The sequence below is a fragment of the Exilibacterium tricleocarpae genome, from assembly GCF_007004655.1.
GTDB lineage: Bacteria > Pseudomonadota > Gammaproteobacteria > Pseudomonadales > Cellvibrionaceae > Exilibacterium > Exilibacterium tricleocarpae.
In genome coordinates, this window is record NZ_ML660094.1 from 1 (window position 1) to 57,671 (window position 57,671).

General features: G+C 52.2%; 52 protein-coding genes and 3 tRNA genes (1 of these 55 running past the window's edge). 30 read left to right on the forward strand and 25 right to left on the reverse strand.

The genetic code is table 11. The features are described 5' to 3' along the window. Window positions 1-55 precede the first annotated feature (55 nt). Window positions 56-481 (forward strand): tyrosine-type recombinase/integrase, encoded by a 426-nt coding sequence (locus FKG94_RS13050; RefSeq protein ID WP_281284244.1) that lies wholly within the window; start codon window positions 56-58, stop codon window positions 479-481. 351 nt (window positions 482-832) lie between these two features. On the opposite strand, the gene FKG94_RS13055 is transcribed toward FKG94_RS13050, so the two are convergent. From FKG94_RS13055 to FKG94_RS13070, 4 genes are all read right to left on the reverse strand, one after another. Continuing rightward, window positions 833-2,827, reverse strand: coding sequence for an NACHT domain-containing protein (locus tag FKG94_RS13055; RefSeq protein WP_142904788.1), 1,995 nt, complete (start codon window positions 2,825-2,827; stop codon window positions 833-835). A 214-nt stretch (window positions 2,828-3,041) separates the two neighbouring features. After that, entirely contained in the window at window positions 3,042-3,980 is a 939-nt protein-coding gene (locus tag FKG94_RS13060) for a DUF2971 domain-containing protein (RefSeq protein ID WP_142904789.1), read from the reverse strand. A 20-nt stretch (window positions 3,981-4,000) separates the two neighbouring features. Beyond that, window positions 4,001-5,554 carry an argonaute/piwi family protein gene (locus tag FKG94_RS13065; protein ID WP_142904790.1) on the reverse strand — a complete coding sequence of 518 codons (1,554 nt, stop codon included), beginning with the start codon at window positions 5,552-5,554 and terminating at the stop codon, window positions 4,001-4,003. Next, window positions 5,554-6,921 (reverse strand): toll/interleukin-1 receptor domain-containing protein, encoded by a 1,368-nt coding sequence (locus FKG94_RS13070; protein WP_179957636.1) that lies wholly within the window; start codon window positions 6,919-6,921, stop codon window positions 5,554-5,556. The genes FKG94_RS13065 and FKG94_RS13070 overlap by 1 nt, the downstream gene beginning before the upstream one ends. A gap of 1,072 nt (window positions 6,922-7,993) precedes the next feature. On the opposite strand from FKG94_RS13070, the gene FKG94_RS13075 reads away from it, so the two are divergent. Next, complete coding sequence (locus FKG94_RS13075) at window positions 7,994-8,941, forward strand: integrase domain-containing protein (RefSeq protein ID WP_142904792.1); 948 nt, start codon at window positions 7,994-7,996, stop codon at window positions 8,939-8,941. Between the two features lies 1 nt (window position 8,942). Then, window positions 8,943-9,326, forward strand: coding sequence for a hypothetical protein (locus FKG94_RS13080; protein ID WP_142904793.1), 384 nt, complete (start codon window positions 8,943-8,945; stop codon window positions 9,324-9,326). 420 nt (window positions 9,327-9,746) lie between these two features. Here FKG94_RS13080 and FKG94_RS13090 read toward each other — a convergent pair whose 3' ends face one another. Further along, window positions 9,747-10,010, reverse strand: a complete 264-nt coding sequence (locus FKG94_RS13090) for a helix-turn-helix domain-containing protein (protein ID WP_142904795.1) — start codon at window positions 10,008-10,010, stop codon at window positions 9,747-9,749. 270 nt (window positions 10,011-10,280) lie between these two features. Here FKG94_RS13090 and FKG94_RS13095 point away from each other — a divergent pair, with 270 nt between their 5' ends. The 4 genes from FKG94_RS13095 (at window position 10,281) to FKG94_RS13110 (ending at window position 13,450) form a co-directional block, all read left to right on the forward strand. Further along, the gene (locus FKG94_RS13095) at window positions 10,281-10,772 is read left to right on the forward strand and encodes a hypothetical protein (RefSeq protein ID WP_142904796.1); all 492 of its coding nucleotides are present in this window, start codon (window positions 10,281-10,283) and stop codon (window positions 10,770-10,772) included. A gap of 2 nt (window positions 10,773-10,774) precedes the next feature. After that, the gene (locus FKG94_RS13100; RefSeq protein WP_142904797.1) at window positions 10,775-11,095 is read left to right on the forward strand and encodes a hypothetical protein; all 321 of its coding nucleotides are present in this window, start codon (window positions 10,775-10,777) and stop codon (window positions 11,093-11,095) included. Between the two features lie 353 nt (window positions 11,096-11,448). Beyond that, complete coding sequence (locus FKG94_RS13105; protein ID WP_142904798.1) at window positions 11,449-12,525, forward strand: tyrosine-type recombinase/integrase; 1,077 nt, start codon at window positions 11,449-11,451, stop codon at window positions 12,523-12,525. 349 nt (window positions 12,526-12,874) lie between these two features. Beyond that, window positions 12,875-13,450, forward strand: coding sequence for an ATPase (locus FKG94_RS13110; protein ID WP_142904799.1), 576 nt, complete (start codon window positions 12,875-12,877; stop codon window positions 13,448-13,450). Between the two features lie 236 nt (window positions 13,451-13,686). Here the strand turns inward: FKG94_RS13110 and FKG94_RS13115 are convergent. Next, window positions 13,687-13,763: transfer RNA gene (locus FKG94_RS13115), tRNA-Asp, on the reverse strand. Between the two features lie 27 nt (window positions 13,764-13,790). Next, window positions 13,791-13,866 (reverse strand) — tRNA-Val (locus FKG94_RS13120). A 200-nt stretch (window positions 13,867-14,066) separates the two neighbouring features. Here FKG94_RS13120 and FKG94_RS13125 point away from each other — a divergent pair. Further along, entirely contained in the window at window positions 14,067-15,611 is a 1,545-nt protein-coding gene (locus tag FKG94_RS13125; protein WP_246125140.1) for a two-component system sensor histidine kinase NtrB, read from the forward strand. Between the two features lie 7 nt (window positions 15,612-15,618). Here the strand turns inward: FKG94_RS13125 and FKG94_RS13130 are convergent, their stop codons facing one another. Together FKG94_RS13130 and FKG94_RS13135 are read right to left on the reverse strand one after the other, a co-directional pair. Next, the gene (locus FKG94_RS13130) at window positions 15,619-18,006 is read right to left on the reverse strand and encodes a DUF6351 family protein (RefSeq protein ID WP_142904800.1); all 2,388 of its coding nucleotides are present in this window, start codon (window positions 18,004-18,006) and stop codon (window positions 15,619-15,621) included. Between the two features lie 459 nt (window positions 18,007-18,465). Further along, entirely contained in the window at window positions 18,466-18,957 is a 492-nt protein-coding gene (locus FKG94_RS13135) for a flavin reductase family protein (protein ID WP_142904801.1), read from the reverse strand. A gap of 315 nt (window positions 18,958-19,272) precedes the next feature. On the opposite strand from FKG94_RS13135, the gene FKG94_RS13140 reads away from it, so the two are divergent. Next, a complete protein-coding gene (locus FKG94_RS13140; protein WP_142904802.1) occupies window positions 19,273-19,572 on the forward strand; it encodes a hypothetical protein in 300 nt (99 codons plus the stop codon). A gap of 143 nt (window positions 19,573-19,715) precedes the next feature. On the opposite strand, the gene FKG94_RS13145 is transcribed toward FKG94_RS13140, so the two are convergent. From FKG94_RS13145 to FKG94_RS13170, 6 genes are all read right to left on the reverse strand, one after another. Beyond that, window positions 19,716-19,791, reverse strand: a tRNA-His gene (locus FKG94_RS13145). A 378-nt stretch (window positions 19,792-20,169) separates the two neighbouring features. Next, window positions 20,170-20,577, reverse strand: a complete 408-nt coding sequence (locus tag FKG94_RS13150; protein WP_142904803.1) for a hypothetical protein — start codon at window positions 20,575-20,577, stop codon at window positions 20,170-20,172. A gap of 532 nt (window positions 20,578-21,109) precedes the next feature. Beyond that, a complete protein-coding gene (locus FKG94_RS13155; protein ID WP_142904804.1) occupies window positions 21,110-21,454 on the reverse strand; it encodes a helix-turn-helix domain-containing protein in 345 nt (114 codons plus the stop codon). Window positions 21,455-21,710: 256 nt separating this feature from the next. Further along, on the reverse strand, window positions 21,711-22,367 hold the full coding sequence (locus FKG94_RS13160) for a uridine kinase family protein (RefSeq protein WP_179957637.1): 657 nt from the start codon (window positions 22,365-22,367) through the stop codon (window positions 21,711-21,713). A 125-nt stretch (window positions 22,368-22,492) separates the two neighbouring features. After that, window positions 22,493-22,849 (reverse strand): DUF2845 domain-containing protein, encoded by a 357-nt coding sequence (locus tag FKG94_RS13165; protein ID WP_142904806.1) that lies wholly within the window; start codon window positions 22,847-22,849, stop codon window positions 22,493-22,495. A 472-nt stretch (window positions 22,850-23,321) separates the two neighbouring features. Next, window positions 23,322-24,242, reverse strand: a complete 921-nt coding sequence (locus FKG94_RS13170; RefSeq protein WP_142904807.1) for a LysR family transcriptional regulator — start codon at window positions 24,240-24,242, stop codon at window positions 23,322-23,324. A gap of 101 nt (window positions 24,243-24,343) precedes the next feature. Here FKG94_RS13170 and FKG94_RS13175 point away from each other — a divergent pair, with 101 nt between their 5' ends. After that, complete coding sequence (locus FKG94_RS13175) at window positions 24,344-25,189, forward strand: aldo/keto reductase (RefSeq protein ID WP_142904808.1); 846 nt, start codon at window positions 24,344-24,346, stop codon at window positions 25,187-25,189. Window positions 25,190-25,358: 169 nt separating this feature from the next. On the opposite strand, the gene FKG94_RS13180 is transcribed toward FKG94_RS13175, so the two are convergent. The 4 genes from FKG94_RS13180 to FKG94_RS13195 form a co-directional block, all read right to left on the reverse strand. Then, window positions 25,359-26,276 (reverse strand): helix-turn-helix domain-containing protein, encoded by a 918-nt coding sequence (locus FKG94_RS13180; protein ID WP_218943521.1) that lies wholly within the window; start codon window positions 26,274-26,276, stop codon window positions 25,359-25,361. 859 nt (window positions 26,277-27,135) lie between these two features. Continuing rightward, complete coding sequence (locus FKG94_RS13185) at window positions 27,136-28,788, reverse strand: MFS transporter (protein WP_142904810.1); 1,653 nt, start codon at window positions 28,786-28,788, stop codon at window positions 27,136-27,138. Window positions 28,789-28,815: 27 nt separating this feature from the next. Continuing rightward, window positions 28,816-30,816: an amidohydrolase gene (locus tag FKG94_RS13190; RefSeq protein ID WP_142904811.1), complete on the reverse strand. Its 2,001-nt coding sequence runs from the start codon at window positions 30,814-30,816 to the stop codon at window positions 28,816-28,818. 37 nt (window positions 30,817-30,853) lie between these two features. Then, entirely contained in the window at window positions 30,854-31,555 is a 702-nt protein-coding gene (locus tag FKG94_RS13195) for a hydrolase (protein ID WP_142904812.1), read from the reverse strand. Between the two features lie 152 nt (window positions 31,556-31,707). Here FKG94_RS13195 and FKG94_RS13200 point away from each other — a divergent pair, with 152 nt between their 5' ends. Next, a complete protein-coding gene (locus FKG94_RS13200; RefSeq protein ID WP_142904813.1) occupies window positions 31,708-32,040 on the forward strand; it encodes a winged helix-turn-helix transcriptional regulator in 333 nt (110 codons plus the stop codon). A 331-nt stretch (window positions 32,041-32,371) separates the two neighbouring features. After that, the gene (locus tag FKG94_RS13205; protein ID WP_142904814.1) at window positions 32,372-33,409 is read left to right on the forward strand and encodes a peptidoglycan DD-metalloendopeptidase family protein; all 1,038 of its coding nucleotides are present in this window, start codon (window positions 32,372-32,374) and stop codon (window positions 33,407-33,409) included. Window positions 33,410-33,450: 41 nt separating this feature from the next. On the opposite strand, the gene FKG94_RS13210 is transcribed toward FKG94_RS13205, so the two are convergent. From FKG94_RS13210 to FKG94_RS13225, 4 genes are all read right to left on the reverse strand, one after another. After that, on the reverse strand, window positions 33,451-34,200 hold the full coding sequence (locus tag FKG94_RS13210; RefSeq protein WP_142904815.1) for an oxygen-binding di-iron domain-containing protein: 750 nt from the start codon (window positions 34,198-34,200) through the stop codon (window positions 33,451-33,453). Then, window positions 34,190-34,813, reverse strand: coding sequence for a chemotaxis protein (locus FKG94_RS13215; RefSeq protein ID WP_142904816.1), 624 nt, complete (start codon window positions 34,811-34,813; stop codon window positions 34,190-34,192). Before FKG94_RS13215 ends, FKG94_RS13210 begins: the two co-directional genes overlap by 11 nt. Window positions 34,814-35,624: 811 nt before the next feature. Further along, window positions 35,625-36,416 carry a crotonase/enoyl-CoA hydratase family protein gene (locus FKG94_RS13220; protein WP_142904817.1) on the reverse strand — a complete coding sequence of 264 codons (792 nt, stop codon included), beginning with the start codon at window positions 36,414-36,416 and terminating at the stop codon, window positions 35,625-35,627. A 143-nt stretch (window positions 36,417-36,559) separates the two neighbouring features. Beyond that, window positions 36,560-37,414 (reverse strand): crotonase/enoyl-CoA hydratase family protein, encoded by an 855-nt coding sequence (locus FKG94_RS13225; protein WP_142904818.1) that lies wholly within the window; start codon window positions 37,412-37,414, stop codon window positions 36,560-36,562. Between the two features lie 403 nt (window positions 37,415-37,817). On the opposite strand from FKG94_RS13225, the gene FKG94_RS13230 reads away from it, so the two are divergent. The 14 genes from FKG94_RS13230 (at window position 37,818) to FKG94_RS13295 (ending at window position 53,919) form a co-directional block, all read left to right on the forward strand. Further along, window positions 37,818-38,393: a TetR/AcrR family transcriptional regulator gene (locus tag FKG94_RS13230; RefSeq protein WP_179957639.1), complete on the forward strand. Its 576-nt coding sequence runs from the start codon at window positions 37,818-37,820 to the stop codon at window positions 38,391-38,393. Between the two features lie 1,116 nt (window positions 38,394-39,509). Continuing rightward, window positions 39,510-42,146: a DUF4397 domain-containing protein gene (locus tag FKG94_RS13235; protein WP_218943522.1), complete on the forward strand. Its 2,637-nt coding sequence runs from the start codon at window positions 39,510-39,512 to the stop codon at window positions 42,144-42,146. Between the two features lie 445 nt (window positions 42,147-42,591). Further along, window positions 42,592-43,116 carry a hypothetical protein gene (locus FKG94_RS13240; RefSeq protein WP_142904821.1) on the forward strand — a complete coding sequence of 175 codons (525 nt, stop codon included), beginning with the start codon at window positions 42,592-42,594 and terminating at the stop codon, window positions 43,114-43,116. A gap of 419 nt (window positions 43,117-43,535) precedes the next feature. Next, window positions 43,536-44,987: a pyridoxal phosphate-dependent decarboxylase family protein gene (locus FKG94_RS13245; protein ID WP_218943523.1), complete on the forward strand. Its 1,452-nt coding sequence runs from the start codon at window positions 43,536-43,538 to the stop codon at window positions 44,985-44,987. 198 nt (window positions 44,988-45,185) lie between these two features. Continuing rightward, window positions 45,186-45,530 carry an ArsR/SmtB family transcription factor gene (locus FKG94_RS13250; protein WP_142904822.1) on the forward strand — a complete coding sequence of 115 codons (345 nt, stop codon included), beginning with the start codon at window positions 45,186-45,188 and terminating at the stop codon, window positions 45,528-45,530. Next, a complete protein-coding gene (locus FKG94_RS13255) occupies window positions 45,527-45,982 on the forward strand; it encodes an SRPBCC family protein (protein ID WP_142904823.1) in 456 nt (151 codons plus the stop codon). The genes FKG94_RS13250 and FKG94_RS13255 overlap by 4 nt, the downstream gene beginning before the upstream one ends. 4 nt (window positions 45,983-45,986) lie before the next feature. Continuing rightward, window positions 45,987-46,400, forward strand: coding sequence for a VOC family protein (locus FKG94_RS13260; RefSeq protein ID WP_179957641.1), 414 nt, complete (start codon window positions 45,987-45,989; stop codon window positions 46,398-46,400). A 162-nt stretch (window positions 46,401-46,562) separates the two neighbouring features. Then, window positions 46,563-47,129, forward strand: coding sequence for a flavodoxin family protein (locus FKG94_RS13265; RefSeq protein ID WP_142904825.1), 567 nt, complete (start codon window positions 46,563-46,565; stop codon window positions 47,127-47,129). A 91-nt stretch (window positions 47,130-47,220) separates the two neighbouring features. Further along, on the forward strand, window positions 47,221-47,619 hold the full coding sequence (locus FKG94_RS13270) for a DUF1801 domain-containing protein (protein WP_142904826.1): 399 nt from the start codon (window positions 47,221-47,223) through the stop codon (window positions 47,617-47,619). 236 nt (window positions 47,620-47,855) lie between these two features. After that, window positions 47,856-48,200 (forward strand): ArsR/SmtB family transcription factor, encoded by a 345-nt coding sequence (locus tag FKG94_RS13275; RefSeq protein ID WP_142904827.1) that lies wholly within the window; start codon window positions 47,856-47,858, stop codon window positions 48,198-48,200. Then, a complete protein-coding gene (locus FKG94_RS13280) occupies window positions 48,197-48,682 on the forward strand; it encodes an SRPBCC family protein (RefSeq protein WP_142904828.1) in 486 nt (161 codons plus the stop codon). Before FKG94_RS13275 ends, FKG94_RS13280 begins: the two co-directional genes overlap by 4 nt. 263 nt (window positions 48,683-48,945) lie before the next feature. Next, window positions 48,946-50,004, forward strand: a complete 1,059-nt coding sequence (locus FKG94_RS13285) for an efflux RND transporter periplasmic adaptor subunit (RefSeq protein ID WP_142904829.1) — start codon at window positions 48,946-48,948, stop codon at window positions 50,002-50,004. Continuing rightward, on the forward strand, window positions 49,997-53,107 hold the full coding sequence (locus FKG94_RS13290; protein WP_142904830.1) for an efflux RND transporter permease subunit: 3,111 nt from the start codon (window positions 49,997-49,999) through the stop codon (window positions 53,105-53,107). The genes FKG94_RS13285 and FKG94_RS13290 overlap by 8 nt, the downstream gene beginning before the upstream one ends. A gap of 59 nt (window positions 53,108-53,166) precedes the next feature. Beyond that, complete coding sequence (locus FKG94_RS13295) at window positions 53,167-53,919, forward strand: SDR family NAD(P)-dependent oxidoreductase (RefSeq protein WP_142904831.1); 753 nt, start codon at window positions 53,167-53,169, stop codon at window positions 53,917-53,919. Window positions 53,920-53,985: 66 nt separating this feature from the next. On the opposite strand, the gene FKG94_RS13300 is transcribed toward FKG94_RS13295, so the two are convergent. Both FKG94_RS13300 and FKG94_RS13305 read right to left on the reverse strand, forming a co-directional pair. After that, entirely contained in the window at window positions 53,986-54,876 is an 891-nt protein-coding gene (locus tag FKG94_RS13300) for a helix-turn-helix domain-containing protein (protein ID WP_142904832.1), read from the reverse strand. A gap of 328 nt (window positions 54,877-55,204) precedes the next feature. Continuing rightward, window positions 55,205-55,420: a hypothetical protein gene (locus FKG94_RS13305; RefSeq protein WP_142904833.1), complete on the reverse strand. Its 216-nt coding sequence runs from the start codon at window positions 55,418-55,420 to the stop codon at window positions 55,205-55,207. Here FKG94_RS13305 and FKG94_RS13310 point away from each other — a divergent pair, their 5' ends adjacent. The 4 genes from FKG94_RS13310 to FKG94_RS13330 form a co-directional block, all read left to right on the forward strand. After that, entirely contained in the window at window positions 55,421-56,104 is a 684-nt protein-coding gene (locus FKG94_RS13310) for an isochorismatase family protein (protein WP_142904834.1), read from the forward strand. Between the two features lie 544 nt (window positions 56,105-56,648). Continuing rightward, window positions 56,649-56,990 (forward strand): ArsR/SmtB family transcription factor, encoded by a 342-nt coding sequence (locus FKG94_RS13320; protein ID WP_142904836.1) that lies wholly within the window; start codon window positions 56,649-56,651, stop codon window positions 56,988-56,990. After that, window positions 56,987-57,439 carry an SRPBCC family protein gene (locus tag FKG94_RS13325; protein WP_142904837.1) on the forward strand — a complete coding sequence of 151 codons (453 nt, stop codon included), beginning with the start codon at window positions 56,987-56,989 and terminating at the stop codon, window positions 57,437-57,439. The genes FKG94_RS13320 and FKG94_RS13325 overlap by 4 nt, the downstream gene beginning before the upstream one ends. Next, on the forward strand, window positions 57,436-57,671 hold the 5' portion of the coding sequence (locus FKG94_RS13330) for a GFA family protein (RefSeq protein ID WP_142904838.1). The gene runs 109 nt beyond the window's last position; only the first 236 of its 345 coding nucleotides appear in the window; the start codon lies at window positions 57,436-57,438; its stop codon lies off the right edge, out of view. The genes FKG94_RS13325 and FKG94_RS13330 overlap by 4 nt, the downstream gene beginning before the upstream one ends.

A 57,671-nucleotide genomic window follows, 5' to 3' on the forward strand; every position in this document is an offset into this window, starting at 1 on the left:
AGATGAACACCGATTCCGGAAAAATCGGCAAAGTGTTCACCATGGGCCGGAATGCGTGTTCACGTTGGATCGGATTGGGTGTTCACGATGCGCCGGAATAGCTGTTCGACTTCGGCCGGAATATGCAGCGCGCACCGTACTACTGACGCAGGCAGCGCGGAAAGTGCTTAACGGCCACCCCACACGGTTTAGGAACGAGTATATTTTCCTCAACACGCAAGGCGGTCCTTGTTTAGATGCCGATGCGTTCAACACAGCCTGGAAGGCGGCACTGATGGCGGCGGGGGTTGACTACCGTATTGCCTATAACTGCCGGCATACCTACGCCAGCCTTGCGTTAACCGCCGGTGTCAATCCGGCGTTTATCGCCAACCAACTGGGTCACGGTCTGGACATGACACTGACTATCTACGGCAAATATATCAACTCGGAAAACGACAAGCTGGAGCTGGCAAAGATTGAGGAACAGGGCAAAAAATAAAAGTGTGGCAAAAACGTGGCAGGAATGGAGAAAAACCGCTTAAGCTATTGATTTTAAAAGGAATAAATGGCGGACCGGACGGGACTCGAATTTTTGTTTGGTGTTTTGGGGTGTGCACAGGTGTAGTTAAGTTTTTGTTTTTTATGATTATTTTTCATTCGTGTACACCAGAATGCACCTCCGTTTTACTAAAACTGGACAGAAAACTGGACAAGCTCAAGTTTTTACATTGAGTACTTTAAGCTCCAAACTCGCCACGAGCGGACATGGATATCAAGTATGTTCTGGACCTCCCCGACTTATTCGATGCGGTAAGGCGAACGATAATCCTTGAAAGATTTTACTCTACCACTAATCTTCACATGCAGAAAGCAGTCTCTCTGATACCGTTAGCTTGTTTGGTATGAGATTGAGTAGTGGTTTCTGTATCCTTCCAGCAGTCTTTCGCTTTTCTAAAGTCAAAATGACAACATCATCAATAGTCTTATTTGTCTCGATCACTTCATAAACTGATTTTATTTCATGAACTTTCGTTCTTTGGTGAATTAAAGATGCTAAAGCATCAAATTCCCGAGAGAGAGTGTCACTTATGAAAAGCTCAAGTTGTTCTGAGGCTTCAACTGTAGCAGTAAAGTTTAAGGAATAAAGGATAACTAAAGCCCAACCAACTTCTTTTGATAAATGGAAGTCCGGCTTTTCTACTAGGAGCCTATTTACAAAAACGTTAATAAACTGATGTTGAATTTTATTGAATCGTAAAAATCTTTTAAAAACTAACTCCACGATATATGCGCTTGGGTTTGAGGAAATTGACACCGCAATAGCTAACTCATTAGGCAAGCTAAATAAAGTTCTGTTCGCATCAGGGATGGCAGGTAGCTTTACGATGTATTCTGCTGCCAAATACTCCTGAATTGATTTATGAGAATACTCATACAACCCATAGCCGGTTTCCAAAAATAGCCCCGTATGGGTCTCAAGCTCATTTGCGACAGTAGTAGCTTCGTTAGTAGGTAAACCGTAGTTATCACAAATCGCCTTATAGCTACATTTTAAATCGTTTATGTCAAATATAGACCTTTTTGTTTTTGTCGTAAGTGAATAGGCCAGATTGGAAAGAAATTCATATTTTCTGTCAGGCTCGAAACTCGCGTACATAGTGCTTCGCATAACTGATCTTTGTTCATCCCATTCTTCAATGAGTAGATTAACCACTTTTCTATAAACTGTCTTTGGTTTCTCTGGTATCTTACCTATCCTTTCAAAAATTGCACAAAGATGAGCGAGAGTTAAAGGTCGAATCGCTGCATCCTTAAAAGGCGTTTTTTCAAGCTGGAGTAAAAAATTATTTCTATCACTTTCTGACTCGATCCATCCTAATACAAACTTACTTATTTGTTCGTCATTCAGCGATTTTATCTCAAACTGATCAAAGCCGTCCACGCTATAGTTAAAATCGCCAGTGCGTGATGTAACTACGATTTTAGCTTTGTCTAAAGAAATACCAAGCTCCCTAATTTCGTTTAAAACCGCATCGCGGTTTTTTTTATGGGCGATTTCATCATAGCCATCCAATATGATTAGAGGAGCGATTTTGTTCAGCAAAGCCAGAATTATTCTCTTCCTAACTATCATGCGTTGGCTTTTGTTCTCTTTTTCTAGAAGCTCTTTTGGGTAGGTAATTTTTACCCCTAATATCTCGTGAAAAAATGACCATAATATGCCATCAAATAACTCTGAATCAGATTGATCGGAGCGGCGTTTATTAATTTCCCTTAAGCGAATAATTATCGGGAAGCTACAATCCGGGAAAACATTTATATCGCCATACATAATTTCTTGGCAGAGATGCTTCATAGTGGTAGTTTTTCCAGCACCGGGGTGGCCGAGAATTATAAAATGGGATTGATCACTCCGGTCAAAAGCTTCTAAAAGAGTGAGTGACGGGACGTTCTCTTCATCCGATATTCTCACCCGTCTAGGGTAGACATAAAGATCTAGAGGCACATAAATGTCGCTCGTCCTTTTAGCTTTTCTTAGGTCAAAGAAAGATATCTCCGATGCCCAATTTGTAACTATTTTTAGATGTTGTGATAGGTGTTTCTCTAGTTCGTTTTCATCACTATCAATTGATCCTCCCTTATTTTTCATAACGTTCTTGGCAGCATCAGAAGCTAAATCAATTACTTTTTTTGCGATGTAGTTTTCTAGCATGGCAGAGCATCCCTTAATTTTGTGCTGTCGATATAGCTGACTTCTTTTTACCTTACATTGCAATTTATGTACTTTACTTTGCTTGGGGAGCTTGGGTTGGCTTGATTCAAATTTGCTTTTGGTTTTTCCCATTCATCATCTAGACTGATTATCACAGTCCGGACTATTCGGGTCAGGTCTCACATTTAACACATGCTCTGTGTGAAACCTGACCCTGTATACTGGTTTTTCATTGGTGTACACCAGAAAACACTGTTGCTTTATAAAAACTGGACAAACTTGAATTTTCAGAATCAATACCCTCGGTCTCAAACCGACCATTAGCGGACATTAGTATATTAAGCGGCTATACACTATCAGCGGGGCCAAATATTTCAATTCCCGAATATGATGTACGTGGAAAGTAAGAGCACATTTCATATATATCATCGGTGCGCTTAAGTTCAAAGCTGTTTCTAGTGACATACATGCTATAAAATTTGATATCTCTTGGCTTTAAGGCCTCCATCACAGAATACATAATTGCGTCGGAGCAGCGGAGGCCAAAAATGATTTCTTCTAGTCTTAGTGGTGAATCTTGCAGCCCAACATTACCAAACATACGCCACTCTTTTTCGTAACCCCATGGCTCGGCTTTGCGAAGCAACATGCTAGCGTCTAGCTCTTTTTGAGCACCTATATCACTATCTAGTATCGCCCGAGCAATAAGGTTAGTTTTTACTGTTCGTGAGCCACCGTATATAACTTTATGTATTTGAGGTTTTGGATTTCTATCCAAAGAATACCCTACACAAAAACCATTGTGTTGATCGCTGTAGTGGCTCCAAAGTAAAGGATTATTATATTCTTCTGACAAGCAACAAACACCGCGATTATTTTGCTTTAATAGCTCTCTCTGAATAGAGTAAGTGAGCTGCCACCTTTCAGCTTCTTCAATTCCTTCTTCATATTCAGGGTTTGTTGCTTGATACGCAATGCTTTTAAGTTCATTATAGGCTGCTTTTTGTGCCTGCCTTTCGGCGTGTTGCCGCCCCCGATCCCCCTCAATATTTGCCGCTTTGAGAGATACTAAAATCTCCTGTTCAACTCTTTTCTGTATAAGCCTGCTTAAGATTTTACGAAGGGTTTCAGCGTCAGTATCCGATTCAATTGAGGGGCTACAATCAAGCGGATCATTAAATGCTGAAGGGTCAGAAAAGTATATCTGATCATGACACAATGCCTCTAGGGATTGGGCGCTGAATGATTGATAGCGATATATTTTTTGAGGAATTTTTAAAATCAAAATATCTCCATTTGAAAAAACTATATATAAAATTTAAGAGGTTGTTTTTCCGAATCCTTTGCTGATCCCATAGTTAAAACCTCGCCAACCTTATTTGCAAACCTGATCGTTACCGGAAGGCCATCACTATAATTACACGCGTTGTAATTAATCTTTGTAAGTCCCATAATGTCTCCAAGAACCGTTTTAATATTTGGAGTATCTCCAGAGCTTCTCATAACGGTGACAAATAAGGGGTTAGGGGTTTCTGGGCCTATATATGTATCCATTCTAGGTATATACCCATTTGCCCATAAATATGCGTTGCAGTCATCAATCATCATGGCTGTACCACGAATAACAGGGTAATCGCCATTTCTAAATAACTTCGCCTCTCCATTAGTGGTCTTGATTCTAACAGCAATTATGTTGGTTTCTTTAGGCGTAGCCTTAACAAAAGCTTCCCATTCCTCATTACTAAAACCTGATTTTCCATGAATGAATAATTCTTTCGGATTATGCCCATGCTTTTCTCTAAATGTAGAAATTACTTTTGAGACAAGCTTTTTGGCTTCAGGTGCTTTTAGGTGGTATTCATAGTCGTTAGTTTTCCATGGGCCGTTAGCACCGCGAAAAACAACTGCATCCCCTTCATTTAAGAACATTTGAGCGGCACAACATACATGTTCCCGCGGGTGATTTGGAATTTGCTTAAAAACCAACCCCATGTAACAGACGCTTGGCCTAACATTTGTTAGCTTCCAGGGCGGCTCATGCTGCGTTTTATAATAAAGACCTGTTGCAATATTCCATGCAACCGTAGCTGGTTCTTGAACATTTCGTATTGGGTATCCCGCTTTATTTAAAAACTTTTCTGGCGCTAAAGATGTTTCTCTTATGATTTGAGATGTATGTCCAAGTTTTAATAGTCGCGCTTTTACTTGTCTGTGAAAATCGGGAACATCCTCAAATATGTCCTCATCTGACTGATCAATTATTCCCGCAAATAGAGGTAGGTCAGTTCGCTTCTTCTGTTTCTTTCCAAAACTCCCCTTTTGTAAATCTAAGCCAGCTCTTTTTGCCAGTGGCTTACACCTTTCAAAGATGAACTCAGGTAATATGAATATCCATACATCAACACTTTTCTCTTCATTTTTGTCATGCCACTCTATCTCGCTGACATACAGGTCAACCGCTTTTCTGACAGCTTCATGTTGATTGAGTATTTTAGTGGCAATATCAAGCTGATTATAGTCAACTTTACGCTCTACGAAGTCGGCGGGAGAAATAATTAGGCCAAAAGTTTCTTCTATGCCAGGAAAATTAGATAGATGAAGCCGGTTTTTCTTTTCCTTCTTTTGAGGCGGTGGCACCGCAATAAAACCACCCAGCTTTATCGCCCAGTTTCGAAATATACCTAGCCCTTCTTTTGTACCAACTACTCCTACTGAAAGTTCTTTCGATCTAGATCGTTTCTTATGTGGTCCATACAGAAACAAACCGTCTTTAGGGTGGTCATTAGTTTGGCCATATTGAAAGGCCAATTCGGGCTCATCAATATATGCAATCTCCATTTCATCACATGGATCGCCCATCAATCATCCTCCTCAATATCGAAGTTGCCTAGAGTAGTCAAGTCAGCTTCTTCATCCTCATCATCCAAATTGTTTGGCAGCTGCGTTGTTACAGGGGATTTTAAAATTACTGGCATACCAGAAAGTTCTACATTTGAACTGAACGAGAGCGGTAAATACAAAGTTTCATTATCTCCAAGCAACATCACCAAATACGCCATAAGTCGCCCATGCCACTGTTTGTTTCTCCACCCACTACATGTTGAACGTCTCAATTTATGTTGTTTGGCAGGATCATTTATGATGCTGCCAGCTTCATTGCTTGAAAGCTCCGAAAAAAGAACTCGAGCCTTAAGTTTTACGTGGGGAAAAGGCCAGAAAGATACAATAGCCGTAACACCATATTCCCAAACTTTACCCTTTGAAGTGCCTCTGAGGGCGGAACTTCGTCTATCCGCTTTATCTCCCCATGGGACTCTCTTTTTTAGGGGAATCAAACTTTTGTTGAAATGAAACCCTAGCTGGCTCGAATATGCATACTCTGTAAGGCCTTTTTCACGGCACAAACTATTCCATGCCTGACGAAACATAGATGAAACAAGGTTGCTAGTTTCTCTAGACTTTATTTTAGGACGACTTGCCCCTTCAGAAATAAAGTTTTCTGTTGGATAAGATGCTTTCTTTTTGAATTTTCCGACACCTGAAAGAAGAGCATTAATTTCATCAGGCCCCATAAAGGTAAAAACACCATTATGGTATACCTCTACAGGATACTTAGAAAGGCTACACTCATCTTTAAAAGCATCTAAGTCAATAGCTCCGGTAGGCTCATAATAATAAATATATGATGGAAAATTTAAAATCTTAACTAAGTTACTAGTTAATAGTTCTTCCTCTCGCTGAACATGAATGGAAAAACGTTGTCTGTATAGTTCCCAATTAGGATTTATTGATATTTCATCTCGGTTTTTTGGTACATTTTCAGAGTCTAACTCATCAAGAAGCTCAGCCAAACCATTTGCCCAGCTACCAACAAAGTTAATATATTGAAGCTCGCCAATACCAAAAATCTTTTTATATCTTTCTAATCTGAGTGGAATGATAAATCTTTTGTCATTTAGCTCTTTCGAAAGGTCCAGTGCAATGCCAATTTCCTCTTGCACACCGTCCTTCGCGAGGGATGTATCGTTACAGCAAAGCAGCATTTTTATTGCATTATCCCGTAGGGAAGCAGTTACCTCCTTTCGCCATCTATCACCCGCCTTAAGGGATAAAACATCAGCAAACACTGTATATCCCGCTGCCTCTAGTTTAGGGGCCAGCCACAAAACGAATTCATCATCTTCTGGAGTGGCTTTACTTATAAAAACTATATTTCTATCACTCAACTGCGCAAGCTCCAGAGGTAGGCTCTATTAAAGGTTTATACCAATGATTTTATGTCCGTTTTGGGTCGATATCAGTCATTTTTTAGACAAGCCTGTAAGCACAGTTTTTGATGTATCCCATAGGGTCTAAGGCAGGCAGACCAAACAGCTATTACCTCAGAACAATTATTAAGCAATATACTAAGCGAGAGATAAATCATAGGTTCACCGTCCCTCTTTATATAAAAGGATGGTAAAACCATCCTGTTTTACTATATTCGATAGACTCCAAAAAGCAGCAAACTAATAACAAACCAAACACTCATGGGATAAGGAGGGGCCAAACTGGTGAGGCAGACTCCTTGCGGCTTCGGTGCTATCTGTACACTCATACATCGAGCTTGTCGTATTATACAGTAGTGCACAAGACCTTCTCACCAATTTTAATCCACATACCCTCAGTAAGTTTCTTAAAGGCATGAATAGTTAATTGCGGTAAGCCGATCTCATCTCTCAGACAATAACCTCTACATGCTGTGGCGACTACAGCTTAGTCGCATCCGATAGGCAGAGATGAGCCCCAGTGGCTGCCTATCTGTTGTGAAACTCACAACATTATCTCTAAGTCACATCCACACAATGACTATATCGATAAGGTATAGGCCGGTGCCCAACCGGGTAACAAGGTGGGATAAATGTGAAAATGAAAAGTGAAGCAGTCAAACCATATCCTTGAAATCTGACATTAACTGGAGGTGAAAAATCAGAAAACAATGAGTAGTAAGGCCCGTCTCTGTGGGACTGCTTTACACAGAGACGGGTCGGGAAAAACCGAAAAAACTGTAGCTAGAACAATGGATTAGCGTCATAGCTACAGCGACAAAACCGACTAAACAACCTGTGCGCTGATGACTATCAGTAGCATTTGTCAGCAAGCATTGAACCCGCAGACCTGGTAACGGGTTTGTTCAGAATGCTATCAGGTTGGAACGATTGTCCATGCTCCCGGATATAGGGAGCCGCCGGCCGAGCGAAGAGGCCAAGCGCGACCAGCGCTCTATCTGGTTTAACACTCACCAATACTTAGGGTTTTATGGGCAAACTAGGCGGCAATAGAAATTTTGGATATGGCAAGCAACTGGCCTGGGCCGGTAAAAACGCCCTGATGGATCGTTATGGCCAAGGGCACTTTGGTACCCGTGCTACTCATGAGGAGCGGTGGTGTCAGTTTGTCCACTATCTAAAAGGTCTCAACATCAAGGACGCACGGCAAATCGATCACGGCACTATCCAGCAATACGGCACCAGGCTAAGAACACAGGTTAGCGCTGGCAAAGTCAGTGTCGCTTATGCACAGAATTTATTATCGACGGTCAATGTCGTATTGCAGGCAATGCGCAAAGATACCGTCCTTTTACTGTCCCCCTCCGTCGTCGGTGAACGCTGCAATGTCCGTTCTACCGTCCCCGCCAGTTATGAGAGGACGGTATTAGCGTCCCCTATTGCGGCCCTCAATAGTAAAGGTGAACAGCGAGTAGCATTGGTCGCCGCACTGTCTCGCGATTTCGGTTTACGGTTCATGGAAGCATCCCTACTCAACTGTAAACAGGCTCTTAAACAAGCCAACCGGCTGGGTCGAATCAACATCACACTGGGCACCAAGGGTGGGCGCGGCAAGGGCGTAGATCGCTGGGTACCGGTAAATTCAAACACCCTGAATACTCTGAAAGCAGCCGCCGACCTACAGGGCAAAGCAAACAACCTCGTCCCCGAAAACCGCACCTATGCCCAATGGCGTGACCATGCCAACAGTCAATGGCGTAACGTCCCGAAGACCGCCCCCATTAAGGGTTTTCACGACATGCGTGCCGCCTATGCCTGTGAACGTTATCAGTATATAACCGGGTATCCTGCCCCTGTTATTGCGGGGCAACGGCTAGCATCTAAAGATATCGACAGGCAGGCGAGATCGGTGATTGCTCAACAGCTAGGCCATAACCGCCGGGATGTGGTGTCGTCCTATATTGGTAGCGCGCAATAATATGCGACCCGCTAACGCCCAACAAGCCGTACAGCATATGGAACATCTGCTGGCGCGCAAGTTAACGGGTAAGCGAAGTAGTCGAGTCAGGGAGCACCTGAATCGCGCCAAACGCATTGCCGCTATTATCCATTACCAATTCCAAGTCGGCCCCTATCAGTATCAGGTCAAACACTTGCGCTGGTATCTGGCCACCCAAACAGCGCAGCTTAAGCCTGCCGCCCGCTACCGACATTGGCTAACTATTAAGTACTGTGTGTATGCGCTCAACAAAGAGGCCCACTGGATGGGGGTATTGCAGGGGTCTTGGCAAACCCCGGCAACCATTAAAACACTGAGCAACGATGAAGCACTGAGTCAAAGCGGCCAACCTACCTCGCTTTGACTGTGTCCTGTCATTGGGTGCTGAGTTAACTCAGCACCCAATGACAGGATGGTTTTAACTGAATAGACAACTTGCCATCGGGTAACTGCGCTCCCTTTCATCAATCTAGCAACGCGTTAACGGCTACCTGTAATTCTTCTACCAGCTCTGAATCCATATACTGATACTCATCAGGGATATTCAGTACATGGATCGTCTTATGATCGAGCGTTCGAGTAAATTCCGCCTTGAGCCTATTCTTATGCTTCTGCTCCATGACGAATATAATATCAGCCCAACGGATATCCGCAGAGCTGACAGTCCTTCGAGCCTTTGGGCTGGTGCCCGCCGACCTCACATCAAAATCAGGATGCTTTCGCCAGATAGATTCAGCGGTAGGGCTTCGCCACTGATTTCTACTGCATATAAAAAGCAGGTTTTTCATTCAGATACAGGTTTTTTCAGGCAAACTCCTGGCCCGTGGCCGTCATTATAAGTAAGCACTGCACCTCTTTCTTTTAATGCTTTTTGTAATACATCATAGACTGCCTCGATATTCGCCCCCTTGGCATTAGGTAGTCCGTCGTACTCTTCCATTCGAATCACAGTGGCAACGCCAAGCCCTGCTTCTTCAGCCAACTGTTTCGCAGACCACTTTAAAAAGCCGCGAGCCATGCGTATTTGTGCGCCAGTGATAACCTTCATGGCAGAGAAACTATCACTAGCGATCAAAAGATACAATAAAGAGGTTTACGTGACTTTCTTTGTGATATATATTTACTCACTGGTGATTAATTTATGTCTTTTTTGAGTGACAACATAACCTACGTATCCAATAGCAAATGGCGGTAAGTTAGAAAGCTCACTTGGTAATTGCCGAATCACCTGTAGTAAGGAGCCAGTATGGAAAGCGCTCGCCAGAGGTGCGCTAACACCCCGGACGAGCTAATCACAACAACCTAGCAAGAGGTTATTATGACTAATCGCGATTCTACACAATCGGCGCCATTGGCGCCTCCCCATTACGAGTTATTGAGCCATCCACTGGTTCATTACCCGTATTCACCTTCCTATATAGGCTGTCTGGATATTCTTCACAATGCAGCCCATCTGCTGGATTTATTCCAGCAACTTAACCTCGATGAAACCAGCGACCATGGTGGAATGTCCACCAACGCCGCCGAGGCGTTTTTCTGGCTGGCTAACATGCTGGAAGATACCTTGTATTACGTCGGCAACACCCTGGAAGACGCCTGGAAGAGCCGGGAAACTCAGCTTAAGGAACAACAGCTCCAGCAATCGGTCTTTGTCAAAGCCCTGCAAGAACCGACAGGAAATGATAAGTCTTATGCCTACGGCATTATCGCGTCCTGTTTGGGGATTAGTTGTGCTGACGTTGAAGCCTTTGTAACCCTGACTGAGGAACAGCAAAACAGCGGCTCAGATGTACAAGAAGGGAGGGACTGATCATGGAACTCAAGGAATGGTTTGCCAAAACACCTGAGTATTTTCCGGCTTCGTTTAGTGAATCCGATGCGCCTCTGAATCATAACCCCCTGATTGGTGGAACAACGCACTATACGGTACGCAATGTCCGTCAGGTAGTGAAGTTTGTCCAACACTCAGCAAAACGGTGTGAGGGCAATGAATTAACCCTCAGTTTTAGTGAAACTTGGGGGCTTTGGATGATACTGGAAGCCTGCTGCAATGCACTCGACTTTGAAGACACTCACCGCCCTGATGGTGGTGAACCTGACGAAGACAGCGAGGAAGCAGAGCAAGCGCAGTGAGATAAACACAGGCCCGGTCATACCGGGCCGTCTTATTTCCAGCGTCTTTCGACCACCTGTCTGTCACTTTGTCGTTTAACAAGCCCAACGATCAAAAACTTATCTTTCTACTGTGAATGGTTTTTGAAGGATCAGTGTTTTTGATAGCGCTACGCTTAACCTTTATCCGTAGTACCCGGAGCACAAAAGTGAGGTTAACGCATGAGCTGGCTAAAAGAAGACCGTTTCGGTGAATTGTACGATTTCACCCATAACGAAATCAGAAGCAAGATTCAACGCAACATCTGGCAGAAAGGCATCCACTACGCCGTGATTGATCGGCGGCGACGATTTAATACGGAGGCCATTGATCAATGGCTCAATCAAAAAGCAACTGGCCAAACGGTGTCAGACCCCGAGGTGACAGTATCCAAATCCGCTACCAGTACAAAGGCAGAGAATATAATGAAACCCTCGACAAGCGTCCCAACAAAACCAATATTGCCTATGCGGCTAAAGTAAGGCAGCAACGCCTCGACGATTTACGACTAGGGCGCACGGATGAAGAGTGGGAAAACCCGTGTTTTGGTGTGTTGGCACAACAGTATTTGGACACAGCCAAAGTGACGCGCTCAACCCGTGACTGCTACCGCCACGCGCTGAATAAATACTGGATGCCCAAACTGGCTAAGTTGCCGATTCGCTCTATTACCTACAAAGACCTATGGCGACTGGATAGCCGTTTGAAATGGCCCAGCGCTAAAACTCGAAAAAATGCCATTGTGCCATTAAGACAAGTCTTCCGGCTGGCAAAGAAAAATGGTTATGCCGAAAGCAATCCGGCAAAAGAATTGGAACAGGAAAAACATCAGAAGCCACCGATTGATCCTTTCACGACTTACGAAAAAGAAACTATTCTGGCGCAGCTCGACGGGCAGGCATTGATTTATTTTACCCTGGCCTTTGAAACAGGCGCACGTACCAGTGAATTATTAGCATTAACGTGGGACGATTACGACGGTAAGCGACTGGCTATCAATAAATCGATGGTGCGCCGCGAAGTCAAACTCAGCACCAAAACCAATATGGCCAGAGAAGTGCTATTAACACAACGTGCAAAAGCGATTCTCAGAGAGTGCCCGACACGCTTCAAAGGCGGCCCGATTTTTACGCATTCACTTGGCGGTCCATGCCTGGATGCTGACGACTTTAACCGACGTTGGCGAAAGGCATTAAGTGACGCCGGCGTGCGTTATCGTCGCGGTTACAACTGCCGCCACACTTACGCCAGTTTAGGATTAACCGCCGGCGCAAAACCGGGCTTCCTCTGCCAACAACTAGGCCACACTCTCGAAATGTTTTTCAGCACCTACGCCAAGTACATTAAATCCGAGGACGACGAATTAGAACTGGCAAAAATTGACTGTCAAAGTCCCGGCAAAGTAGTCTGAAAAGGCCAAAAAAGAAAGTAAAATCCAGTAAAATCAATAAGTTAAAGGGACTTTATCTCCATACCCCTACATTAAGGATTATATTGCCATTCAGCCTGCTGAGAGACTAAAATTAACCCCTTGAAAAGCAAAGAGAGTCAAAACGCATGTCTGTCCGAAGACCAACGAGTAAACCTAACCTCCAGGCCGAGCGGGATATGCACCGTTTAGCCGAGCAGCTTGAAAATATTGAACTGATGAATAAACAGGGCCGTGAAGACTCAGAAAGGGCCCGGCGAGAGACAGCCCAAGCCAAAAACCGCAATCGCGCAAGCAGTCAATAATAACGGCTTAAGCAAAAGGAACTTGTATGTCCAAGCCGCTTTTCTTTCTGGTAGCAGGTCCCAATGGTGCCGGGAAAAGTACGTTCACCTCAGACTATCGACGCCACTATCCTTTTCTCACTGTTGTTGATCCTGACGCCATCGCTAAAGAGTTGACTGGGAGCAGTGCGACAATTAACCGTGTCGCAGCACAGGCGGGTCGTGAATCCATAAAGCTGGTCCGGGAATTCATTCATACGCGCAACTCTTTTTTAGCGGAATCAACGATATCGGGCAGGCATTACTTAAACTATGCAAAACAAGCTCAAAAGGCCGGGTTTCGCACAATTCTTATTTATATCGCCTTGGAGACGCCGGAGTTGAGCGCACAACGGGTCCGGGATCGAGTTGCAAAAGGTGGGCACGATATTCCGTTAAAAGACATCTTTCGTCGTCACCCTAAGTCGCTGGAAAATCTTAAATCCTACATCAAAGCTTTTAACATCGCGCACATCTATGACAACAGTGTTGATCGACAATGGGTTGCCGGGTATCGCAATGGGCTGTTGCATAAAAAGGCCCAATCCATTCCCCCGTGGCTAAGTCGTTTACTGCATATTTAATTGTCTGGTTCTGACGTTATTAGCTTTCTTTAAATGTATTTTCCTCAACAGTGCAAAGGATGGGGGCCTGAGTTGCGGTAAATTTTGTGCGCTTGAATGGCAGGAATTGAGAGCTGTTTGACCAGTAAAACGGGCTCACCAAAGCAGCCTAAAATAACCGTTTACAAAAAAACTGGACAAAAACTGGACAGGAATTAGGTAAATTTACCTAACTTATTGATTTAAAAGGACTTAAATGGCGGACCGGACGGGACTCGAACCCGCGACCTCCGGCGTGACAGGCCGGCATTCTAACCAGCTGAACTACCGGTCCGCAACAGCACCTCACCTGGGCCAGGTATGGTGGGTGGTACAGGGATCGAACCTGTGACCTACGCCTTGTAAGGGCGCCGCTCTCCCAGCTGAGCTAACCACCCGCGCTTTGAGAGGGACGCATTGTACCTAATTCGAATCCACTGTCAAAGCTTTTTCATACAGGCTTAGGTTAGCTAGCTATCTCTTTGTTTTCTATGTAATTTCCAGCCATATCCCAGCCCCGCCAAGAAGACCGGGACGCCTCTCTGGACGGCAGCGCCACAACGATTACAATAGGCATGTCCGAGCCCCAGGCTAAAGCATGCCAACAACAGCAAATACACACCGCCGACCCTCCCACCCCTGGCTGGTGGCGGCCCTGCTGTTGCTGCTCGGCACCGGCAGCGCCCTGGCACAGGCCCCATTCTCACCCATGGCAGGCAGCGAGGTACAGGCCAGCAACATGCGCAGCAGCCTGCTGGTGGTGATTACCGGATTATTGATTCTACAGACCCTGTTAATCGTCGTCCTGCAGCGCAGCCGCGTGAGCTATAAACGCGCCAAAACCGATTTGAAACGCTCGCAAAAAGCCCTCGAACAGCGGGTGATCGACCGCACCAACAAACTGCGCACCATCAACAACCAGCTCTACGATGAGATCGCCAAGCACGAAATCACCGAGGAGCTGCTGCGCGAGACCCAGGACTATCTGCACAGCATTATCAACTCCATGCCGTCAATCCTGATCGGGGTCACCCGCCAGGGCTATGTGACCCACTGGAATGCAGCGGCGGAACGCGCCACCGATATCGACGCCAAGGACGCGCTCGGACGCAAACTGAGCGATGTCTACCCGGACCTGCCCATCACCCCGGAAACCATCCACGACGCCGTCGATAAACGCGCCCCCCAAATCAGCGAGAACATCCAGCACGGCGCCGGCAGCGAGGCACAGTTTACCGATCTCACCGTCTACCCGCTTATCTCCAGCGAGGTCACCGGGGCGGTTATCCGCGTCGACGACGTCACCATGCGGGTGCGCATCGAAAGCATGATGATTCAAAACGAAAAAATGATGTCTCTCGGTGAACTGGCAGCCGGTATGGCCCATGAAATCAACAACCCCCTGAGCGCTATCCTGAACGGCGTGCAAAATATTCTGCGACGCACCTCCGGCGAGCTTAAGGTCAACCACACCGTGGCCAAACGCCACCACTTCACCGTGGAGCAACTGCGCGGCTACCTGGAGGAGCGGGATATCTTTCAGTTTATCGAAGGCATCCGCGACGCCGGCGAGCGCTCGGCAAATATCGTCACCAATATGCTGGAGTTTTCCCGCGGCAACAGCCGGCGCCACACGATGATCAATATCGCTGAGTTGATCGAACACAGCCTGGAGCTGTCCGCTACCGCCCTCGACCTGACCACGCCGGACGGCAAAGAAGAGGTGAAAATTATCCGCCAGATCGACAGCGGCATCCCCCTGGTGCCCTGCTCGGCCGCTGAAATCCAACAGGTCATCCTGAACCTGCTGCGCAACGCCAGCCAGTCTTTCAACAAGGAGGGCTATTCGACACCGGCACAGCCCATTATAACTCTGCGGGCACGAGCCGAGGGTGACTGCGTCTGTATCGAAATCGAAGACAATGGCCCGGGCATGATCGAGGCAGTGCGCCGCCATATCTTCGAGCCCTTCTTCACCACCAAGGAAGTGGGCAAAGGTACCGGCCTGGGTCTGTCAGTCTCTTACTTTATCGTGACCGAGCACCACGACGGCACCATTGAGGTCGACTCATCGCCAGGTCGCGGCACGCTGTTTCGTATCAAACTACCCCTGATAACAGAACAAATGGAAGTGGTCAATTAAGCCGTCACTACCTCAGCTCGGCCTCCTCCTCTGACTCGAGCTTCGATAAGGTAATAGGCCCCCCTGCCGCTTTACCCGCCGCTTCACCATCGCTGGCAGGTTTTTCGGCAGCGGGCGCAGGCTGCTCAGCTTCAACCACCTGCCCCACCATGCCCAACAAATTATCCGGGCGTCCTTTGTCTCCGCGGCTGAAATCACAGACACCATCGGGAAATATCGACAGCAGCCGATCGCGATAAGCGGTCATATCAATATCGCCATAGACACCCGCGGAAATCGCCGCATCCACACTCTGCAGGTGACACTTGAAAATATCGCCGGTAACACCGGCACCGGCCATTTCGCGGGACGTTTTATTGCGCGGGTAAACGGCCATGCAGGCACCGGTGGGCCGGTCGTTCCAGTCACCGTCCCAAACACTGTCACCCGCCGCGATCACCTGGCCGCGCTTGTCGAAGCACTGGTCGACAGCCTGGACCGGCTTGTTTTCCACCATACTGCGGTAGGGGTATTTCAACTGGTTGAGCATCCAGCGATCCATCACGGCAAATGCCTCCGGCTCGGGCGCATAAGCTTTGTGACTCATCCAGATCAACTGGTTGTCGGCGTGCCCCTGCCCTTCGACCAAGCGCTTGCGGGCCGCGAAGGAGGCGGTGGCATGATGCATATCCAGATCATCGTCCAGGTAATGGCGCAGGTCGATAATCGGAATATCCGCACGCCCGATAAACACATGGCCGGAGCGATAGGCGCCGTTGATCGCCGCGAGGCTGCCGCGGGTCCTGGCGGCCGGGGTCTCGCCGCCGTCGCTGCTGAGTTGCATGTTCTGGTGGCTCCAGACAGATAAATTCACCGGCAGCAGCTCACCGTCGATAAACCAAAACTGTTCCTGCTCCATCTCCTCGGCCGGTTTCCAGCTGCCGACCTGGGCGTTCAGACGCAGAAAGTCGTCTGCCGAAATCTTGCCGCTGCGCAAGGCCTCCAGCCCGTATTGCACGCCGATATTGTCCCAGGTGCTGTTGGCAAAACCGCTTTCGTTGACACCGTAAAACCGCTTCAGGTCTTCCCAGTGGGTCCAGTGCGTCTGCTCGGCCACCGCCGGCAGGTAACTGGCCTTGAAATGGACGAAATTGGGATTGTGGACCAGCGGTGTCAGCCCGCGCCAGCCCTTGACGCACTCGGTAGCACCCCGCCTGCCGCGACTGAGGGCGGAGAAGTCGCCGTTGAGCAGGGCCGCAAACCATTTCATGGTCCCGTATTTGTTTTCGGCTTTGGAGTTGGCGCTGACGCCTTCAATCCAACTGCGGTTCTCCCAGCGGCGCCAGGTACGGTTAGCGCCATCGGTCACATCGAAAAAGTACTCCAGCAGTTCGCAATCCATCACGTAAATAGTCTGCGACACCATATCCGGATAGGCATAGAGAGCAATCGCCGCGTCCAACACACCGGCCTTGTTCTGAGCGAACAGGTACTGTTGGATGGCGCCGCCGGAACCGCCGATGCCGACGGTATACAGCGGTTCACCGTAGAGGCCGACAAACTGTCTTTTCACCCGCGCCGCCGTGTCTTCGGCAAGCCAGATATTGTAGTGGTTACTGGTCTGGTTGCCGGTGGAGTACACCACAGCGTAGCCGCTTTTTATCTGCTCATAACGTCGCTTCAACACATCTTTGGGAGAAAAATTCCCCTGCCGTTTGCCGACGCCGACACCGCCGCGAAACATATAGATCAGTCGCTGATTCCAGTAGCTGCCACTCGGGGTCTCGAGCGCTTCGTCGGGACTGCTGAGCACGGCGATGGCGTAGAAAAAGCGATTGATGGTACCGGTCTCCAGTCGCACGATAAAATCGATTTCACGTCCGTCCACGACGACTTTTGCAATGTCGCCCTGAGCTTGTTCGAGCGGGAAAAAATTGAGGGTACCGCGCCGGTTGTAGTAGTACGCGGCTTGGGTGCGGTGCAGGCAGTCCTGGCTGTAGCCGATTACCAGGTGCCGGTTTTTGCGCTTGCTTTCGGTGCGGGCAAAGATCGGAATACCTACACCGTCGTGGTTGTCCACCTCAGGCTGGGTTTTGCGGCTGCGGTCTTCACCACACAAGAAGGGGTATTGATTCGCGCCGGCAAACAGCGGCTCACTGGGGCCGATGTCACCGAGCGCAATGGGAAAATCGAAGGTTTCGGCCGGCCTGTCCAGCAGGCGCGGATGCAAGCCCTGATAGGCCTCTGCCACCTGGCGCAAACTGGCATTGTAGACGTCGGGCACCGCCAGCACCGGGGCCTGAGGTTGACCGGGCAGGCGCGGCAGCGAGCGATTGAGGTAATAGCCCCCCACCAACAACGCCAGCAGTGTTACCAGACTCGATACGACTACAGTTTTCTGTATCGCTTTTTTCATGACTAACCTCAATCAGACCGCCGACAACGGTTCGGATTAACGGGTGTCCTGCCTCATCAAGCTTTATCGTTATTTTGCTTGGGTTAGAATCAGTACTGCCCTCCTATCTCACATCGCTTCCCATTTCACGTCGCAACAACCACGGATCGCAACAGGTTCACTGTTAGAAAGTATAATAGTTAAGACATAAATTCGAGGGGAAGTTGCCGGTAATCTTACACAAGCGTCGGCAACATCGGTGGTGCCGCCAGCCAGTCAACTCTCGCTGCTGAAGGTTGGCCGCACGTTCGCTGCGAGATGATGTATTTTCAAGCCAATACCACAAAAACCATATAGATAAATGGAATGTTTAGTGGCACACAAAACAACAAATTAGTCTTAGTTGTTGCCCTCGACCAAAGTACCGTCTCCTTTGAGCACCCCGGTGTCGGCCGCCGCTGAGGCGAATGCGGTAACCTGTTAACCGGTCAGATAGCGGCCATTCAAATAAATGAGCGGATCGACCGGCCCGTCACTGACCATCACCGATTCAATGCGCCCAATCAGTATATTGTGCGTGCCGTAGGCATAGCATTGATCCTGCCGGCAGATAAACACAGCCTGGGCACCCTGTAGATACGGTAAGTTATTCCCCGCTTCGACTTCCCAGTGGCCGACTTCAAAGCGGGTCTCGCCCTGGTCGCCGGTGGCGCAACGCACCGATACGTCCTGCTGATCCCTCGACAGCAGATTGACACAGAAAGGGCCGCCGCATTCGAGCGCCTGGTGGATAGAGGTAGCCTGATTGACACAGACCAGCAGCGAGGGCGGGTCGTCCGACAGGGAGGTCACCGACGAGGCGGTCATGGCGTAGCGGTTGCCTTCGCCGTCCCGGGTAGACAACACGCTGACTCCCGAGGCCAGTCGGCGCATGCCGTCCTTCATAGCCTCCCCCATTTGCAGCTGGTTCATAATTATCCTTCGGTATACAGAGAAAATCGGCAGGCGGAGATGCCCGCTCAAAGACACTCGCGACTGCGCTGTTGCAGGCAGTGAAGTCTATATGATTTTGAGCGATACCGGTGCCGACAACCCTGTTTTTAGGTAATTTTCTCTACAATCGGCGGCTCTGGGAGCCTCCGAGATTACATGACAACGCATTCCCCACTATACTCCATACCTGCAACCCCACTCTGTGAGGCCGCGCCCCGAGGTAGTCGGAAGAGCACTATTATACACAACGTTAATAAATACAACCTATAGCCATCCGGGTTCAGGAGCACTCGAGTGAACGTTAAAGCCATACTTGCGGCCAGTATTATAGCCACTGCTGTTGTTCCGGTCGCCACTCTGGCCTGCCACAAACCCACACCCCCCACGTTACCCGATCCCGATGCAGCGGTGACAGCACAGATGGTGAAGGCAAAGCATCAGATGAAGGCCTTTATGGATGCCGCCAATGCTTATCTGGACTGTATCTCCGGCGACACCCGGCAATACAACGCCTGGATAGATGAAATGGCCAAGACTGCCGATCAGTTCAACGCGATCGTCCGCAAGTACAAGCGGCGCATGGCCACCACCTGAGGCACATCGGCTTGCGCGGCGGCCCGATGAATCGAAATATCAGGCAGTCGGTATGAACTGGCAAAAAGGAAACCAGAGGCTGGCAAAAAGCGTGGTAAATGGAGAAGGACAGAAACGTAGTCTATTGAAATTAAGGGAAAAACTGGGGTGGCTGACGGGGCTTGAACCCGCGACCACTGGAATCACAATCCAGGGCTCTACCAACTGAGCTACAGCCACCATCGCAAGAAACGACCTTCCTAGTCTACACCAACTCTTTCCCTACTGAGCAAAGCATTTGAAGCCGGACATTGCCAATAACAGCCGCCGCGTCTGATCACAGACACATCGAATCTCGATTGGCTACGGAGCCCGGGATCACTAGAGCCTATCGACGCCGGCTCCATCTCAGATAAGCCCCTGTCAACCCAGCCGCTTCACGCCGCCCAACGGCCTGATTCTCGCCTGGGCCGCCTCAAATGCGCGCGTATATTGGCACAAACATACTATGGATTACAAGCACTTAGCCGAAGAATTAGCCGAAGAAATTGGCTGTGCCCAGTGCAGGGTCCGAGCCTGGCGAAAACACCCGCGCAGACGCTGGTGTAAGTGTTCGGCTCAATTCGGCGCCCCGTCAGCAAGCAGCCACCGCTCAAGGGGTTGGGGTCGTTCCGTGCCCCCCCTCACCACTCGGTAAGGATGCCAATACAGGTCCTCGGGGCCTCCGGGCAGCCGCTTTATCACCAGCAGCGGCAGCGGGTAACTGACCGCCGGGGGGTTGCCGTAATGGACTCCTAAAACACTGGGGAGCGCACTGTCGGCTGTTCTGGCTGTTACCAATCCGTGTATCGGATGAGCGTCCGCAAAACGGGCTTCGACAACCATATCGACAAACAGGCAGGCGGGACTGCCGCCCTCCTTCGGCAAATACAACCGACCCGCCCGCCGCCAGTGGTCGAACAGCTCCGCCAGGGTCTGCGGTTTAAACCAGGGAGCTCCCGGTGCGGGGGGGTGTCTGCTGCTCATATCAAGTTCCTATTTGGGTAAATTCCTGGGTTGGGTAAATTCCTGGGTTGGGTAAATTCCTGTGTCGCATCTAATGATGGCTGTTACGCTGTGAACGAATCACAGCTCGCCGTCTTCGCTTTTCGGAACTTACCCGCTGGTAAACGTAAAATATAGTACTGAGGTAATTCTCTATATAAGACCGTAATAGTGCCAATAGATGCATTTACAGGCAAACGGCATCCCGGAATCAGGACACCCTGAAGTCGGCAAACCAGCGTTAACAGTGACACCTCTGTGTGCGGGAACCCCGATCTTGTGGTCCTGTCAGGGAAGAAAATTGTATCGGGAACCCGACTGAGATGCATCAGGATACCCGCTGCCAGAGGCGGGATCTTATGCGGCTGTGAATTGGTAAATCCCTTGAATTAGACTTATCATCTGACATCCCACTCGAGGCAATTCAACACTCAGGCTTCTGTTGCACTTGCCAAAGAATCGGCTTTACCAGACAGAGCCGTCGCTCGCTCTCGTTTGCGCCAGGCGGTCGGGGTCAGGCCGTAATATTTTTTAAACTGCGGTTGAAATAGCTGACGTTGTTAAATCCGCAATCATAAGCGACTTTGCTGACAGGGATATCGGCGTTTTCGATTAGGCCTCTGGCTCTTTCCAGGCGGGCTGTTAACAGTAAATCGGTCGGCGACTGATCAAAGTAGTCCTTCACATAGCGATACAGGTTGTGCTTGTCGATCCCCAGGTTTTTCGCCATATGCTCGATACCGTAATTGGGATCGGCACTGTTGAGGTTAACCTCGATAGCAACAGCAGAAACCCGAAATTCGTTTTGCAGCACCAGTTTAATAAACCGGCACAGCGCATAATTATCGTCGACGACCAATAAAGTGGCGCTGTATCGGTGTCGACGTGCGTATCAGTATCCCTGTCGAGCAGGCAGACGGTCGATGTCAGCGCCAGATCGGAGGGACTGGCACCGGCTGCCTTTGTCGGGTCCTCGGGCTTGATGAGCCTGCCCAGCCTATCGGAGGCAAAGCGTACCTAATTCGAACGTGCATCGCTAAACTCCAGTTCACATCACAACCGATTGAGAGCAATGCTTACACCTGTGCTCAAATCACAGAAGTTCTCGGGCATAGCTATCCCTCTGCGGGTAACGCCAAAATAAGATCATAGGCTTCCTCCGGCATGACTTCGGCAAAGTAGTAGTCCTCTATCTCGGCCCAACGGCTATCCCAATCGCTGCCGTAGGCTCCGCCCTCGCGCTGACGCAGTTGGTCGTGCCGCACCGCATCCGGTATTTTCACCAGCACCCGCAGGTCAACCAGGTCGGCAAGCTGCGGACGGGCACTGTATACACCTTCCAACAGCACCATCGGTGTCGCTACACAGCAGTTCGGTTCAGGTTTCAGCGGAATCATGTCGGTATCCCAATCTTCGCTGTCCCAGTCGAACGAGCGCCAGATACCCACCCCCGTGTCCAACAGCGACTTCAGGAGTGTTCTCTGGCAGCGCCAGTCCATAACATGATTCATTTTCTCGCCGACAGACCACTTGTCCCAGGTAGTGGCACTCCCCCCCCTGTAAAACTGATCCCCTTCGATAACAGTGACGACCGCCCCGCCGGCCATGCTCTCAGCGTTCAAAGTATCTGCGACTATTGTTGCTATTGTCGACTTACCGGAACCGCTGGGACCGTCCAGCGCCACGACTATCGGCGCCGTACCGACCGAGAGCAGGCTGCGGAGGTCTCCGGTAAGGCGGTGGGCCAGATATTGAGAATTTCTTATATCCATAACGTTATAGTTTTCCATCTTGACGCAACGCAGTTGTCTGGCGAATGATCCCCGATAGAGGCCTAGCGTTTGCGAGTGCCTTTATTCAATTGACTTCAGCCAATTACTTTTATTAGCAGCTTCTTCTAATAGCCCCTTCCCTGTACATCAATTTTTACAACAACGCCATTCTCGAAGCGTACTCGCCGGATAAAGCGATTGGGTCCAAAATTGTAAGTCCATTCCTCTACCCGAACTTCCTCATAGGAGCGCTGGTGCCATAACAGTTCTTCTCTCTTGTGGGTGTCACTATAGCGGGCGTTGGGCAGCCCGGACCGATAGACACTGCGTTTTTCCACAAAGTCCGGCTCTCCACAAATTTTATAGACCTTAAACTGGGAGTCGCCCTTGCTCACGAGTTTAACGCCGCATCGCATTGCAAATGCTGACTCGGCCATCAACAACAGAATGAGGAAAATTGAAGCTAAATACTTAACTCTCATGCCGCGCTACCTTTTGGTTGTACCATTATACAAATGTTGGCGTTAAATACCTGAACCTAAGCTTAACTGAGACAATCGGCGACAATAAAATGTCGCTGTAAACTACCCTTATTTGAGCAAAGTGACAAGTAATGATCATTACATAATCCGTATCGTAACAGCATTGCAGCCAATCACCTGATGCCGGCCGTGCAATCGTAAACGCCGAACAGCCACAGACACCGCGACCGAGTTAAACGCGGAAAAACTTATGGACAGCAGATTGTGTAAAGACAGATCAGGAACCGTCGAACCTGGCGGAAGGTTTATCGCTTCATTTCGGATTGCCGGACGTACAGATTGTCCGACCGGGCACGCCCCAACATTTTTTTACCAAGACAAGTAAAGCCTGCTCCGGCTACTTTTCGGACAGACTTCACCGACAGCTCCGGTACCCAGGATTCGCAGAGCGAAAACCGTTGAAAACAGTTGCTCACTGCACCTGTTTAATACCCGCAATCGCCGCGATACCGGTCTGCAAGGCGTCGAGAAAAGCCCGCAGCCGCAGCGGCTGGTGCCGACCGGGAAGGTAGGCGACGTGAATATCCAGAGACGGCGCTTGCCACCCGGGTAAAAGATCGACCAGGCTCCCCTCTTCAAGCTCCTGTGCCACAAACCACTTCGGCATCACAGCTATGCCCACGCCCATAAGCGCCGCCTCTTTGAGCGCGACAATATTGTTGGTCCGCATACGCACCGGCGGTTGCAGGGTGAACGATCGCTTTGCCCCCTTTAGCAGCGGAATCCGCTGGCCCTCAAACGGCCCTAAAGCCACCAGTGGCAGGCTTGCCGCCTGTTTGGGTGTACCGGGCAGGCCGTGTTCGGCGACCAAAGGCTGGGATGCCACAAGCAAACGCTCAACGGTGGCGAGACGGCGTACCACCAGCGTTTCGTCGGGTACCGGTCCGACTTTGATCCAACAGTCGCACCCCACTTGCGCAAACCTGATCGACTGGTCATTCAACTCCCAAGTCAACGCCACCGCCGGATGTTCCGTTTGAAACGCCGCGGCGATCCTCACCAGGTGGTGTTGACCGAGAGCAATTGGCGCCACTACCTTCAAGGTGCCCTGAATCTGCTGCTGTCCGGCGAGGTGCTTCTCCGTGAGTGCCTCCCAACTGTCGAGGAGCTGCCGCGCATCTGCCAGCAGATCGACGCCCGCGTCGGTCAACGCCAACGCATGAGTATTGCGTCGCATCAACTGGGTTTGCAGGCGCGTCTCTAATTCCGCCAATTGCCGGCTGGCGGAAGGTTGCGAGAGACCCAAGCCCCGGGCCGCGGCACTAATGCTGCCGGTGTCGGCGATGCGGACGAAAGTTTCCAGCAGAGTCATTCGATCCAATGGCTTGCTCATACGCAATATGTATAGCTGATATACATATCAGTTGTCTACCAAATTATGAGATATTCGGGGATAGTCGCCTTGCAAGATCAACGAAAACGACGGAGCACACCATGAACAACATCACAAACCACGCCGCTACCGACACCGCGAGCAACGCTGTGGACAATACTTTCAACACCACCGCCACCAAGAGGACTTTCCGCCTCGGCGGTGAACGCGAGATCAACCGCCTCGGCTACGGCGCCATGCGACTGACCGGCCAGCCCGCCAACTTTGGCCCCTATCCGCAGTGGGAAGCCGGCAAAGCCCTGCTGCAGCGCGCTGTCGAGTTGGGCGTGAATTTCTTTGACTCCGCCCGGGCTTACGGCCCTGAATGGGCTGATAAAATCATCGCCGAAGCGCTGCATCCCTATGACAAGCAGGTGATGATCGCCACCAAAGGCGGAGTCGACAAGCTGGCCCCGGATCAGATTGTCACCGATGGCCGGCCACAGACCTTGGAGGCGCAAATCGATGCCGCTCTCAGCAACCTGAAGGTCGAGCAGATCGAACTTTTTCAACTGCATCGGGTAGACCCAAATGTACCCATTGAGGACTCTGTGGGGGCCATCGACAGAGCCCGCCTGGCGGGCAAGGTGCGCTTTATCGGGCTATCCAATGTCGATCGCGAGCAACTGGATCGCGCCCTCACCGTCGCGCCTATCGCGTCGATCCAGAATCGTTTTAACCAGGCCGAGCAGGCGCAAAGTGCCCTGGTCGATTACACCGCAACAAAAGGCATCGCCTTTATTCCCTACGGTCCGCTGGGCGCACATCCCATGAGGCAAGGTGCCGGATTAAAGGCGCAGCAGGCGCTGGTATGGCTGCTGAAGCGGTCACCCAATATTATCGTGATTCCGGGCACCACCTCGGTGGCGCATCTCGAGGAAAACCTGGCCGCCTGGCATTTGATGTGACCAATATCAGGTAGCTGGAAAGCGATATGACTCTATTAAACAGTCCAGCAGCACGGGGGCGGGTGGGGCTCTCGTCAACACCCTGGTCTACGATCATCCCATCTTTGTTCAACAATTGGGACGGTGCGCGAAAGGCTGATGCGAGAGGTGGCAGGTCGGAAATTTGAAACTAGGATTCTTCCTCTTTCATCTTCCTGATTAGTGTCGCGCGACCGATACCCAGCGCTTGCGCGGCCTTGGTCTTGTTACCCCCGCATCGCTCTATCGCCTCTTTTATATAAATTCGCTCGAAGGTGGCACTGGCCATTTTCAGGCCGGTAGTATCGGAGGCTAACATGGCATCTTTGATATGGTTGACTGCCCGATACTCCTGCGTAGCGGGAATAAGGGAAAGAATTCTCAAGACTTTTTCTGTATTGACAATACTTTCAGTCAGGAACAGCACCACCAGCATAATATTCACGGCCAATGACATAAATACGGCGCCGTTTACGGCATAGCCAATCTGCATGGCCAGCAGCAAACCAAGCGCCACCAGCGCTACCGGGCCGGTGGCCAACAACATAACCATTGCCCTGCGCTTTGCATACCAATTTGCAGTCGTGCTTATAAAGCGTATTAATAATACAATCGGCGTCATTGCCGCGACAAACAGGGTGATTTGCAGCACCCAGTAAAAATCCCCGGGAATACGCGTGACGCTATAACCTATACTTCGCGCACCGACGAAAGCCGCGCCAGGCGTAAAGATGGCGACAACACAGGGGATCGCCATCACCACCACTATCGCAACCCCCACGTTGTTGGGACAGTCGGTCACCTCCAGCGCCAGCCCCAAAATGGATAGCGCCGCCACCACACCGAAGAAATAGTACAACGACATATAAAAAACGCCGTCAGTGGGGCGATCCACGTAAAGGAAGGAAGTGATTTCAAATATATTCAGGCCGACCAGCGCAACCATTGTCGCCCACAACCACAGGCTGATCTGACGAAATGACCGCCGCGCAATCCACAACACCGCTACTTTCAGCAATAATGCTGTGGCACTGGGTATTACATAGGGCGTCAATAAATAGTCAGTCATTGACATAAGTCCATCCCTTGTGTCCATTGACCTTATTGAGTCTGGGAAGTCGTAGCGCCATAATGTGTCAAGCACTTTACAGTTCGTCAGCCTGGTAGTCAGGCCTTACTCTCGCAGCCAATCGAGCAGGACAGAGGCTGACAGGCCAAAGCAGATCAGGCCAAAGCAAATCAGGCCAAAGCAAATACAGGACCGCGCCTTACTGAAACAAGCCGTTGACCGGTTCGAAATATTAAGGTCTTTGATATTGTATGAGTACCTGGGCAAAAGAAACGCGCGCGCGATCAAAAACCGGGTCCCCCCAGGGGTGAAGATCCTACACTTTCACATCGACAAAGAGCAACCCAATTGTCAGGCACGAGGTTGATCGTCTCGAACTCGACGAACCATACGAGTATGCGCACTAACACGTCCCTTAAACGCAAGCACAAACTGTTCTTATTCTTGACTGCGCTTTTTGCAATCATAAGTATCGCCGGTGCACATATCTTTCTGCCCGATGCACGCTTTCTGCTAAAGGTTCTGGCCGCGGCCAGCCTGTTTATGGTCGGAACCCACATTGCTTTTATCGCTATTTACTTTAAGACGTTTCGCAAATAATCTCGCCACACCAGGGAGCGCCACCTACTGCCGCCATATTGGGCGGCAAGACGTCTCTCGACACACACCACTTTAGACGCCGCGGCCAAGCCAATAAATTTGAACGATAATACAACTATCAAACAGTTGCCTTTGTCTACAAAACAGTTGTCTTTGTCTACATAAAAAGTAAACGGCACGCGTTCTCCGATTGTCGCCTCGGCAGCGGCATGGAATGGTGCATCACGCCGCGACTGATGAATTACGCAATGTATTCAGCTCAACATCGTGGCGCAGACCCTAAGCGCGTGGTGGCTACAGCAGCCGGGTCCGGTGCCAGAAAGTGAGTCACCAGCGGCTCCCCGGCCTCTCTCTGGAAAGCGCGCACCTTGTCTTGAATAACGCGGTCGGCTTCAGTAACGCGCGCATGATGGCGCAAATGAGCGAGCCAGGACGCTTCGATAAAGTACTCGAGATAGCGGCCCGGCTCCGCGACATCTTCGAATAATCCCCAGGCATAGGCGCCGTTGCGCAACCGCGCCGCTTTCAATCCATTCATCGCCTCGATAAACGCCGTCGCCCGCACGGGATCGATCCGGTAGTCAACAGTTACCATCACCGGACCGCGATCGGGCTGAATGTCACCCGCCACAATCGGCTCGGGCCAGTGCGAGGACGGCGAGAGGTCGAGATCGAGCCCCTGCTGCAATTTGAACGGCCATGAAAGTGCGGCGCCGACAACAGCAGCGACCGCTGCGATCAACAGGGCCGCCGGGATACCGAGCAGCGATGCGACCTGCCCCCAGACCAGGCTACCGAATGTCATGGAGCCGAAAAAAACAGTGATAAATACGGACAGACCGCGCGCCCTAACCCAATCGGGCAGCGCGACCTGCGCTGACACGTTGAGACTGGAGAGCACTGCAATCCAGGAGGCACCCGCGATCAAGCAGGCCAAGATCGCGGCCTCAGGGTGCTTAAGCAGCGCAAAGATGACCAGCGCCAGGGCAGTGCCGGCGGTGCCGGCGGCGACCAGCGCGTCCGCGCCCAGCCGTTGTTTGAGTGGTGGCAGCGATAGCGCACCGCTGACGGCGCCGACGCCAATGGCACCGAGCATCACGCCATAGAGTTCGGGGCCACCCGCCAGCTCCTGTCTTGCAAAAAGTGGAAGTAGTGCCCAATAAGCACTGGCAAATACAAAAAAAACCGCCGCGCGCACCAGCGTCGCCCGCAGCGGTCCGCTCGCCCAGGCATAGCCTAAACCGGTGCGCACAGCGCGCCAGAAACGTTCCGAGGGGAGGTGAGTCGCCGGCGGTGGCGGCGGTCGCCACCAGAGCAACGCGGCAATGACGATAATGAAACTCAACGCGCTCAAAAGATAAGGCCAGGCAATACCGAGGCCGGCAATGATCACCCCGGCCAGCGCCGGACCGACTGCCCGACTGATATTGATACCGACGCTGTTGAGCGCCACGGCGGCTTGCAGATTTGAGCGGGGTACCAGTTGCGGTACGATCGCCTGCCAGGCCGGGGCGACGAAAGCGGCGCCGGCGCCGGAGAGAAAGGTGAAAACGAGCAACACCCAGGCGTCGATCCGCTCGAACAGAACCAGCAGACCCAGCGCCAGGGTAGCCAGAGCCAGGGCACCCATAACGCCGATCAACAGCCGGCGGCGATCGACAAGATCGGCGAGCGCACCGGCCCCGAGCGCAAATAGAAATACCGGCGCGGTGGTGGCAGCCTGGACCAAAGCCACCATCAACGGCGACGGCGATAGCGACGTCATCAGCCAGCCGGAGGCGACATCGTGCATCCAGGTGCCGACGTTGGAAATCACGGTCGCCGTCCACAGCACCGCAAAGGCGGCGTGGGTAAAAGGTGTCCACGCCGAGACCGCACTACCGGCTTTTGCTTCCGCCGCCGTTTCGCTCATCTCACATTAATTGCCGCCGGACCGCGCTCAAACCGCAAAACAGGAACAGCCGAGCGCCCCCCAGAAAGATCGCTTGTCAGCAACGGGAATCGGATTATCCCATGCGATTCGGTGATTGTGACCGTGAATGCCGCAGGCCGCGGCACAACCGTCATGACAGGCGCGTGCAAACTGCGGCGCAGCCCCTGCCGCAGCCCGCTGCGCAGGGCTGGGCCCGGTGTGAACGGGACTCCAATCCGGAGAGGCCGGCGGCAGCGGCGGCGACAAATCGGTAAAGTCGCCCTCCCCGTAAACCACTCGACCGGCGGTCATGGTCAGCACCGAGTTGATGCGCCGAATCTCTTGCGCAGGCACCCGCATATAGTCCGCCGACAACACGGCGAGGTCGGCATACTGGCCGGGTGTAAGCGCCCCCTTGACATCGGCCTCCCCGGAAAACCACGCCGAACCCTGGGTCCAGATTCGCAGTGCCTCCTCGCGGCTCAACACATTTTCAGCGTCATAGAGGGCAAGCCCACCGGGGGTCCTGCCGGTAGTGAGCCAATAGAGTGCGACCCAGGGATCGTAGGAGGCGACCCGGGTAGCATCGGTCCCGCCACCCACCGGCACTTCCATCGCCAACATTTTGGCAATGGGTGGCGTCGCCTTGGCCGCCGCCTTGCCGTAGCGGGCGACGAAATATTCACCCTGAAATGCCATGCGGTGCTGGGTGGCAATACCGCCGCCAAGCGCCTTGATCCGCTCGATATTGCGCGGACCGATGGTCTCGGCGTGATCGATAATAAAGCGGGTCTCGAACGGCTTCTTACCGTTAACCCGCTCGAACACAGTGAGGAAGCGGTCGATCGACTCGTCATAGGTGGCGTGAATGCGAAACGGCCATTTATGGGTTGCCAGCAACTCGACAATCGATTCAAGTTCACGTTCCATATGCGGAGCGAGGTCGGGGCGCGGTTCGAGGAAGTTTTCGAAATCCGCCGCCGACCAGGTGAGGTTCTCTCCCGCCCCGTTCATGCGCAACATGGCCGAGCCGGCACCGGGTTCAGTAATAGCGATCCAACGCTCATAATCGCTCAGTTCTTCTCCCGCCGTCTGGGCAAACAGGTTGTAGGCTATTCGCACGGTTAACTGGCCGGCGTCGTGCAGGCGCTGGATTACCGTATAGTCGTCGGGGAAGTTCTGGCCGCCACCGCCGGCATCTATCACGCTGGTGATACCGAGCCGGTTCATCTCGCGCATATAGTGGCGCGTCGAATTAATCTGGTCGGCAAGCGGTAGCTTTGGGCCCTGCGCCAGGGTCGAATACAGGATCAGCGCCGAGGGATTCGCGATCAACATACCCGTCGGCTCGCCTTTGGCATCTTTTTCAATCAGGCCGCCACGCGGGTTGGGTGTCGTTTTGGTAATCCCCAGGGCCCTTAGAGCGGCCCGGTTCAGCAACGCGCGACCATAGAGGTGCAGAATAAAGACCGGCACCTGCGGCGCCGCCGCATTGATCTCACCCAGTGTCGGCATGCGCCGCTCCGCGAACTGGAACTCCGACCAGCCACCGACGACGCGTACCCACTGCGGTGCCGGTGTGCGCTCGGCCTGGGCTTTCAACATGCGCAACGCATCGGCCAGGGACGACACGCCTTCCCAGCGCAACTCCATATTGTAGTTCAGCCCGCCGCGAATCAGGTGCGTGTGGCTGTCGTTAAGACCGGGGATAACACGCCGGCCGCCGAGATCGACGACGGTGGTGTCACTATCGGCAAGCCGCATGATGTCGTCGGTCGGACCTACGGCCTGAACCAGCCCGCCGCGCACAGCAATGGCCTGCGCCTCCGGGTTGGTGCGATCGAGTGTTGTAATACGTCCGTTGCGCAAAATCACATCTGCCATTGCGCCGTTCTCCTGTTTTTGCGCGCGGCTGAAACGGGGCGCCAATAATGCAAAAACCCCGGCCGCCGTCGCGCCCTTGACGACCTGTCGCCGGGTCACAGCACCGGCTCGCAGCCGTGCATTATGCTTGGGTGGTCTCGGCATTGGATTCAGTCTCCTGCAAAGCCGGCCCGAAAAGGACTTACGCCCCGGCGTTACTGCCGGCGCCGGCTGGAACGGGATCGAGGCGCGGTCCATGGTGCACCCGCTCCTGCGCTTTGTGCACCATGGTGTAGGCGTAATCGACACCCATGCCGTAGGCGCCGGAGTGCTCTTTCACGATATCCATAACCGCGTCATAGGTATCCCGGTGCGCCCAGTCGCGCTGCCACTCAAGCAGCACCTGCTGCCAGGTAACCGGCACCACCCCGGCCTGGATCATGCGCTGCATCGCATAATCGTGAGCCTCTTTGGACGTGCCGCCGGAGGCGTCGGCAACCATATAAATTTCGTAGCCGCCCTCACTCATCGCGGAAAACGCAAAGCTGTTGTTGCAGACCTCTGTCCAGAGACCGGCTACGATCACTTTCTTGTGAACATTCCCGGCCAGCGCCTCGCGCACCTTCTGGTCGTCCCAGGAGTTCATCGACGTGCGTTCAAGTAGCGGATGTTCGGGAAAAACGGCGAGCAATTCGGGATAAGTATGACCGGAAAAGCTATCGGTCTCGACGGTGGTGATGGTCGTCGGGATATTAAAGACCCGGGCGGATTTGGCGAGCGCCACCACGTTGTTTTTTAACACCTGCCGATCGATAGACTGTACACCAAAGGCCATTTGCGGCTGCTGGTCGATAAAAATGATCTGGCAGTTAACAGGTGTCAGAAGTTCGGGCTTAGTGGGCATTGAATGTGCTCCTCAGATAGAGGTGATCGAGCGGACACGCCGAACGGCGCCGTACCTCCCAAATCCGCCGCGAGTAAATCGCTTCCACGACATGCTAGGTATGTTACTATCGGTTGTAAAGTAGGTACCAACCGGTAACCAGGAAACCATTTGTGACTAAAGACAAACACCTCGACAAAGCAATCCCAAAGGGATGCCCGCTTGACCGGGTTTTTCGTTTGCTATCGGGCGAATGGACGACCCATATTCTCTGGGTACTGAGCCAAAACGGGCCTACCCGCCACGGTGAATTGCGGCGTCTGGTCGAGGGCATATCCTCCAAAGTACTGACCGACCGACTGCGCATGCTGGAGGCAAATGACGTCGTCTTTCGCGACTATGAACCTACGGTTCCACCCAAGGTTACCTACGGGCTGACAGCTGTGGGCAAAGAGCTCGATCAGGCACTCCGGGCGATGCAAGCAATCGCCGAGCATTGGACTTGAAGACTGCCCTTTGGACGTTTGGGAGGGTCCGGGCCGGAAGAAGTGTCGTCATGGCACATAAAGGTTGATCTGCTGACAATCGCCAACGGCACCTGTCACCGTCACAAGTAGATGTAAAAAACTGTTGTCGGTTTTTTCTGTCCCCTCACTACTATTTTTATCACCTGGCAAGTACATATTGGCTTGCAATTGTGACACAAGTCTCAATAATACCCACGGAAAAATGATGACCAAAAAACCGCCTTCTCTCCGGATAAAAATATATATTTAGCACTCTATAGAGTAGATACATTCGCAACAGCCATGCATCAACGGGATATACAGGCAAACCATGAATCATCGCTCTATCCGTTTTATATTCACATCACTGTCGTTCACAGTGATGGCGGGTTGTTCACCCCTGTTGTCGAAAAGCACAACGGAGTCAGTTGAAAAAAAGGCAGCCGATGAAATAAAAATCAACAACAGCGCCGGCCGCGACGACATCAAAGGCAAAAATTCCAGTGTAGTAAAAACCTTCGACTCCGAAGGACAGGTTCAGGAAAAGAGCTTAAAAGAAGAAGAGAAAAACAAAGAGCAAGAGTACATCGTTAAAAAAGGAGATACCTTATCTGCTATTGCACGCCGTTTTTACATCACGCCCGCGCAGCTTCAATCGCGCAATAAAATCACCGACCCGAATAAATTGCCGATAGGCATTCGACTGATAGTCCCCGGATCAAAAGCAAGCCGCACGACCACTAGCGCCAACAGTAAAGGCACCAAACGCAAGGCAGAGAAATCAGACCAGACAGTATATGTCGTCAAACGTGGAGATACTCTGTCAGGTATAGCGCGTCGGTTTTCCGTCACGATTTTACAACTTCAATACCGTGATAAGATTAGCAACCCGCACAGCTTGTCAGTGGCGACGTCATTGGTGATTCCAGATAAGGACTTATCAGTTCCAGCCTCTTTCCTCGCACGCAGCGGCGGCTTTATCTGGCCCGTCAAACACTTGAAAATCACTTCAGACTACGGTGCCCGCTCCGGTCAGCACCAGGGCATAGACTTCAGCGCCCCGCGAGGCACACACATTCTCGCGGCGGCCGACGGTATCGTCCACTTTGTCGGCAGACAGAGAGGTTACGGCAACGTAGTCATCCTTAAGCATGACGGCAAAGTCAAAACGCTCTATGCACATAACGATCACAATCTCGTGATTCGGGGTCAACGGGTAAAACAAAGGGAGGTTATCGCCTATGTCGGCCGAACCGGAAATGCGACAGGCTATCACGTACATTTTGAGTACCTGAAGGGTGGCAGAAAATTGAACCCGCGCCATTATATTTTAGTCAATCAGCCGCCAAACGCTGTAGCAGTCAATTAGTGCGGGAATCGCCAACCCTGCCGGCACCGGCTGGAAGCGTCTCAAGCCGACTGCACCCTGGGTATCGCCGTACCAACATCCAGAGTCGAGAACCAGTCGAGAAAGCGCTTGACATCATCACCTTCGAAAATACGCCCGTGTTGCGGGCACATCATATCAATCTCCAGTTTGCTGACCCGTTCGATCCAGTCGTCCTTGGCTCTATTGGACGGCATCCAGCGCTGGTGAAACATTTGCATTTTCCTGATGTGGTCTTGAAAGTCGTCGACTACCAAAGGTGCCTCAGCCGGCTCCAAAGCGGCGCCGATATCACCACTCATCAATATCCGCGCCTGAGGATCGTAGACGTGAAAATTACCGGAAGCATGCAAGTAGTGCGCAGGCACGAACTGTAGCTGCACCAGATCGAGCTGCAACTCCCCGCCCTCATCGGGAATGGCCACATAGTCGATGTTATCCATACCAAAATGCCGTATGAACCCCTCCCACAGCCAGGGTGCATGGAGTTGTGCTTCCGGCAATGCCTGATCCCAAAGCCCTAGCGATGAAATGATATCCGGGTCCTGATGTGAGGCAAACAAGTGAGTTACCTGCTCCACCGGGACCTGCTTGATAACGTTTGCCAGCATCGATGGAAACAACTCAATACCGCCCGGGTCCATCAGCAAAGCTTTGGTCTCGGTTTTAACCATATATTGATTGCTATCGATAATTTTTTCCGGCTTCTCAGGATCACGGCCAAACAACAACCATTGGTGAGAATTATTTTTGAAAATCTGCTTAGTCAGCACGGCCTTTCCCCAAATGGCTAAACATCTGTCGGGAGTATTTTACCCGTCGTTGAATTTCAGCGGCTGCATCGGCCACTTTTTGTGCGATAACATTGAGAGGTTGCTCAAACTGCCCGCCCGCCTGAGACGCTTCCACTCGAGACATGGCGGAGAGCACCATAGCGGTGCGTAACTCCCGGGCAAGTTCCTCAAGCCGACTGTTAAGATTGACAACCTGTTTGTCGAATTTTTCACGCAGTGAGTCCCTGTACTCTTGCGTCCGCTGATAGGAAGCGTCCAGGCTTGAAAGGTAAGGCGCGCCGGAAGCTTTATGAAAGGCATTATCAAAACTAACCAGAGCAAATTCGGCGCGAGCCGTATCCGAGGCGATACGGCTGACAGCCACAGCCTGGTTATTGATCACCTTGGAGGCATTGACAGTAACCGAAGCGAGGTCGTCGATGAAATCGGTAATAGCACGGAATCCGGCGGCTCCCTGCCCTGCCCGTATCGCCAGAGAGCGCGCATTGCTGGCAGTCAGTGCGATCTGTCGTGCCACTACCATGGCCTGGTACAACTCGGCGGCGACAATCGCGGCGATAACAAAATAATTTGGCTGCTCAGTCTGCGGCATAGGCCCTGGGTTCGCGCAAAGTAATGATAGAGAATCAGTAAAAAATTTTCTTTCTTATCTTGACTACGTTAGAGAATAAATCTCTTTAGGAACCAATCTCTGCCTGCAAGCTCCTCACTATGCTAGTGTAGTTTAAAATTTCAGAAGTCAATAAGCCTGAAACCTGAATACTGACCGGGAACTGATGGGTGTCTGTATTTTTCCGTTTAATACTACTTATAAGTATCCCAGGTGGCTTGCGTTTTTCCACCGACAAGCAAGAAACACCGTTAACGTGAAATTGGGAGGACTGCCAATTTTCAGGGGAATTGGCGTCAGGCAATCGCAGGCAGCGGCGTGGCCGACGATCTAACCTGTTGATAAGACTGACAAAGTAAAGGAGTCAAAATTGAAAGATCGCATTTGTACGATACAGACTCCCTGCCTGAAGTGGAGCCAGGCAGTATTAAACAGCTTTAGGCATCGCTACCTCAAAGAGAATACCGCCTGGGTTGTGACTCAGTAAGACAGTTCATCGAATGTCGCCGGAATCAACAAAAATACCATTAAAAGGTCATAGTGAGTGACAAACATCAGCTGACAGACTTATACGGCTCCCCGTGACGAACCCCTGCTTGTCACGGTATTTACCGGCTTAAACCAGGCCGGTCTGATCACCGGTACCCGATCTGGCAGAGTGAGGCTAGAAAAGCCGGAGCGACCCGGTATCTGGCGGATGGATCAAGCCGCGGTTCGGGAACTGGTCGGACAGCCGCGATTTCCCCGCGCCGTCGCTGCCACTTGATCGGTGTACTGACATTATCTTTTGACCTTACTTTTTATTGTTATCGAATTGGCCGTGGCGGCCTTTTCCGCTGGCAAAACTGCGCGAACCTTCAACGGCTTCCTCGAGGACGACTGCAGAGCTTCCGGCAATCTCCCGCACCAAGGCTTCAGCCAATTCATAGTCCCACTGGCGATACACGGAGAGTCTGTCCGCTTTTACACACTGTTGGGGAAAACCAGCGATCTCATGAGCCAGGGCCCGCGCTGCCGCCAGCGACTCACCGTCCGCTACGACTCGGTTTGCCAACCCCATTTGCAGCGCTTCTTCCGCGTGCACAGGGCGTCCTGTTAGAATCATGTCCAACGCCCGCCCCTGGCCCACAATTCGCGGTAACCGTACAGTCCCGCCATCGATCAATGGCACGCCCCAGCGCCGGCAAAAGACGCCGAACACCGCTGACTGTTCTGCGATACGCAAATCGCACATCAACGCCAGCTCCAGCCCGCCGGCAACCGCATACCCCGCCACCGCCGCAATCAGCGGTTTGCTGAGCGCCATACGAGTGGGCCCCATGGGCCCGGCCCCTCCCCGCTTGATGTCTACCTCATTACGCCGCGCGGGGTCTTCCATGGCAACCAGATCGGCGCCGGCACAAAAGTTACCACCCGCACCGGTCAATACGGCAACCCGCAGTTCGGCATTCTCCTCAAAATGTTCAAAGGCGTGTCGCAAAGTCGCCGCTGTGAAGCGGTCCACTGCATTACGTTTTTGCGGCAGGTTAATGCTGATGATAAAGACAGGACCATCTACCTCAGTAGTTACCGCGGTATCCGTCATAATGTCCTCCTTATAGAATCCGGCTTATACAGCGAACTAATAAATACTGGAAACACTACAGATTTGTTGACGACCCTAACTGCAAATTTTTTATACAGGCGGCTTACAAAACGCTTTAGAGCTTCTCTGGTCAGACGACAGGTTTATAGACTTTTACTGACCCCTTCAGCGATAGGCTCACCCGAGTCACGCTCTTTGACTGCCTGCTTAAACCCAACCGCCTGGGCTCGCTGGCGGAACCATAAACCTTCCGGGGAGTGGCGTGCAACACCGTCAAAAAAGTTGGCAAACATTTGTGTCGTGTGCAATCCCATATTCTCATAGACCTGATTGACGGTGAGTTTACACATCATCAGCTGATTGCGAGGGACACCTTTGATGCGAGCACAGAGTTTATCCACCTCCGCATCCAGGGCAGCCAAAGGCACGGCTTTCAAAATCAAGCCCAGTGCTTCCGCCTCCTTACCCGTGATCAAATCGCCGGTAAACAACATACGTTTGGCGCGCTCGATCCCCAGACGATAGACCCACATCATTGTGGAAGGCACCCCCCATACTCTCGTCGGCGGATAGCCGATTCTGGCATCCTCCGCCATGATAATCATATCGCAACACAGTGCGATATCACTGCCGCCGGCAGCGGCGGCACCGTGGATTTTACAAATGGTGGGTTTCCGGGAACGCCACAATGCCATAAAGTCATCGGTATTGCGCGACATCATGGCATAATCCTCGGTGGGATCCCAGGGCATTTCCTGGTTGCCGGGGATTTCTCCCTCCGCTTCAGCATAGGCCACCAAATCGTAGCCACCACAAAACCCCTTACCCGCTCCCTGCAGCACAATCACATGAACACCGGCATCGGCATCAGCAAGCTCCACAGCCCGGCGTAGTTCACGAGGCATAGGCGCGGTAATGGCATTTAAATGCTGCGGGCGATTTAAGGTGATCGTCGCAACCCGGTCGTTAGTTTCATAGAGTAGTGTTTCAAATTTCATGGGGACATGCCTGTTGTTTTCACAATAATTTTCCAGTCAATTGATTGCCGCCAGTCGCGGTCTCGAGCGCGCTGGATTTATTACTTGGTGAAACCTGTTCGTTCACTACTCACCAGCGGTAAGCTGCGGAAAAGTCACAGGTGTCACTAAGGCTCCCTCAAAAGCCGACTGCTTAATACACAGCCGATAATGAGTGATCTGTTATCACTCGGCCAGGATATACTGTACACTGTGTATCGTAAATAGCTGATTGAGGTTATTTATGAAGCAGGTTAGCTGGCAAGGCTCCCTGACCATTGACCAGCGGGCTTATTGATAGGCGGCAAACTCTTACAGGAAAAGACTGCGGGCAATATGAACAAGAATTTGAACAACTATGAACGATATGGCAGCAGATAGAGCTTTGACCAATAGCAGAGGCAGGCCGAGAAGCACCCAAGCCCACCAGGCCATCATCACCGCATTTATCGATGCGGTTCGCTCACAGGGTTACGCCAGAGTCTCCATCGATGGCGTTGCCCGTGGCGCCGGTGTCAGCCGGTCGACAATATACCGTTGGTATAATGATAAAGCGGATATAGCACTTGAGGCAGCCGCACAATTCGCCCAGGCGTTGGCCGGACAGACCTTTACGGGTCATTTCAGGAAAGATCTCAACAGGTTTATGGAACAAACCTTTGCCACAGCCAATGACCTGGCGCAGTTGTTTACAGCGCTGATGGCAGAAGCTCAGGCCGATAAAGCGTTTGCCGCGCGGGTATGGACGCGGTTTTCCTCGGTCCGGCGCCATACGTTGACCAAAATACTGCACAGCGGAACTGAGCCCGGTGGGACCGGGAAGGTGGATACTGAAGTTTTATTAGACATGATATTCGGCGCTGTCTGGTACCGCCTGATGAGTGGCCATGCGCCCCTGGATAAACAGTTCCAAAAAAAACTCCTGTCGGCAATCGAGATATTGCTGGAGCCCGCTTTTTGAAACCCCAAACCGTGACGGGCATCATAAAACCAAAAAAGTTAACCGACATGGCCAATAATCACCTGCCTCTGCATAACCGTCCCGAAGATAACGTTCCTACAGCAGGTTAACCCGGGCACCACTGCAACCAACGTCATCGCGCTCCCGGTTTTAAAAATCGATTTGTCGCGCATTCTTCTACGCAGTCCGGCATCAAGTAGATCATAGCGGCCGGCCAGACCACTTTTGTGACCTTCCCTACCTATAAAATTAAAATCGCGGCACAAAAATCATTACTGGAAACAATTTGATCATCCATACAGATCGAGTTGAAATCGATAAGCGCACCAAGCCGTTGACACACGGTGTAAACGTAGACAAGAGCGCCGCGCCACAGGTCTATCGACTCACTCTGTCAACCTGACCAGTTGCAGATACCGCCCGAATGCTGCAAACACAAAGACAAACGGCGAAACCCGCCGGGCGATCACCAATCTGCATTCACTACAACCTGCCCCAGCACTTCGCTTCAGACAGTGTCACGCAAGTGCCGCCACCAATATTCCCAAGCATATCGAGCTTTCAATTGCCGCGGTTCACCGGTGCTGGGCATGAAAATTTTGTCAAACCACAGCTAGACAAACCCAAGTGGTCCAATCATCAGGATGTTGCGTAGATGATATCTGTGATCCATGCAGTCGATGGCACACCGGAACGCCGGCTTCGGCAAAGTCAATCAGGCACTATGACTTCACTGACGCCGGCAGCACCAAGGCAGAAAATACTGTCGCGATAATAATCGTGTTAACTCGTTCCATGATATAGACCGTTAGTGACTATGGGATTTACAGAAAAAAGAAACCGGAAAGAAACGCCGGATCAGGGTAACCACTCACTGCTCCGCGATAGCCTGTTTGGCCCAACACTGTTTGTAATAGCAGCCTCCCGCCTTTCAAGCCAGCCGCCATCAATTCCATTCTTGGCCTGCTGGCAGTGAGCGCTTCGATGCTATTTATCAATTCGATAACAACACTAACTACCATCACTTAAAAGGGCTACTGCGCGGAGGGATTCGCACATTCAAAACTTACAGATCAACTGAAAGAGGAAAAGACCATGAAGGGGATAATGAAACTTGTGGCAGTCTCCCTACTGCCACTCTTCGTCGCCGGATGTTTTCTCGACGATGACGATGACAACAACTCGCCGCCGCCACCCGAAACGACACCCAGCGCCAGCCTGCGAATTATTCACGCCTCACCGGATGCGCCGACAGTCAACGTATTTGCCGGTGACGCCATCCTGGCCGGACTGGAAAATGTGGATTACCAGGTCGCCTCTCCCCGCCTGACGTTGGATGCGGGTAGCTACGATGTGCGCGTCGAAGCCAATGTGCCGGGGGGCAATATCGATGTCATAACGCAAACACTTACGCTCGACGGCGACACCACCTACGACGTGTTGGCAGTGGATACGGTCGCCGATGAAGTAGAAGCGCTGATTGTGGAAAACTCCGCCTCAGACATAGGCGCCGGTAATGTGCGCGTGCAGGTGGTCCACGCGGCGCCAGGGGCGCCCGCGGTCGATATCTACGTCACCGCCCCGGACGCCGACCTGGCCATGGCCGCGGCGCTGGACACACTGGCTTTCAGGGAATTTACCGACCAGGTTGAAGTGGCGGCCGGCGACTATCGCATTCGCATCACGCCGGAGGGGCAACAAACCGTGGTTTTCGATTCCGCAACCGTGCCACTGGCCGCAGGTGCCGACCTGCTGATCGTGGCTACAGATAATGTCAGCACTGGAAACTCACCGGTAACCCTGCTGGTGGCAGACGGTACCGGCTCGGCCAAAATCCGCGACAGCGCAGCAACAGCAGAGCTGCGTGTCGTACATGCCGTCAGTGACGCCCCCGCCGTCGACATCAACGCGAACAATGCGTTGACCCTGGTGGACGGCGCAGCGTTTCTCGCGACCACAGCCTACCTGCCTCTCGAGCCGGGCGACTACATGATCGATATCGCCACCGCCGGTACCGATACCACGGTGGTTGACGATGCCGTGGTGACACTGGAACAAGGCGTATTCTACACCGCTATCGCCAACGGTACCCTGGCCGGCGATGCCGTCGATCTGGACCTGCTGATCGATATGCCACGTGCCGTGGCCACTGAGGCCAAAGTGCGTATTATCCATGCCGCGCCCAGCGCCGGCACGGTGGATATCTATGTAACCGCCGATGGCGAAATCACCGATGTAGACCCCGCGTTCAGCGCCGTGCCCTACAGCACCGACGCGCTGGCGGAAACCATGTACGTGGCCCTGGCAGAAGGCGCTTATGTGGTAACCGTAACGCCCACCGGCAGCAAAGATGAAGCGCTGGAGACATCGGTACTGAATCTGATGGCCGGCGGCGTCTACACTGCTATTGCCGCCGACGGCAGCATGATGGGCGCCGGCCCGCAGTTGATCCTGCTGGATGCGCTGGACGCCACACCGCCGACGCTGGGTCAGCCCAGCCTGCGCGTGACACACGCTTCCCCCGATGCGCCGACAGTCAACGTATTCGCCAATGGTGATGCCCTGCTCAATGACGTCGACTATCAGACCGCCTCGGCCTGGCTACCGGTTCCCGCCGATGATTATGCCGTGCGCGTAGAGGCTAATCTGCCGGGCGCCATGACCACCGATGTCATCACCGCGGACCTGGCACTTGCCGCCGGCAACACCTACGAGGTACTGGCAATCGGCTCGGTCGGCGCCGGCACCCTGGGGCCGCTGGTGATCGAGAACAGCGCCTTCGGCGTTGCCTACGATAATGTCAGGGTGCAGGTAGTACACGCCGCCCCCCAGGCACCGCAGGTGGATATCTATGTGACCGCGCCCGACGCCGATCTCAGTGATGCTCAACCTGTAGCGACTGCCTCGTTCGGCGAGTTCACCGGGCAACTGATAGTACCGGCCGGTGACTATCAAATCCGCTTGACGCCGGCCGGGGACCAGACCGTCGTCTTTGACTCGGGCACCGTGCCACTGGCGGCAGGCGCCGATCTGCTTATCGCCGCTACCGAGAACGTGGCCACGGGCACCTCGCCGGTATCTCTGTTGGTGGCCGACGGCACCGCCTCATCGGTAATCCTGGACGGCAATGCACAAGCCCATATCCGCGTGGTGCACGCCGCTGCCGATGCCCCGGTCGTGGACGTGATCGCCAACAATGCAGTGACCCTGGTTGACGGCGCGGCGTTCCTGGATGCGACCGACTATATCACCGTCGATGCCGGCAACTACTTGCTCGATATCGCCGCCGATGCCGATGGCGCCGTGGTGATCGACGATGCGCCGGTAACACTGGCGGCCGGCGTATTCTATACAGCGATCGCCAACAACACCCTGGCGGCGCTGGACCTGGATCTGTTGACAGATACACCCAGGGCGGTGGCGACAGAGGCCAGAGTTCGCATTATTCACGCCTCCCCGGGTGCCGGCAATGTCGACATTTACGTATCGGCGGACGGCGAGATTGGCGCTATCGATCCGGCTTTCCCCAACGTGCCCTATAACACTGGGACTTTAGCCGAAACGGGTTATGTGGGACTGGCGGCCGGCGACTATGTGGTAACGGTAACCGCCGCCGGTTCCAAGGTCGAGGCGCTGGAAACCGGCGTACTCAGTCTGCAGGCCGGGATGATCTATACCGCCATTGCGGTGGACGGCAATATGCTCGCTGATCCGCCTCAGCTTATCCTTTTGGACGGGTTGGCGACGCCGTAAACCGCCAGCGCTTGCGCTGTCATCGGACGAGCAAACAGATTGCGGATTGTTATCTCACCCGTTTGAACTGAGCCCCCGACCTTGGGGGCTCTTCCATATCCGGCGCGCTGACTCTCCAAGGCCAGCTTGGTCCGCTTAACTACTATGTGGGTACAGGCGCGCTGAAATCATGAAACGGTCTATTCGCCTTGCGCAGCGCGACTCAATTCTAGACTTGCGTGCGGGTCGTGCCCCGATATTAGCAATCTGAATCGGGCCTGAACCCTACAAGCAAAGCGCCGTTTGGTCCTCTTGACCTGTCTACGGCTTCAGCCTTTATCCTGCTCGCCCGGCCAACTCGGAGAACAATCTCCCCGAGTGGCAACATTGACGTGCGTCAACTCTGTGCATACCCGAGGTGCGTACAGTAACCGGTAAATCCCATTTTCAATGAGGAGAAAACAGGATGAAAAAGCCAGATACCAGCAAATCGGATGAAATTGTCGAGCGTTTTTTAGAAAGAAACACCCCCTTTAAAAGAAAAGAGCAAGTATTTGAAAAACACTTTAACGCCTCTCCCAAACAGGTTTTCAAACAACTCTGTCCCGCCCGTGAGGCGGACTGGATTAACGGCTGGACGGTAGACTTAATATATACCACAACAGGGTATGCGGAGCCTCTCTGTGTATTTCAAACCCCGGCATCCAATATTTTGGGTTCCGGACTTTGGATACTAACGAAGCTAGAGCCCAACAAAGTTTTAGAAGGAGTAATTTTTCAAACGGAAAACGGTATTATCGAATATCTAAAAATAGAGCTGATAGAAATGGGGAACAATGCCTGTAAAGGAATATGGACAATTATACTGACAGCGACAAATGAGAACGGAAATTCAGTTATTGCGTCTATTTCTGATGAAGAACCTGACTTTCTAAGAGAACTGGCATACTTCCTTGAACATGGGAAGCTGATGGAAAAGAAAAGTGCATGAACTTCTACTTGAGCGGATGCGCCGAACGTAAGGTCCGAAGAGCCAATTTCAAGACGTGACTTCGATCTACTTCAACCGGCATACCACTAAGTTCTCTGATCGGCTCGACGCTTGGCAATTCTTGTCGTCACCTTCAACAACGAGGGCAGCCTGAAAGTACGTATACACAAGGGCTGCCTGACGCACGGGGAAACGAGAACCAAACGGCGATCTCCCTACATCAGTCCCGGCGAATTGAATCGTCATAGGGGTCTCATTGCAGCCGATCTCGACACCAGCCTGGGTCTCCGCTGGGAAATAGCTGGACACCTACCATGGATTCGTTAGCATCGGCACTGGAGAAAAGCCAGCTCTCGCTGTTGTGACGTGGCCGGCTGCGACTAGAGCCGCACAAAACCAAGAGACGACAGGTAAACACATTGGACAGCAAAGAATTCCGAAATCAGGCCCACACCGTCGTGGACTGGATGGCAGATTATCTGGAATCCGTCGAGCAGTACCCGGTACGCTCGCAGGTAAAGCCCGGCGACATTCTTCAGCAAATTACCCGCCAGCCCCCTGAAAAAGGTGAGCCTTTCAGTGAACTGTTTGAGGACTTTAAACGCATTATTCTCCCCGGCATGACCCACTGGCAACACCCGCGCTTCTTTGCGTACTTCAGCGCCAATTCAAGCCCGCCGTCCATCTTGGCCGAGATACTGACCACCACACTGGCTGCCCAATGTATGCTGTGGGAAACGTCGCCCGCCGCCAACGAACTTGAAACCCGGATGCTGGAATGGTTGCGCCAGCTTATTGACTTGCCGGAGGCTTTTACCGGCTCGATCCAGGATTCCGCTTCTTCCGCAACACTCTGTGCCTTGATTGCCGCTCGCGAGCGGGCGACGCAAGGCCAGGCAGCCCGAACCGGGCTACATGGGCACCCGCCCCTGACCATATACACTTCGGCAGAGGCGCACTCCTCCGTTGAAAAAGGGGCGCGCATTGCCGGTTTTGGCGCCGATCAGGTCAGGAAGGTTACAGTCACCGGCACTGGTGCCATGGACCCGCAAGCATTGACACAGGCCCTGAACACAGATCGCGAGGCGGGTTTGCTGCCCGCCTGTGTCGTCGCCAGCCTCGGCGCCACCGGGCTCGGCTCTATCGACCCTCTGCGTGAAATCGGTGCAATCACCGCAGAGCAAAAGGTCTTTCTGCATGTCGATGCCGCCTGGGCGGGCAGCGCCCTGATCTTGCCGGAACAGCGCGTCATGCTCGGCGGGATTGAATTCGCAGACAGTTTCGTCTTCAATCCGCATAAATGGCTGTTCACTAACTTCGACTGCTCGGCTTTCTATCTCAAAAATCCCGATGAACTGGTAAACGCTCTGGCCATTATGCCCGCCTACCTCGAGTCCGCCGCCGGGGAACAAATGCCGGAGTATCGGGATTGGGGGGTACCACTCGGCCGTCGTTTCAGGGCCTTGAAACTCTGGTTTGTGCTGCGCTCCTATGGTGCGGAGAGACTACAGACGATGATCCGCAATCACATCGACTGGGCCGCAGCGCTGGCCGACAACGTAGCAGCACACCCCGATTTTGAGTTGGTATCAGGGCCAACTCTGGCATTGATAGCCTTTCAACTAAACCCTCGGGGCTTGACCGGGCCGCAGCTCGATATAGTCAACGAAGAACTGTTGCGACGGATCAATGACGACGGCCGAACTTACCTTACCAAAACCCGCGCCCATGGCCGCACCGTTATCCGTCTTGCCGTGGGCCAGACCTATACCGAACAACGGCATGTCCATGAAGCCTGGAGCACAGTCACGGCTATCGCGGCGGAGCTTCTCGCACCAGGGGAGTTGGCGCGGGTGCTGGACGGATATTGACGCCAATATTTGCACCAATATTTGCATATAGGCCCGCTACGGGAGCCGCAAGACTTATTTTCGCAATGGCGATAACGGTAAGCGCCGGTCGTCCGGCCGCGGTAGGTAATCCTCCGTGCCCAAGGGCACAGACAGACTCTGCGGCGACTCTTAATAAATAGTTTGCCAACTAGAGAACTATTGTTTATAGTTTCCCATATGGCCAACTATTCAAAATCGCTCGATTCCGCTTTTCACGCCCTTGCCGACCCCACCCGGCGAGCCGTCATCGCCAGGCTTATCCAGGGGCCGGCTGCCGTCAAAGAGCTCGCGGAACCCTTTGATATAGGCCTGCCCTCGTTTATGAAACACATCAAAGTGCTCGAAGACAGCGGCCTGATCGGGTCGAAGAAAGTCGGGCGCGTGCGAACCTGCCGTATCCAACCGAAACAGCTCACTGCCGCCGAAACCTGGCTGGCAAAGCAGCGGGCGCTTTGGGAGCGCAGGACCGATCGCCTCGCCGATTACGTCGAAAACCAACTAGCCAAGGAGACCAAAACATGAGTGAAAACGACCTGACAGTTTCCCGCATTATCAAAGCACCGCCTTCAACAGTGTGGAAAGCCTGGAAAGAACCGGTGCACTTCGTCAAGTGGTGGGCACCCGCTCCGATCGTTACGATCTGCAAGAAACATGAATTTCACCCCGGGGGTGCATTCGATACGGTCATGCGGATGGAAGATGGCACCGAACATGGCGGTGAAGGCTGTTTTCTCGAAGTTATTGAAAACCAGCGTATCGTCTTCACCGATGCCCTGCGAGGCGGCTGGCGGCCAAATGAGTCGTCTTTCTTCTCCGCCATCATCACCTTAGAGGAACACCCCGAAGGGACAAAGTATACGGCAACCGCTCTCCATAAGAATGACGCAGACCGCCAGAAACATGCCGATATGGGTTTTCTGGATGGCTGGGGCACCTGCATCGAACAACTGGGCCGGGTCGCGGAAAGCCTTTAATCATATGTCGGGCTTTATTGTTAATATTGATGTTCCCGACTTAAACGCCGCAATTGACTTCTATGTCGAAGGGCTTGGTTTTAACTATTTGCGGACGCTGCTGGGGCGTTCCGTCGCGGAACTGGGAATGGCTGGCACAAAGGTCTATCTTATTGAACAGCCAGCGGGAACGCGGCCAGTGCCATCCCTGAATACCTTGCGCAGCTACACGCGACATTGGACGCCCATTCATATCGATATAGTGGTCGACGATATCGCGGCCGCCGTCGACAAAGCCCTGGCGGCGGGTGCGGTTCGAGCGGGCCGGCAGACCACCCACCCGTGGGGCACACTCGCGCCGCTTGCCGACCCGTTCGGCCATGGCATCTGCCTGGTGGCGTTTTCTAAAGTCGGCTACGACGCTGTCGCAGATAAGTGAGCATGGGGCCTGAAACAACATCCGGCTGCAAGGACTGGCAAGCCGGGTAAGGCGAGAGAGGCATTTATGGCGCACCCTATCATGCTGTGGTGAACACCCTAAAACGCTATCATTTTTTGTTATGATAGAACCTGCCTGAGTGCCTACAGTAGAGTGAAAACAGTGAAAACACTTGTCGTCTACTTCTCTTTTACCGGCAATAACCGGCAACTTGCCGAGCATCTTGCCGCATGTATCGGATGTGATACCTGCCCTGTTGTTGAACAGAAAAAGCGCACCGCACTGACGGTGATCCTGGATATGGTGTTCAGGAGAAAGCCAAAAATCAAGCCATCTGACTATACCTTTTCCGACTACAACCACATCATACTTGTCGCACCGGTCTGGGACTCCAAAGTGGCAAACCCCATGCAGACTCTTATCAGGCGTGAAAAGGATTTTCTTTCCGATTATTCTTTTATATCACTTTGTGGCTACGACCGACCCGGACAAAAAGACAGCCTTACAAAAGAGCTGTCTGTGCTTGCCGGTGGTCCGCCCAAAGTTGTTTTTGAACTAAAAATCTGCGAACGTCTACCGGCAGCGCAAAAGAATGATGTCAAAGCGATTGCGGATTATCAGGTAACCGGTGATGACTTCAGCGCTTTTGAACCACAAATCCGTGAGTTTTTGAACAACATCATCCCGCTGGCTACAGCCCGGGATGACAAAGAACCTGGACTGGCGTGACTTCGGTAAAGGTATATTCCGTGGCTATGCCATACCCGCAGAGCGGCCAATTGCTTGCGGTCCCTGTGGCGCACCTCGGAGCTTGGCAATCATGAATCAACTCTTTCACTTCCCCGGCTCAGTTAAGCGGGACCCTGCTGTCGACTCCTGGATGCGGCAACATTCAGGCGACTTGGGCACCATTGCGCAATACTGGTTTGACGTCATGCGTGCTTGCGGAGACGATGTTCGCGAACTGTTACACGACGGCCACCCGACAGCGTGTGTGGTTGACGCCGCATTCGGTTACGTCAACGCGTTTACGGCTCATGTCAATGTCGGCTTTTTCCGCGGCGCCGAGCTCGTCGATCCGGCGGGCCTGCTGGAGGGGTCGGGTAAGTACATGCGTCATGTGAAGCTGAGGCCGGAAAGTGATATCGATGCCGCAGCGTTACGTCAACTCATAGAAGCTGCATATGCTGATATGCAGAGCCGCCTCAACAAGGAATAGTACGCGAAAGTTACCGGTAAATTTGCCCTTCTCGCGATAATCGAGGTGCCGCGCAAAAGGCGCTATGGCTGACACGACAAACTCCCCCTCCCCCAACAGGCGAATTCAGAAACCGCGAGTCTGAGTTTGGGCCCGGCGTATAGGCCGGAACGGGCTCTGCGGCGCGACTCGAAAGTGAATGTCCTGATATCCAAGCTTATATAGACAATTATCTATATAGATGATAGCCTATCAAAATGGAATCTCTAAACCAAACCTTCGCCGCCCTCGCCGACCCGACCCGCCGTGGCATCGTTGCTCACCTGATCCGCGGTGAGGCAACCGTCTCTGAATTGGTCCAACAGTTTGATCTGACGCAGCCCACAATTTCCTCCCACTTGAAAGTGCTGGAATCGGCGGGCCTGATCTCACGCTCCCGCAAAGCACAGACCCGGCCCTGTAAGTTGGAACCGGACGGGCTGCAGGCCCTGGACGCCTGGTTGGAGCGGTTTCGCACGGTTTGGGAGGGCAATTTTGAGCGCCTCGACGCACTGCTCGACGATTTACAAGACAGACAACCGGGAAAGGAGAAGAAACCATGAAATCTGCCGAAGTCACCCTGCCATCAGATACCGAAGTGCGTGTTTCGCGATTGTTCAACGCCCCCGCACGCCTCGTGTGGCGTGCCTACACCGAACCAGCACTCCTGCAACGCTGGATGCTCGGACCACCGGGCTGGTCGATGCCCGTCTGTGAAATGGATGTGCGGGTCGACGGCAAGTTTCAGTGGCGTTGGAGAAGCGATGAGAACGGTAACGAGTTTGGTTTTTATGGCGAGTTCAAGGAAGTCACACCCCATAAAAAAATTGTACACACAGAATTCTATGATCCGGGCGACCTCGGTGACAAGATGGGTGAAAGCATGCTTATCACCGTCACGTTTGACGAAGATGACGGCAAAACCATCATGACCACAGCAATGCAGTTCCAGTCCAAGGAAGACCGCGACACCGCCCTGTCAACAGGCATGACCGACGGCATGGAAATGAGTTACCAAAAACTGGATACGGTGCTCGCAGCTTAAGCCACAACAACCAGTCGACAAGGAACCGGCGCGAAAAAGCCGATCGCGGAGTTGGCAATCGGGCCCGGCCGGTTCTGTTCACGCTTGGCACCCTGCTATGCGCAGCCCTTATCGCGGTTTGCAAGTGCGCACCTCAAACAACCGTTCGACACATTGACGCCGATCAAAACAAAAGCGGACAGACTTCCCTAGATTTGTGCATGGGCTGGCCAAGAGGGACCGGCACATCGGGCAACTCAGCCCAGGAGGTCGAGACATAAATTATGAAATATATCGCTGTCTTCACGAGTGCCGTAACGTTACTCGCCTGCCAGCCGGAATCGCCGCAACATCAGTTCGATACGCAGCAGTCGATCAAGGTGAAGACCGCAACACTGATGCCGACGACGGTTACCGGAAAAGTGAATGTTTTCGGTGTATTGGAATCGGCTGAAGAGGTGGCCCTGAACGTTGAATTCTCCGCACCGGTTGAAAAAGTGCTGGTTGACGAGGGACAGGCTGTGATAGATGGGCAGCCGCTGTTGATATTCGATGACAGTAAGCTACAGCTCTCGTTACAGCAAACCCAGCATATGTTGGAACAAGCGCTTACCCAGCAGGAAAACGCCCGGTTAAACTTTTCCCGATTGCAAACGCTGCTTGCCAACAACACGGTCTCGCAGCAGCAATTTGATGAGGCGCGATTTGCGCGCGATGTGGCAGATGCAAAAACGCGCGAACTAAAGGCGAGCCTGCAACTGATCGAGCGCGACCTGGGTAACACAACCCTGACCAGTCCCATTGATGCCGTGGTCGGTGAACGCCGGGTGGAGGCCGGGCAGTCTGTAACGGCTTATCAGCCCCTGTTGACGCTGCAGGCGGTAAAGAGTGTTAAAGTTTCAGTGTTTGTCGGTGAGCACCATCTGCCTTACCTGCGAGTGGGCAACCGTGGTTGGGTAAAGACCGTGGCCGGCACTCTCGAGTCAGAAATCTATTCCATCTCGGCGACCGCCGATGCCCGCACAGGTAACTTTGAAGTCAAACTGTTGCTGGACAACACCCATGGCCGCTTAAAGCCCGGTATGACGGCCAATGTCACCCTGTTGAGCGTACCCATCCCCGAACAACTCATTATCCCGGAAGCTGCGCTGGTGGCCTGGCAGGGACAACATGTCGTGTATGTGGCGGAAAATGATCGCGCCCGCCGCCAGCCTGTGGAGGTGATGTTGGGTTTTGAGGACCACCTGTATGTCAGGCGCGGGCTTGCCGCGGGCGACCAATTGATTGTGATCGGCGCCCGGCAAGTGACCGAGGGGTCCTTGTTGGAGATTAACCATGAGTAACCTGGTGCGGTTTTTTATTGAACGTCCAAAGCTGGTTAATCTGATTATGATTTTGGTGATATTGCTGGGGTTGTCGAGCTTACAGGCTTCACGTTACGAAGTTACGCCTCATATCGATATGGGGGTTGTCACAGTAACAACCACAAAAGCCGGCGCAGGGCCGGAAGAGGTGGAATTAAGTATCAGCCTGGTATTGGAGGAAGAGTTATTAAAAGTCAACGGTGTACGGAAAATTTTTTCACGCAGTATGGAAGGCTTGTCCCTGATTACCCTCAACCTCGATCCGGACTACCCCGACAAGCGCAAAGTATTGGCCGATATTCAAAAAGCGGTCGATCGGGCCCAGAGCCGCCTGCCTTCGGACCTGATTGAAAAGCCCTTGGTTGAAGAACTGGGCACGGATAACCTGCCGGTGGCTGAGCTCCATATCACAGGCGCCGTTTCAGAGGATATACTCAGGCAGCAGGCGCGACATTGGCAACAGGTGCTACGCACCGTAGCAGGTGTTTCCGGTATCGAGAAAATTGGCTATCGCCGCCCCGAAATTGCGATTCAACTCGATCAACACAAACTCTTGCAGCTAGGCGTCTCAATCGACGAAATCAAGCGCGCGATTGCACTGCGTAATATACGCGACAGCGGCGGGTCCATCTCCTCGTTGAGTAGCGAAAAAAAAGTTCTGACAGTGGGACAATTTGAAGACCCGCTGGAAGTGGCCAGGCTCATCGTACGCAGTCGCGAGCCGGGCAACAGTGTTTTGCTGAGAGATATAGCGACGGTGTTGCCGGACTATGAAGACTGGGAGGTTCAGGTTCGCACCGACGGGCAATTGGGTATCGCCCTGCAGATTAAAAAGCTTTCCACCGCAGATGAGCTCGCCACTTTGGAGCGTGTGCGCGAACTGCTGGCATCTGAAAAAGAACGTTTACCCGGCGGGGTAGAACTGCATCTGGTCAACGATATCTCCCGTTTTACCAAAGACATGCTAAAAACACTGGTCGCTAACGCCTGGATGGGTTTTGTATCTGTGTTTCTGATTCTGTGGCTGTTTTTAGGACGGCGTCTGGCACTGTGGGTAAGTATTGGTTTGCCGTTTTCTATTCTAGCCACATTCGCCATACTGTTGTTTACGGGTTTTTCCATCAACAGCCTAACCCTGATGTCCCTGATACTGGTGTTGGGTATGCTGGTGGACGATGCCATTGTGTCGGCCGAGAGTATTCAGGCCCGGCGGGAATCAGGCCTCAGTCGCAAGCAGGCGGCCATTAAGGGAACGCAAGATGTAGCCGCGCCGGTATTTGTCAGCGTGCTGACGACCATACTCGCCTTTCTGCCATTGTTCACCCTCGGCGGACTGGAGGGGGACTTTGTACTGGTGATCCCGGTGGTTATTACGCTTATGTTGCTGGCTTCGCTGTTTGAAAGCAAATTTCTCCTGCCTGCTCATTTGGCACACAGCGCCTTTAAAACGGAACGACGTTCCTGGTTAGTCTATAGCCAGCAGCGCTATCAGCAGTTTATTTTGCTGTTATTGCGACACCGGAAAAAAGCCAGTGCCGCTATCGTGCTGATGTTCTTGACTATTATTACTGTCAGTGCCTCCCAGATTCGTTTTCAGCTCTACCCCGATACGGCCGTGGACACCATCAACATTCAAATTGAGCTGCCAAACGGTACGCCGTTTGCGGACACGGGCACGCGGGTTTCTGCGCTGGAAAATGCAGTGCGGGCTGTTATACCGGCTACGGATCTGTTGAATATCGTCAGCCAGATCGGGCATCAGGATACCGACATTTACGGCGGTTCTGAAGGACGCAACCAGGCGTGGGCCGTGACCACCGTTTACCTTAAACCGTCCAGCGAGGTACAAGAACCTCCAGCGGCGACACTGGCTAAAATCAAGGCGCTGGCGGCACGACAAACGGACTTTGTCTCTATCAGGGTGGAACCGCTGAAAGACACGCCGGTGATGGGTAAACCGGTTGAACTGGAAATCATGTCCGACGGTACCGAAAAACTACAGGTGGCCGATGCGGTGAAAGCCTTTCTTGTCGACCTCCCCGGCGTCACCCGGGTATGGGACAGCCAGAAGACCGGTAAAGACATCCTCGACCTCACCTTCAATTATCACAACCTGGCTGGCTACCATCTCACGGTAAAACAAGTGGCCGAGGCCGTGCGGGTTGCCATGGATGGCCTTATCGTGGCGGAGCAGCAATTGGCCGCCGAGCGCACCTATTTTCGTCTCAGTTTACCCCGGGAGGGACAGAAAAAGCTCAATACCCTGAAAGACCTGTTTATCATCAACAGCCGGGGTGAAGCTGTTGCTCTGAACTCTGTCGCCAGCTTTAGCCTGCGCCCCGGCGATACCGATATCAAACACTATGCCGGTCGCAGAACGGTCACCGTGTATGCCGATATTGATAGAGCTGCTACGGACGTACTGAGTGTAAATCAACACCTCAGGGAGCATATTATGGCGCAAAACTGGGGCCATCAGTACCCGGGGATGAGTTTTCATCAGGGCGGTGAACTGGAGCAACAGCAACAGTCTTACGGCAATCTTGGGGTGGCGTTTTTCGCCTGTATTCTGATGATTTTATTTGTGCTTGTCGTCCTGTTTAACTCGTTTAGTCAACCGCTGCTGATATTGGCGGTATTGCCGTTTAGTGTTATGGGTGTATTGGTCGCGTTTGCCGTACAGGACCTGCCGATGAGTTTTATCGCCATGATCGGGGTATTGGGTTTGGTTGGTGTTTTAGTCAACGATGCGGTGGTGATGGTGTACTCTCTCAATCGAGAAAAAAGCCCCACCGATTTAGGCAATATCGCAAAACGGGCTGCCACGCGTTTTCGACCTATTGTCATTACCTCAATCACTACTGTGGTGGGTTTGTTTCCCACCGCTTATGGCTGGGGCGGAGAAAACCCGTTTGTCGCCCCGATGGTTATGGCGATGGTCTGGGGGGTGTTGTTCGGAACCTTGATTTCGCTGCTGCTGCTGCCCTGTCTGTATGTGTTGAATGAGGATGCCAGGCTGTGGCTGAGACGTAAGGTCGAACAAGCGATACCCGCGCCCAATAGGCCAGCAGAAGACTACTGACACCTTCTGACAGGCGCCTCTGATAGGGTGGCGGTAGCCTGGCAATCAAGGAGGTGCATATGCAGAATTTCAACGGCAAGGTCGCGATTGTGACTGGCGCCACCGAGGGCATCGGCGCAACTGTCGCACAGGCCCTGCGCGCTCGCGGGGCATCGGTTGTCGTCGCGGCCCGCGATCCGCAAAGAACCCGCGAGCGGGCACATACCCTCGACCCCTCCGGGGAACACAGCCTGGGGCTGGTCTGCGATGTCTCTGATCCGTCTCAAGTCGCAACGCTTGTCGGCGACACAGTCGCACGCTTCGGTGCGCTGCATATGGCGGTCAATAATGCCGGTATCGTCGGTCCGGGCAGCACCACAATTCCGAACTCCAGCATTGAGGACTGGAATGCCGTTATCGCAACCTGTCTCAGCGGCGTTTTCCACTGCCTGAAGTACGAGATCCCGGCACTGCTGAAAAGTGGCGGCGGCTCAATCGTCAACCTGTCATCTGCCAATGGTGTGGTCGGTGTGGCGGGAATCGGTCCCTATACCGCTGCCAAACATGGTGTCCTTGGACTGACCCGCTCGGCCGCGCTGGAATTCGCGACTCAAAACATCCGCATCAACGCAGTCGGGCCGGGTTACGTCGAGACACCGAAGATGCGCCAGGCACCGGATGAGATACTGGCCGGCATACGAGCGGCCCATCCGATGGGCCGTATGGCAACATGCGAAGAGGTCGCAAATCTCATCACGTTTCTTCTCTCTGATGAAAGCAGTTTTTCAACTGGCGGCTTTTACCCCGTCGATGGAGGTTATACCGCACAATAGGAGGGCGAGTATGCCAACTAAGCGGCTCGATCCAGCAGCTATCTGCGCACCAAGCGTCGCAGTCAGCTAGATCGCGATTTCTTTTTGGTACTGCTTCGGGGTGGTTCCAAGTTTTTCTCTGAAGATATCACTCAAGTGGGTTTGAGACGCAAACCCACAGCGATAAGCGACATCACAAAGCTTGGCAGACTTCTGACAGAGAAAGAGTTGCGCTTTTTCAATTCTCTTTTCCAGTACAAATTGATACGGCGTTTTGCTGGTCGATTGCCTAAATTCTTTAGCAAAGCGGCTGACAGACATGCCTACTAAACCAGCTAAGGTTGCCGTGTTGATACTCTGGTGATAGTTTTCTTCAACATAATCGCCAATTGTTTTAATATGAACACTACTCAGTTTATGTCGCGATGGCTTCGGTTTTATATTGACTAGTTCAAGCAGTCTGCCGATGATAGTCATCCATAAGCCGTCAATGAGTAGATCAGAGGAAAAACCATATTCTTTGGTAACATGCCAGATACGTTGCATGCTAGTTCGAAGCACATGATCGTATATGAACGAAAACGATGTCAGCTGCATTAGCTTCCTATACGAGCCTTCAGCATAGCTTTCACAAAGAGCTACTACTTTTACCTCCGGACAAGTACACAACAGCAATAAATGATCTCCACCAACATCGAAGTCGACCGCTAAATTACAGGGTGTCACAACAGTGCTGCCCGGTTGGGCAAGTTTGTGATTGATCCACTTCTCTCCATAGTTCCAGCGGGCAGGGACATTCGTCGATAGACCCATACCCACTGAGAAATCACCGACCGCCGGCACTGATTTTCGATAGGCGGGCATTTCTACTAACAAACATGTGACGTCGAAAGAGCCACCACGACGAATTTCCTTTTGACAGTGCCCATGGCCGTTTTGATTGCAGTAAAAATCAACCAAACTGTAACTTTCGTTCAAGATAAACTGTCCTTTCTGGTAAAGTTTGAAGTCAAGTCAAAAATCATCCTTCCACGAACCCGCGGATATCACTACTGCGTACTACATTCTGCTCTCTTTACTGCTGCCTTACGGGTTGAATCTACGTTCAGATCACCATTTTTGGAGCGTTTGTCACTTTTTTAGAACCGGTGAGCTTGATCTCTGAGGCACCGATTATTTAAACAGTTGTTTGAAACCATCCTTATTGAACACCGCAAACCTCGTGAATCGAGCGGTTGAGCACAATTCCAAAGCCGGTCTGGAGTTTGCGTCAGAGTATTATCCGGGCCGGTTTTCCGCAGGCTATTCAGTGATACACGAGCATCAAGGTCAAACCGGTGGCGACAGAGCGTTTTAATGCCCTGACATCCAGCACCGGGATGCCGTCAATAGGAATCCAGAAAAGGTTGAAAGCCAGAATACAGCCATTGTTTTTTATCTTACCTTGCCAGCACAGCGCGGTTGCAGAGCGCTGGACAGAGTTTTCTAAAATTAATCTTAAATTTTTAGCCGGGAGGTTCAAATGGCGCTACCGCAAAGTGAGTTAACCCCAGACAATTGTGCTTTTTTGATGATTGACCATCAAGTTGGCCTGCTGTCGTTTCTTACCTCAATTGATCCGATACAGTTGAAGAACAACATCTTAGGGCACGCGAAAACTGCCAAGGCGTTTGGGATACCGGTTATCATGGGTACTAGTTGGCCCACCGGCCCCAATGGACCCACGATGCCCGAGCTGCTTTATTTATTCCCTGAAGTTAATGTTATAGATCGCCCTTTCGTCAACTTCTGGAATGATCCTGATTCAAAGGCGGCCGTAGAGGCCACAGGCAGAAAAAAACTTGTTATTTCCGGCCTGGCGACAGAAGTATGCGCAGCATTTCCCGCCATTGCAGCCTTGCGGGATGGTTATGAAGTATACGTTGTGATAGACGCCAGTGCTGATTTCAATCCTATGATTACACAGGTAACCACCACACGCCTGGCTGCTGCAGGTTGTATTGTGACTTCGTGGGTTGCCGTCTTGGCTGAGTTGGCCAACAACACCCAAATCAATGGCAAGCATATAGGCAAGCTGCTAAGTGAACATATGCCCCAGTACTATGCCGCAATGAACAGCTACTTAGGCTCGGCCGCGAATGCTGAGCAGACTGCCGAAGCGGTTGGCTTAACCGGTAATCCTCCGATTCCGATAGCAAAAGAGTAACTATCGGCTGGCAAGGCGATCCCTATTGAAAGCAATACTGTCTAAGAGGCGATATGGAAAAACCGGTCAAAGATCCGCGGCCAGGGTCTTTGATCGTCGAAACGAATGGACAGAGACTGCCAAAGTGACAGCGCAACAGGGAAGCTGGATCAGAATCCAGATTTAGAGAGGGCTCTACGGCAACCGGCAGCGAGGCTGTGCCCAAGACTTTATCGACACAGTCAGCCGGTGACCTTGCGCCTCTGAGGCAATCGGTAAATCGGTAAATCGGTAAATCGGTAAATCGGTAAATCGGTAAATCGGTAAATCGGTAAATCGGTAAATCGGTAAATCGGTAAATCGGTAAATCGGTAAATCGGTAAATCGGTAATAAGTTCCGAAATAATTTCTCACACAGCAAGTCGCCCTGCTCAATAACGTCTGTCTTGCGGTCGAGAGCAACCTGATATGCAACTGAGCGAAAGCCTGGCGCTATCGACCCAAAGGTGACCGTCACAATAGATAGGTATTGACCTAACTATACGGTTAGTCTATGGTTAGGCGTATGACTAACTATATCAATAGCGTTGACCGCGTATTCCACGCACTTGCCGATCCCACCCGCCTGGCTGTGGTTGAACAACTCTGTCAGGGCCCCGCCTCTGTAAAAGAACTCGCGGCGCCATTCGAAATGGCGTTGCCGTCATTCCTGCAACATCTCCGCGTGCTGGAAAGCGAGGGGCTTGTTGTGTCAGAGAAGCAGGGCCGCGTGCGAACCTATCGGATAGCTCCCAAAACCCTCAACCGCGTCGAGGACTGGATAACCCATCAAAGAGCGTATTGGGAATCTGCTCTTGATCGCCTGCAAGAGTACGCCGACGCCTCTAACCGGAGTGAGACCGAATGAGCGCAGCAACAAAAACCATCACCCCAAAAGATCCTGAGTACACAATTTCCAGAATAGTAAATGCACCAATAGCGCGAGTTTGGCGGTTATGGACTGAGCCGGACCATTTGCGGCACTGGTTCTGCCCCAAGGGTTTCACGGTGCTTGAAGTGGGCATCGATGCGCAAGTCGGCGGCCAGTGGATGACACGCATGCGCTCATCCGATGGCGGATCGCACACCACGTTGGGCGTGTTCCGAGAAGTGATCGAAGCAGAACGGCTTGTTTTCACGCAATCGTGGGAAGGATCAGAGCACCACTCGATCATCACAGTGACGCTCAAAGAGAGCGGAGACGCCACTGAAATTGTATTCAACCAAGCCTATCTTGAATCCGAAGCATCTCGCGATTCTCATGCTGAAGGCTGGGATGAAGCTCTCGACAACCTCCAGAGGTATATACTGCCATGATTAAGGGAAGCTGCCATTGCGGGGCGATCAAATATACGCTGGATGATTCACCAACACAGGCCATACGCTGCAACTGTACAATCTGCCGGCGTAAGGCGTGCATATTAGCGTTCTCAAGTCCAGACCGATTAGCGCTCGATGCCGATGCATCGGTGATCGCCGAATACACGTTTGGTGAGGAAAATATCAGGCATCAGTTTTGCGCAAAATGTGGTTGTTCTCCGCTTGGACG

Bases quoted from the DNA above. Each gene is read 5' to 3' on its own strand.
- FKG94_RS13160 (WP_179957637.1), bottom strand. From the start codon at position 22,367: ATGGATATAAGAAATTCTCAATATCTGGCCCACCGCCTTACCGGAGAC.
- FKG94_RS13130 (WP_142904800.1), bottom strand. From the start codon at position 18,006: ATGAAAAAAGCGATACAGAAAACTGTAGTCGTATCGAGTCTGGTAACA.
- FKG94_RS13190 (WP_142904811.1), bottom strand. From the start codon at position 30,816: ATGCCGAGACCACCCAAGCATAATGCACGGCTGCGAGCCGGTGCTGTG.
- FKG94_RS13290 (WP_142904830.1), top strand. From the start codon at position 49,997: ATGAGTAACCTGGTGCGGTTTTTTATTGAACGTCCAAAGCTGGTTAAT.
- FKG94_RS13065 (WP_142904790.1), bottom strand. From the start codon at position 5,554: ATGGGCGATCCATGTGATGAAATGGAGATTGCATATATTGATGAGCCC.
- FKG94_RS13205 (WP_142904814.1), top strand. From the start codon at position 32,372: ATGAATCATCGCTCTATCCGTTTTATATTCACATCACTGTCGTTCACA.
- FKG94_RS13275 (WP_142904827.1), top strand. From the start codon at position 47,856: ATGGAATCTCTAAACCAAACCTTCGCCGCCCTCGCCGACCCGACCCGC.
- FKG94_RS13310 (WP_142904834.1), top strand. From the start codon at position 55,421: ATGGCGCTACCGCAAAGTGAGTTAACCCCAGACAATTGTGCTTTTTTG.
- FKG94_RS13225 (WP_142904818.1), bottom strand. From the start codon at position 37,414: ATGAAATTTGAAACACTACTCTATGAAACTAACGACCGGGTTGCGACG.
- FKG94_RS13320 (WP_142904836.1), top strand. From the start codon at position 56,649: ATGACTAACTATATCAATAGCGTTGACCGCGTATTCCACGCACTTGCC.
- FKG94_RS13270 (WP_142904826.1), top strand. From the start codon at position 47,221: ATGAATCAACTCTTTCACTTCCCCGGCTCAGTTAAGCGGGACCCTGCT.
- FKG94_RS13165 (WP_142904806.1), bottom strand. From the start codon at position 22,849: ATGAGAGTTAAGTATTTAGCTTCAATTTTCCTCATTCTGTTGTTGATG.
- FKG94_RS13080 (WP_142904793.1), top strand. From the start codon at position 8,943: ATGCGACCCGCTAACGCCCAACAAGCCGTACAGCATATGGAACATCTG.
- FKG94_RS13090 (WP_142904795.1), bottom strand. From the start codon at position 10,010: ATGAAGGTTATCACTGGCGCACAAATACGCATGGCTCGCGGCTTTTTA.
- FKG94_RS13220 (WP_142904817.1), bottom strand. From the start codon at position 36,416: ATGACGGATACCGCGGTAACTACTGAGGTAGATGGTCCTGTCTTTATC.
- FKG94_RS13255 (WP_142904823.1), top strand. From the start codon at position 45,527: ATGAGTGAAAACGACCTGACAGTTTCCCGCATTATCAAAGCACCGCCT.
- FKG94_RS13285 (WP_142904829.1), top strand. From the start codon at position 48,946: ATGAAATATATCGCTGTCTTCACGAGTGCCGTAACGTTACTCGCCTGC.
- FKG94_RS13250 (WP_142904822.1), top strand. From the start codon at position 45,186: ATGGCCAACTATTCAAAATCGCTCGATTCCGCTTTTCACGCCCTTGCC.
- FKG94_RS13260 (WP_179957641.1), top strand. From the start codon at position 45,987: ATGTCGGGCTTTATTGTTAATATTGATGTTCCCGACTTAAACGCCGCA.
- FKG94_RS13215 (WP_142904816.1), bottom strand. From the start codon at position 34,813: ATGCCGCAGACTGAGCAGCCAAATTATTTTGTTATCGCCGCGATTGTC.
- FKG94_RS13325 (WP_142904837.1), top strand. From the start codon at position 56,987: ATGAGCGCAGCAACAAAAACCATCACCCCAAAAGATCCTGAGTACACA.
- FKG94_RS13125 (WP_246125140.1), top strand. From the start codon at position 14,067: ATGCCAACAACAGCAAATACACACCGCCGACCCTCCCACCCCTGGCTG.
- FKG94_RS13185 (WP_142904810.1), bottom strand. From the start codon at position 28,788: ATGAGCGAAACGGCGGCGGAAGCAAAAGCCGGTAGTGCGGTCTCGGCG.
- FKG94_RS13295 (WP_142904831.1), top strand. From the start codon at position 53,167: ATGCAGAATTTCAACGGCAAGGTCGCGATTGTGACTGGCGCCACCGAG.
- FKG94_RS13100 (WP_142904797.1), top strand. From the start codon at position 10,775: ATGGAACTCAAGGAATGGTTTGCCAAAACACCTGAGTATTTTCCGGCT.
- FKG94_RS13175 (WP_142904808.1), top strand. From the start codon at position 24,344: ATGAACAACATCACAAACCACGCCGCTACCGACACCGCGAGCAACGCT.
- FKG94_RS13240 (WP_142904821.1), top strand. From the start codon at position 42,592: ATGAAAAAGCCAGATACCAGCAAATCGGATGAAATTGTCGAGCGTTTT.
- FKG94_RS13150 (WP_142904803.1), bottom strand. From the start codon at position 20,577: ATGAGCAGCAGACACCCCCCCGCACCGGGAGCTCCCTGGTTTAAACCG.
- FKG94_RS13110 (WP_142904799.1), top strand. From the start codon at position 12,875: ATGTCCAAGCCGCTTTTCTTTCTGGTAGCAGGTCCCAATGGTGCCGGG.
- FKG94_RS13195 (WP_142904812.1), bottom strand. From the start codon at position 31,555: ATGCCCACTAAGCCCGAACTTCTGACACCTGTTAACTGCCAGATCATT.
- FKG94_RS13095 (WP_142904796.1), top strand. From the start codon at position 10,281: ATGACTAATCGCGATTCTACACAATCGGCGCCATTGGCGCCTCCCCAT.
- FKG94_RS13055 (WP_142904788.1), bottom strand. From the start codon at position 2,827: ATGGGAAAAACCAAAAGCAAATTTGAATCAAGCCAACCCAAGCTCCCC.
- FKG94_RS13280 (WP_142904828.1), top strand. From the start codon at position 48,197: ATGAAATCTGCCGAAGTCACCCTGCCATCAGATACCGAAGTGCGTGTT.
- FKG94_RS13105 (WP_142904798.1), top strand. From the start codon at position 11,449: ATGGCTCAATCAAAAAGCAACTGGCCAAACGGTGTCAGACCCCGAGGT.
- FKG94_RS13135 (WP_142904801.1), bottom strand. From the start codon at position 18,957: ATGAACCAGCTGCAAATGGGGGAGGCTATGAAGGACGGCATGCGCCGA.
- FKG94_RS13170 (WP_142904807.1), bottom strand. From the start codon at position 24,242: ATGAGCAAGCCATTGGATCGAATGACTCTGCTGGAAACTTTCGTCCGC.
- FKG94_RS13075 (WP_142904792.1), top strand. From the start codon at position 7,994: ATGGGCAAACTAGGCGGCAATAGAAATTTTGGATATGGCAAGCAACTG.
- FKG94_RS13180 (WP_218943521.1), bottom strand. From the start codon at position 26,276: ATGACTGACTATTTATTGACGCCCTATGTAATACCCAGTGCCACAGCA.